This is a genomic window from Paenibacillus sp. FSL H7-0331 (genome assembly GCF_001956045.1).
Genome location: NZ_MRTH01000002.1, coordinates 115,344 through 173,014, shown reverse-complemented (window position 1 = coordinate 173,014; position 57,671 = coordinate 115,344). Strand labels below are relative to the sequence as shown.

General features: G+C 47.0%; 50 protein-coding genes (1 of these 50 only partly in view). 10 read left to right on the top strand and 40 right to left on the bottom strand.

Annotation, left to right across the window (positions count from 1 at the left end; genetic code table 11):
• Nucleotides 1–29: 29 nt before the first annotated feature.
• Nucleotides 30–239, bottom strand: coding sequence for a hypothetical protein (locus BK127_RS03495; RefSeq protein ID WP_076228613.1), 210 nt, complete (start codon nt 237–239; stop codon nt 30–32).
• A 224-nt stretch (nt 240–463) separates the two neighbouring features.
• On the opposite strand from BK127_RS03495, the gene BK127_RS03490 reads away from it, so the two are divergent.
• Both BK127_RS03490 and BK127_RS03485 read left to right on the top strand, forming a co-directional pair.
• The gene (locus tag BK127_RS03490) at nt 464–1,651 is read left to right on the top strand and encodes a cytochrome P450 (RefSeq protein WP_076228612.1); all 1,188 of its coding nucleotides are present in this window, start codon (nt 464–466) and stop codon (nt 1,649–1,651) included.
• 191 nt (nt 1,652–1,842) lie between these two features.
• On the top strand, nt 1,843–3,996 hold the full coding sequence (locus tag BK127_RS03485) for a HelD family protein (protein ID WP_076228611.1): 2,154 nt from the start codon (nt 1,843–1,845) through the stop codon (nt 3,994–3,996).
• 382 nt (nt 3,997–4,378) lie between these two features.
• On the opposite strand, the gene BK127_RS03480 is transcribed toward BK127_RS03485, so the two are convergent.
• The 4 genes from BK127_RS03480 to BK127_RS03465 all read right to left on the bottom strand — a co-directional run bounded on the left by BK127_RS03480 (nt 4,379) and on the right by BK127_RS03465 (nt 8,914).
• Nucleotides 4,379–5,371 carry a 2-hydroxyacid dehydrogenase gene (locus BK127_RS03480; RefSeq protein WP_076228610.1) on the bottom strand — a complete coding sequence of 331 codons (993 nt, stop codon included), beginning with the start codon at nt 5,369–5,371 and terminating at the stop codon, nt 4,379–4,381.
• A 46-nt stretch (nt 5,372–5,417) separates the two neighbouring features.
• The gene (larE, locus tag BK127_RS03475) at nt 5,418–6,257 is read right to left on the bottom strand and encodes an ATP-dependent sacrificial sulfur transferase LarE (protein WP_076228609.1); all 840 of its coding nucleotides are present in this window, start codon (nt 6,255–6,257) and stop codon (nt 5,418–5,420) included.
• Nucleotides 6,258–6,478: 221 nt separating this feature from the next.
• On the bottom strand, nt 6,479–8,191 hold the full coding sequence (locus BK127_RS03470) for a putative bifunctional diguanylate cyclase/phosphodiesterase (RefSeq protein WP_076228608.1): 1,713 nt from the start codon (nt 8,189–8,191) through the stop codon (nt 6,479–6,481).
• Between the two features lie 246 nt (nt 8,192–8,437).
• Nucleotides 8,438–8,914, bottom strand: a complete 477-nt coding sequence (locus tag BK127_RS03465; RefSeq protein WP_076228607.1) for a glutathione peroxidase — start codon at nt 8,912–8,914, stop codon at nt 8,438–8,440.
• A 195-nt stretch (nt 8,915–9,109) separates the two neighbouring features.
• Here BK127_RS03465 and BK127_RS03460 point away from each other — a divergent pair, with 195 nt between their 5' ends.
• Both BK127_RS03460 and BK127_RS03455 read left to right on the top strand, forming a co-directional pair.
• Complete coding sequence (locus BK127_RS03460; protein WP_076228606.1) at nt 9,110–10,411, top strand: AAA family ATPase; 1,302 nt, start codon at nt 9,110–9,112, stop codon at nt 10,409–10,411.
• Between the two features lie 37 nt (nt 10,412–10,448).
• Complete coding sequence (locus BK127_RS03455) at nt 10,449–12,158, top strand: vWA domain-containing protein (protein ID WP_076228605.1); 1,710 nt, start codon at nt 10,449–10,451, stop codon at nt 12,156–12,158.
• On the opposite strand, the gene BK127_RS03450 is transcribed toward BK127_RS03455, so the two are convergent.
• A complete protein-coding gene (locus BK127_RS03450) occupies nt 12,155–13,549 on the bottom strand; it encodes an MATE family efflux transporter (protein ID WP_076228604.1) in 1,395 nt (464 codons plus the stop codon). The two genes, BK127_RS03455 and BK127_RS03450, sit on opposite strands and share 4 nt — an antisense overlap.
• 267 nt (nt 13,550–13,816) lie before the next feature.
• Between BK127_RS03450 and BK127_RS03445 the strand changes: the two genes are divergently transcribed.
• Nucleotides 13,817–15,175 (top strand): hypothetical protein, encoded by a 1,359-nt coding sequence (locus BK127_RS03445; RefSeq protein WP_256711159.1) that lies wholly within the window; start codon nt 13,817–13,819, stop codon nt 15,173–15,175.
• An 83-nt stretch (nt 15,176–15,258) separates the two neighbouring features.
• Here BK127_RS03445 and BK127_RS03440 read toward each other — a convergent pair whose 3' ends face one another.
• From BK127_RS03440 to BK127_RS03365, 16 genes are all read right to left on the bottom strand, one after another.
• Nucleotides 15,259–16,335 (bottom strand): DUF3900 domain-containing protein, encoded by a 1,077-nt coding sequence (locus tag BK127_RS03440; RefSeq protein ID WP_076228881.1) that lies wholly within the window; start codon nt 16,333–16,335, stop codon nt 15,259–15,261.
• Nucleotides 16,336–16,471: 136 nt separating this feature from the next.
• Nucleotides 16,472–17,089, bottom strand: coding sequence for a superoxide dismutase family protein (locus tag BK127_RS03435; protein ID WP_076228603.1), 618 nt, complete (start codon nt 17,087–17,089; stop codon nt 16,472–16,474).
• A gap of 144 nt (nt 17,090–17,233) precedes the next feature.
• On the bottom strand, nt 17,234–18,238 hold the full coding sequence (locus BK127_RS03430; protein ID WP_076228602.1) for a hypothetical protein: 1,005 nt from the start codon (nt 18,236–18,238) through the stop codon (nt 17,234–17,236).
• Nucleotides 18,228–18,806, bottom strand: a complete 579-nt coding sequence (locus BK127_RS03425; RefSeq protein WP_076228601.1) for a sigma-70 family RNA polymerase sigma factor — start codon at nt 18,804–18,806, stop codon at nt 18,228–18,230. The genes BK127_RS03430 and BK127_RS03425 overlap by 11 nt, the downstream gene beginning before the upstream one ends.
• 173 nt (nt 18,807–18,979) lie before the next feature.
• On the bottom strand, nt 18,980–19,660 hold the full coding sequence (locus BK127_RS03420) for a class I SAM-dependent methyltransferase (RefSeq protein ID WP_076228600.1): 681 nt from the start codon (nt 19,658–19,660) through the stop codon (nt 18,980–18,982).
• 48 nt (nt 19,661–19,708) lie between these two features.
• The gene (locus BK127_RS03415) at nt 19,709–19,900 is read right to left on the bottom strand and encodes a YqaE/Pmp3 family membrane protein (RefSeq protein WP_076228599.1); all 192 of its coding nucleotides are present in this window, start codon (nt 19,898–19,900) and stop codon (nt 19,709–19,711) included.
• Between the two features lie 53 nt (nt 19,901–19,953).
• Complete coding sequence (locus BK127_RS03410) at nt 19,954–21,165, bottom strand: MFS transporter (RefSeq protein WP_076228598.1); 1,212 nt, start codon at nt 21,163–21,165, stop codon at nt 19,954–19,956.
• A 21-nt stretch (nt 21,166–21,186) separates the two neighbouring features.
• Nucleotides 21,187–22,365, bottom strand: a complete 1,179-nt coding sequence (locus BK127_RS03405; protein ID WP_076228597.1) for an FAD-dependent monooxygenase — start codon at nt 22,363–22,365, stop codon at nt 21,187–21,189.
• A gap of 44 nt (nt 22,366–22,409) precedes the next feature.
• Nucleotides 22,410–23,435: a LacI family DNA-binding transcriptional regulator gene (locus BK127_RS03400; protein WP_076228596.1), complete on the bottom strand. Its 1,026-nt coding sequence runs from the start codon at nt 23,433–23,435 to the stop codon at nt 22,410–22,412.
• Nucleotides 23,436–23,454: 19 nt separating this feature from the next.
• The gene (locus BK127_RS03395; RefSeq protein WP_076228595.1) at nt 23,455–24,234 is read right to left on the bottom strand and encodes an SDR family NAD(P)-dependent oxidoreductase; all 780 of its coding nucleotides are present in this window, start codon (nt 24,232–24,234) and stop codon (nt 23,455–23,457) included.
• Nucleotides 24,235–24,236: 2 nt separating this feature from the next.
• Nucleotides 24,237–25,085 carry a phytanoyl-CoA dioxygenase family protein gene (locus BK127_RS03390; protein ID WP_076228594.1) on the bottom strand — a complete coding sequence of 283 codons (849 nt, stop codon included), beginning with the start codon at nt 25,083–25,085 and terminating at the stop codon, nt 24,237–24,239.
• 112 nt (nt 25,086–25,197) lie between these two features.
• The gene (locus BK127_RS03385) at nt 25,198–26,763 is read right to left on the bottom strand and encodes a type 2 periplasmic-binding domain-containing protein (RefSeq protein WP_076228593.1); all 1,566 of its coding nucleotides are present in this window, start codon (nt 26,761–26,763) and stop codon (nt 25,198–25,200) included.
• A gap of 109 nt (nt 26,764–26,872) precedes the next feature.
• Complete coding sequence (locus BK127_RS03380) at nt 26,873–27,733, bottom strand: carbohydrate ABC transporter permease (protein ID WP_076228592.1); 861 nt, start codon at nt 27,731–27,733, stop codon at nt 26,873–26,875.
• Entirely contained in the window at nt 27,727–28,689 is a 963-nt protein-coding gene (locus BK127_RS03375) for an ABC transporter permease (RefSeq protein WP_076228591.1), read from the bottom strand. The genes BK127_RS03380 and BK127_RS03375 overlap by 7 nt, the downstream gene beginning before the upstream one ends.
• 147 nt (nt 28,690–28,836) lie before the next feature.
• Entirely contained in the window at nt 28,837–30,615 is a 1,779-nt protein-coding gene (locus BK127_RS03370; RefSeq protein ID WP_076228590.1) for a cache domain-containing sensor histidine kinase, read from the bottom strand.
• A gap of 34 nt (nt 30,616–30,649) precedes the next feature.
• On the bottom strand, nt 30,650–32,224 hold the full coding sequence (locus tag BK127_RS03365) for a response regulator transcription factor (RefSeq protein WP_076228589.1): 1,575 nt from the start codon (nt 32,222–32,224) through the stop codon (nt 30,650–30,652).
• Between the two features lie 247 nt (nt 32,225–32,471).
• Here BK127_RS03365 and BK127_RS03360 point away from each other — a divergent pair, with 247 nt between their 5' ends.
• Nucleotides 32,472–32,972 (top strand): GyrI-like domain-containing protein, encoded by a 501-nt coding sequence (locus tag BK127_RS03360; RefSeq protein WP_083689029.1) that lies wholly within the window; start codon nt 32,472–32,474, stop codon nt 32,970–32,972.
• Between the two features lie 12 nt (nt 32,973–32,984).
• On the opposite strand, the gene BK127_RS03355 is transcribed toward BK127_RS03360, so the two are convergent.
• The 3 genes from BK127_RS03355 to BK127_RS03345 form a co-directional block, all read right to left on the bottom strand.
• Nucleotides 32,985–33,953, bottom strand: coding sequence for a helix-turn-helix transcriptional regulator (locus tag BK127_RS03355; protein WP_076228588.1), 969 nt, complete (start codon nt 33,951–33,953; stop codon nt 32,985–32,987).
• A 262-nt stretch (nt 33,954–34,215) separates the two neighbouring features.
• Nucleotides 34,216–35,142 carry an aldo/keto reductase gene (locus BK127_RS03350; protein ID WP_076228587.1) on the bottom strand — a complete coding sequence of 309 codons (927 nt, stop codon included), beginning with the start codon at nt 35,140–35,142 and terminating at the stop codon, nt 34,216–34,218.
• 25 nt (nt 35,143–35,167) lie between these two features.
• Nucleotides 35,168–36,169, bottom strand: a complete 1,002-nt coding sequence (locus tag BK127_RS03345; protein WP_076228586.1) for a Gfo/Idh/MocA family protein — start codon at nt 36,167–36,169, stop codon at nt 35,168–35,170.
• Between the two features lie 131 nt (nt 36,170–36,300).
• Here BK127_RS03345 and BK127_RS03340 point away from each other — a divergent pair, with 131 nt between their 5' ends.
• Together BK127_RS03340 and BK127_RS03335 are read left to right on the top strand one after the other, a co-directional pair.
• Nucleotides 36,301–37,140, top strand: coding sequence for an AraC family transcriptional regulator (locus BK127_RS03340; RefSeq protein WP_076228585.1), 840 nt, complete (start codon nt 36,301–36,303; stop codon nt 37,138–37,140).
• A 162-nt stretch (nt 37,141–37,302) separates the two neighbouring features.
• Entirely contained in the window at nt 37,303–39,462 is a 2,160-nt protein-coding gene (locus tag BK127_RS03335; RefSeq protein WP_076228584.1) for a DNA topoisomerase III, read from the top strand.
• 82 nt (nt 39,463–39,544) lie between these two features.
• Here BK127_RS03335 and BK127_RS03330 read toward each other — a convergent pair whose 3' ends face one another.
• From BK127_RS03330 to purT, 13 genes are all read right to left on the bottom strand, one after another.
• The gene (locus BK127_RS03330) at nt 39,545–40,150 is read right to left on the bottom strand and encodes a P-loop nucleotide/nucleoside kinase family protein (RefSeq protein WP_076228583.1); all 606 of its coding nucleotides are present in this window, start codon (nt 40,148–40,150) and stop codon (nt 39,545–39,547) included.
• A 24-nt stretch (nt 40,151–40,174) separates the two neighbouring features.
• Nucleotides 40,175–40,486, bottom strand: coding sequence for a hypothetical protein (locus tag BK127_RS03325; protein WP_076228582.1), 312 nt, complete (start codon nt 40,484–40,486; stop codon nt 40,175–40,177).
• 22 nt (nt 40,487–40,508) lie between these two features.
• A complete protein-coding gene (locus tag BK127_RS03320; protein WP_076228581.1) occupies nt 40,509–41,408 on the bottom strand; it encodes a TIGR01777 family oxidoreductase in 900 nt (299 codons plus the stop codon).
• Between the two features lie 203 nt (nt 41,409–41,611).
• Nucleotides 41,612–42,403 (bottom strand): alpha/beta hydrolase, encoded by a 792-nt coding sequence (locus tag BK127_RS03315; protein WP_076228580.1) that lies wholly within the window; start codon nt 42,401–42,403, stop codon nt 41,612–41,614.
• Between the two features lie 23 nt (nt 42,404–42,426).
• Nucleotides 42,427–42,768, bottom strand: coding sequence for a bacillithiol system redox-active protein YtxJ (gene ytxJ / locus BK127_RS03310; RefSeq protein ID WP_076228579.1), 342 nt, complete (start codon nt 42,766–42,768; stop codon nt 42,427–42,429).
• Between the two features lie 2,176 nt (nt 42,769–44,944).
• Nucleotides 44,945–45,961 (bottom strand): ABC transporter ATP-binding protein, encoded by a 1,017-nt coding sequence (locus tag BK127_RS03300; protein WP_083689028.1) that lies wholly within the window; start codon nt 45,959–45,961, stop codon nt 44,945–44,947.
• Between the two features lie 2 nt (nt 45,962–45,963).
• Nucleotides 45,964–48,876: an ABC transporter permease gene (locus tag BK127_RS03295; protein ID WP_076228577.1), complete on the bottom strand. Its 2,913-nt coding sequence runs from the start codon at nt 48,874–48,876 to the stop codon at nt 45,964–45,966.
• 11 nt (nt 48,877–48,887) lie between these two features.
• The gene (locus BK127_RS03290) at nt 48,888–49,940 is read right to left on the bottom strand and encodes an efflux RND transporter periplasmic adaptor subunit (protein WP_076228576.1); all 1,053 of its coding nucleotides are present in this window, start codon (nt 49,938–49,940) and stop codon (nt 48,888–48,890) included.
• Entirely contained in the window at nt 49,915–50,625 is a 711-nt protein-coding gene (locus tag BK127_RS03285) for an ABC transporter ATP-binding protein (protein WP_144026353.1), read from the bottom strand. Before BK127_RS03285 ends, BK127_RS03290 begins: the two co-directional genes overlap by 26 nt.
• A gap of 99 nt (nt 50,626–50,724) precedes the next feature.
• On the bottom strand, nt 50,725–52,281 hold the full coding sequence (locus BK127_RS03280; protein ID WP_076228574.1) for a response regulator: 1,557 nt from the start codon (nt 52,279–52,281) through the stop codon (nt 50,725–50,727).
• A gap of 3 nt (nt 52,282–52,284) precedes the next feature.
• The gene (locus tag BK127_RS03275) at nt 52,285–53,991 is read right to left on the bottom strand and encodes a sensor histidine kinase (protein WP_076228573.1); all 1,707 of its coding nucleotides are present in this window, start codon (nt 53,989–53,991) and stop codon (nt 52,285–52,287) included.
• Between the two features lie 80 nt (nt 53,992–54,071).
• Nucleotides 54,072–54,344, bottom strand: a complete 273-nt coding sequence (locus tag BK127_RS03270) for a hypothetical protein (RefSeq protein ID WP_076228572.1) — start codon at nt 54,342–54,344, stop codon at nt 54,072–54,074.
• 143 nt (nt 54,345–54,487) lie between these two features.
• Entirely contained in the window at nt 54,488–55,669 is a 1,182-nt protein-coding gene (purT, locus tag BK127_RS03265) for a formate-dependent phosphoribosylglycinamide formyltransferase (protein WP_076228571.1), read from the bottom strand.
• Between the two features lie 177 nt (nt 55,670–55,846).
• Here purT and BK127_RS03260 point away from each other — a divergent pair, with 177 nt between their 5' ends.
• A complete protein-coding gene (locus BK127_RS03260; protein ID WP_076228570.1) occupies nt 55,847–56,158 on the top strand; it encodes a winged helix-turn-helix transcriptional regulator in 312 nt (103 codons plus the stop codon).
• Nucleotides 56,159–56,300: 142 nt separating this feature from the next.
• Here BK127_RS03260 and BK127_RS03255 read toward each other — a convergent pair whose 3' ends face one another.
• On the bottom strand, nt 56,301–56,489 hold the full coding sequence (locus BK127_RS03255; protein ID WP_076228569.1) for an aspartyl-phosphate phosphatase Spo0E family protein: 189 nt from the start codon (nt 56,487–56,489) through the stop codon (nt 56,301–56,303).
• Nucleotides 56,490–56,707: 218 nt separating this feature from the next.
• Between BK127_RS03255 and BK127_RS03250 the strand changes: the two genes are divergently transcribed.
• Nucleotides 56,708–57,409 carry a response regulator transcription factor gene (locus BK127_RS03250; protein WP_076228568.1) on the top strand — a complete coding sequence of 234 codons (702 nt, stop codon included), beginning with the start codon at nt 56,708–56,710 and terminating at the stop codon, nt 57,407–57,409.
• Between the two features lie 100 nt (nt 57,410–57,509).
• Here BK127_RS03250 and BK127_RS03245 read toward each other — a convergent pair whose 3' ends face one another.
• A protein-coding gene (locus tag BK127_RS03245; protein ID WP_076228567.1) for a hypothetical protein crosses the window boundary here: on the bottom strand, nt 57,510–57,671 show its end. Its footprint extends 342 nt past the window's final position; 162 of the gene's 504 nt are visible here — the last part of the coding sequence; the start codon falls outside the window, past its right edge; its stop codon occupies nt 57,510–57,512.

Here is a 57,671-nt window from a genome sequence, read left to right as displayed (position 1 = left end):
AAAGAGCCGGCCTGTTGTAGCTTGCAAGGTTAATTATGATAGGCTCCGCTTGGCTCATTCAGTACCCATTCCAGCATCATAACCATGGACTCCAACTGTTCAGTCTTTGAACGAAGCCTATCGATTTTCCCCTCGCTCTCGGGATTGCTTTGCAGTAAATTTGCCAGCTCAGCTTCTGCTGACTTCAGTTGGACAACCAGCTCATTGCGTTTTCTTTTAATTTGATCCTCGGTTCTCATATGATCCCAGCCTCCAATTCGTCTAAGTAGATGGATAATATCATATCGAAAAAGCTATCGTTCGTAAAACTCTCATATAATTTCATCGTGATTTGTCCATTTCCGGGTAAACAAAGGTATAGCTCAGGTATAGGTGGGAAATAATAACACCTTTCCAAAAGCTATGTGATTACCCAGAACCCAGACTTGCCATTCGTGACAAAAAATGAGGAGGTATGATACTTGTGAGTATCTTATTAACCCCGGAGCTGCTCAGAAATCCTTATCCTATGTATGATCAAATGCGCGCAGGACAGCCCGTTGCTTATATGGAAGCTATGAAGTTCTGGTCTGTGTTCGGCTATGACGATGTACGGACCGTGCTTTCCGATCAAGCGCGCTTTTCTTCCGGCCACGGCAATGAAGCGAGTGCTGAAACTGCTGCTCAAAAGTCTGCACAGGCTAATAGTGGATTTTCTCTAATTACGACCGACCCTCCAAGGCATACCATGCTTCGCTCTTTGGTTAGCCGTGCTTTTACGCCCAAAGCGGTTGCTGCCTTAGAGCCGCGTATCGAGCAGATTGCCAACGAACTGCTTGCTCCATATATTCAATCAGGTAAGATCGACCTTATTCGTGACTTCTCTTACCCGCTGCCGGTTATCGTTATAGCCGAGCTGTTGGGAATTCCAAGCGAGGATCGCGACCGGTTCAAGCATTGGTCCGATGAGGTCGTAGCCTCAGCCAATGCCGTAGTTGGGGAAGTCAATCCAGAGTCCCAACAAGCACTCATGGAGATGCATGCCTATTTCCGTGAGATCATAGCCAAACGCCGCATCCATCCTCAGGATGATCTGATCAGCGCTCTCCTGCTGGCTGAGGAGGAGCAGCAGCAGCTGTCAGAGCATGACATCTTAGCTTTTTGTTCGCTGCTGCTTGTCGCAGGCAATGAAACGACTACCAATTTGATCGGCAATGCCGTTCTTACCTTGTTGGAGCATCCTGAGCAATGGGATCAGCTACGCCAAGACCCGCAGCTTCTTCCTTCTACCATTGAAGAGGTGCTTCGTTATCGTTCCCCTGTTCAAGCCATGTTTCGTACGGCCAAGGAGGAATTAGAGATTGGTAGACAAACGATTGCAGCTGGCAGCCGGATCGTTGCCTGGATTGGATCGGCAAACCGTGACGAACACAAATTTATGAATGCCCATACGTTCGACATCACGCGAAACCCTAATCCGCATATTGCTTTTGGCCATGGTATCCACTTCTGTCTCGGCGCACCGCTTGCACGTCTGGAGGCCAAGGTCGCACTTAGAGTCATCCTGGATCGGCTTCCGAACCTGCAGCGGATCAATCAGGATTTGCTTCAGCCGGCACGCGGATTTATCGTTCATGGAGTGGAAAGCTTGCCTTTGCGATTCCATCATTAATTACAATTTTCATGCAAAAGGCTTCGCGTTCGTTGGCAATCCGGCGACGCGAGGCTTTTTGGAATGATTCAGTTCACTGGATATTCGCAGGAATTATACATTTCATACAATGATTGCAATGTAGATGTAAATTGTGATATGATATCCGTCCTGTCTAACACAATATGAACGGAATGAGCGGAGGTTATCACTTGGAAATCAGCATGCAAAACGCGTATGACGAGGAAATGAAACGGTTGGCGGACACGTTCACCGAAATTGACCGACAGCTGCAGGAACTGGCAAGCATTCCGCCCTATACCGGGCATGATCACACCGAACAGGTGCTGGATTCGATCCGTGATTCACGGCGTCGTAATCTGGCTGTTGCCCAGAGCGAACCTTATTTTGGCAGGCTTGATTTTCAGGAAAGCGGTCACAAGGAGCCTCTCCCTCTTTATATTGGCAAGGTTGGCGTTGAGAAGGATTTGACGCTGGAGCTGATGGTCGTCGATTGGCGTGCACCGGTTGCTTCCCTTTTCTATTCGTACACAGGAGGATTGGATGCTACTCAATACGATTCCCCTGATGGTCTTGTGGAAGGCCTTGTGTTTTTAAAACGAAATCTTGTCATTCGCAAACAAATTCTCCAGCGGGTAGTCGATACATTCGATCGAAACGGCGACAACATGGCAGTTACCGATGAATTCCTGCTCTACCGTTTGGGAGAAAACAAGGATAATAAGCTGCGCGACATCGTTTCCACCATTCAGTCCGAGCAGGATTCGATTATCCGTGCTGTCAAGAACAGCGCTTTGCTCATACAGGGTGTCGCCGGAAGCGGTAAAACAACGGTAGCTTTGCATCGACTTGCCTATCTGCTGTATCAATACCGCGATCAGGTTCGTGCTGAACGCATGATTATTTTCGCGCCTAACCGAATGTTCCTCGATTATATTTCAGGCGTGCTTCCTGAGCTTGGTGTCGGCGATATTCAGCAAACTACTTTTAGTGACTGGGCGCTGGAGCTATTGGAGCATGAGGTGAAGCTGATCGATACCTCCGAGCAATTGCGTTACTGGTTTCAAACCGGTCCGGGCCGGCCTGTAATGAACGACGCTGCTCCGGGCCGCTGGAAGGGCTCGATTAAGTTCATGCAATGGCTGGAGCAAGCACTGGAGCAATTCGAAGCTTCTGCCGCTCCTCATGCAGATTACAGTCCTTGGGACGGTGTCAAGCTGAGCAAGCAAACGATGCGTCAGTGGTATGAGGTAGAATACAAGCATGACCCTTTAATGAAACGGCGTGAGCGTGTGATGGCGCGCGTTAAACGTTGGCAGGAAATGGAGCTTGAGAAGGTATGGGAGGTTCATCTGAAAAAGGACTATAAGAAAAAGGCTTCCAGTCGGCTGCGCGACTATGCCAAGCATTGGACGGCCTATACCCCCTTTACGTTCTATAAAGAGCTGTTCCAAACCGCGGGTAAGCCCGATTATTTGTCCGTCGAACTTTACAATGAAATACCTAAGGAATTGCTTGCCTCCACCGAAGCGCACCTTAAGAAAAAGCGTGTTCAGCCCGAGGATTTGGCAGCACTACTCTTCATTCGCAGCAAATTTCAAGGTATCCACGGGGATCTGACCTTTGATCACACGGTCATTGATGAAGCCCAGGATTTTTCACCTTTTCAGGTGGCTTTGTTAAATCTGCATACCCGCAACCAATCGTTTACGATTTTGGGAGACCTTTCCCAGGGGATTCATGCCTATCAAGGGATTCGCAAGTGGGATGAGTTTACGGCGCTTTTTGAAGAAGGTAAAACGGCTTATTTTCAATTGGATCGCAGCTATCGATCTACGATGGAAATCATATATTTTGCCAATGAGGTATTAAAGCTCGGACTGGATCAGCCTGCAGCCTTGGCCATTCCTGTGTTCCGCAGCGGAGACCCTGTCCAAATTGTTCGGGTGGATGAAGCCAAGCTGATTGCCTCCATCATCACTGCTGTACAGAAGCTGCAAACCGGAGAAATTTCAACCGTTGCGATTCTCGTTCGCACCGAGGCACGCAGCGAAGTGCTCTACAAGAAGCTTAATGCAGCTGGCCTGTCGGTCAACCTGATCGCGGCGGGTCAACAGCACTATGAGGGTGGTATTTCCATCGTTCCGACCTTCATGGCTAAAGGACTCGAATTCGATGCGGTATTGATCATTGATGTGGATGATGTTCATTACCCGGCTACCGAGCAGGATGCCAAGCTGCTGTATGTGGGCTGTACCCGCGCTTTGCATTCGCTGCAAATTTGGTATGATGGGACGGCTTCACCCTTAGTTGATCCGATACAAGGTGAATTTGTAATAAGATAAGCCCATTTCATATGTAATTCTAAGGATGAGAACGATTGTCTAAACCCCTACGTTGGTGCGTTGGCGAGGACATGGGTATGGGGTTGCAGCCGTTGTTGAAGTCGCGTTCCATTTATTAGACTCGGAGGTGGGAACACGACTTCAAAGACGGCCCGTAAACTTACCACCCCACACCCATGTCCTCTATTCATCCTTGTTTGCTGGCTGCCAGTTCTTTTGTAAACCTAAGAGCCGATCTGCCTTACGATATTTCATAAAAGAGAACCCCTTTAGTAGTAGTATCAACACCTAAATACATATAAGTAAATAAAGCCCGTCTCAAGCAGCTTGGCTGCCGGGACGGGCTTTTTGTATGGATCAGATGTGTTATCTCCTATGACGATTATATTTTACCTATGCCTTGCAGTTCCTGAACAACATACGCTTCGCCGCCGGTTAATGCACCAACGAGATTTTTCGCTGCCAGCATGGCCATATCGTATCGCGTTTTGTCAGTTGCAGAGCCAATGTGCGGCAAGGTAACGACGTTCGGCATTTTGAGCAGCGGATTGTCGATCGGTGTTGGCTCCACATCGAACACATCAAGGCCTGCGCCACGAATTGTTCCGTTGTTCAAGGCTTCAATCAACGCCTGCTCATCTACCGTTGCACCACGCGATGCATTAATGAAGAACGCCGTTGGCTTCATTAGACTAAATTGCTCTTTACCAATCATATGCTCGGTCTCTGGTGTCAGAGGCGTAATAATGACTACATAATCCGACTCAACCAGCAGCTCATTCAAGGAGCAGTAGCGAGCGCCATACTTGTCCTCAACATCTTGCTTACGGCTGCGGCTATAATACAACAGATTCATATCAAAGCCGTGTACAGCCCGCTTGGCAATCGCTTCACCAATTCGTCCCATACCGATAATCCCAACAGTTGCATGATGAATATCCATTCCGAACAGCTCAGTACCTTTTACAGCACCCTTTTGCCATTTACCTGCCTTCACAAAAGCATCAAGCTCCGCAATTCTCCTACCTGCACTCAGCATGAGCGCAAGCACAAGATCGGCAACAGTTCCATCCAGAACGTATGGAGTGTGCGTGCCAAGTACTCCTCTTGCCTTCATAGCCTCAAGATCAAAATGATTGTAACCAACCGAAGACGAGCTGACTACGCGCAGCTTAGGAGCACGATCCAGCAGATCGGTATCAACAGCCCCTCCAGAGAGGAATACACCTTCTACATCCGTAATCTTTTCCAGCAGTTCAGCACGAGGCATCGTGCCTTCCTTGTCCCAGTAAGTACAGTCACAATGCTCGTTCAAATAATTTTGAACCGTTTCCGGCACTTTTTGCGTGATAAGAACTTTTGGTTTTGCTGACATTGTCTTACCTCCAGGTATCGGTTTTATGGAATCCATTTTCCTTAAGCTATACGGTTTCTGCATGAACGGACTGCTGATCGGGACTTAGCACTTCGTTCAGGCTTCCTGAGCGGTAGCCCTTTAAATCCATCGTCACGTATGCGTAGCCGATTTCTTTCAGCTTGGCATGTACGGTTTCAGCTACGGCCAGCATCTCGGGCAGATCTGCGGCAGGCACTTCGATACGAGCGAGATTTTCATGCTGTCTGACCCGCACTTGACGGAATCCGAGTTGAATCAGGAAATCCTCAGCTTGGTCAATCATCGACAGCTTTAAAGCTGTAATCGCTTCCCCGTAAGGTATTCTTGAAGACAGACAAGCAAATGAAGGCTTATCCCATGTACGCAGCCCAAATTGACGGGATAGATGGCGGATTTCTGATTTTTTGATACCCGCTTCCAGCAGCGGCGCACGTACACCTTGGTCATGAGCAGCTTGAAGTCCCGGGCGATGTTCGCCCAAATCATCGGCAATTGCACCGAATATAACGTGATGATAGCCTTTTTTCTCTGCAATCGGAATGAGATGCTCGAATAATGAATTTTTGCAAAAATAACAACGGTTCGTCGGATTCTCGGCATATCCAGGAATGTCCAACTCACTTGTATGAATAACCTCATGCGGCGCATTAAGCTCCTTGGCGAGCAGAATGGCCTCTTCCTTCTCCCGAACCGGATACGTTTCGGAATCTGCGGTTATCGCCAAAACACGCTCAGGACCCAAAAACTCCAAAGCTGCTTTTAATAGAAAAGCACTATCCACGCCACCGGAAAAAGCGACGACGACCCGATCCATCTCGTGTAAAATACGGCCCAGCTCTTCATATTTCTGTTCGATCGTTTGCATGGAAATCCCTCCTTAGAGTTTTGCTTTCGCAAAACTTTCTTCGTAAGCATTTGCTTAGAGTTTTGCTTTCGCAAAACTTGCATCGTAAGTATTACAACGTATTTCAGCTTCCGGAACTCCGGTCAGCCTGGCAATTAGGGTATTGCTGTATAAGTAAAACGGGACTTTTGGAATCCCGCTTTATTATAGTCCTTTTTACACTCAAGAAAAAGAGCAAATTTTCAAGGCTGCACATAAAAAGGCGACAGAAGTTCCCCCCCTTCGTTTAACAAACGTTCGAATTCCATTGCAGGAAGCGGTTTACTAAAATGATATCCTTGTGCGTGGCGGCAGTCCTGGAGCAGCAAAAATTGCAAATCCTGTGCCGTTTCCACTCCTTCGGCGACCACCTCCAGCCTTAAATGGTTGGCCATCGCTATAATCGTACTTACAATTGCCGCACTGTCGGCATCATGATTAATATCGCGAATAAATGATTGATCGATTTTTAGCTTATGTAAGGGAAGTCTGCGTAAATATTGAAGTGAGCTGTAGCCGGTCCCAAAATCGTCCATCGAAATTCGGATACCCAAGTCCTTCAGTTCATTTAATTTGCGAATCACACGCTCAACATTGTCCATCGCCATACTCTCTGTAATTTCCAGCTCCAGAAATTTGGATTCGAGTTCGGTTTCTTTTAAAATCCGCGTAATATCACCGATCAGATTATGCTTCTGAAATTGACGAAGCGATAAGTTCACGGAAATCGATAAATGCAGAAATCCTGCCCTTTGCCACTGCTTATTTTGCCGACATGCAGTACGAAGCACCCATTCACCAATCGGTACGATCAAGCCTGTTTCCTCGGCAAGCGGTATGAATTGTGCAGGTGAAACCATGCCATGCTTCGGATGATGCCAGCGGATCAACGCTTCTGCACCCATCAGCTCATTACGCTGTATGTCATACTGTGGTTGATAATATAACTCAAACTCTTCGCGCTCCAACGCCTTGCGCAAATCATGCTCAAGCTCTAAGCGAAGCCGCGCATTTGCTCCAAAATCCCCTTGCTGAAGACGGTAAACACCTTCGCCATATTCCTTCTCCATTGCCTGTACATTGGCCGCATGCAGCAGAAGTCCATTCATGTCCGTGCCGTCTTGCGGGTAAAAAGCCAATCCGATACTCCCCACAATCACAATTTCCCGATCCCTCACCAAAAAAGGAACCATCAGTTGTTCATGAATCGAGCGGGCTTTCTCCACAATTTCTGCGGAGTCTCCGAATCGGGAAAATAGAACGGCAAATTCATGGTTACCTAATCGGCTTACCGTACAATCGAATCCCGCAAGAAGCTGCAGCCTTTCACCAACCTGCTTAAGCAGCAAATCTGCCAGATTGGGGCCGAGCAAATCGTTGACCATTTGAAACCTTTCCAAGTCCAGCAGCAGAATGGCAAACTGGTCATCCTCAGAACTGCCCAAAGAAGCAGAAATCATTTGTGTCAACTGGATTTGAAACATGGTGCGATTGGGTAGTCCTGTCAATGTGTCATGATAAGCCATATGCTCAATGAGCTGTAATGCTCTCTTTTGGTCTGTCACGTCCTTGAGCACCACATATATAAACAACTGTCCATCACTGTCAACCGGGATTAAGCGCAACTGCAGCTCCGTAACCTGCCCGCCCCGTTCAGGAAATTCAACCTCCAGATTACTTGCCAATCCTCGCAATGCACCTTGAAAATGGGCAGCAAACGTATGTCCGTTCTCCTTATCGAGAAGAGATTCAAAAGTACAACCTAACCAATCCTTGGAGTTTAGTCCCGGCAATCTGCTGCACTCCGCATTTAATTGTATAATTTTACCATTCGAACCCAGAAGCACGATAGCATCGCCGCTAAGCATGAATAGGGGCTGCTGCGTAAGTGGCAGCGATGATTCTAAATAATCCATGATTGCCTTCTCCCCAGTCTGCTGTATGAGCAGATTCCGCTAAAATACCCTCTCATTGTTAGACAACAACGAGCTTCCCTGTGGAAGTAAGTCATGCGAGCCCTCTCAAAACTTAAAGTTTAGCTTTTCAGCGTCAATTATATCATAAATGAAGGAAATTGATGACGAAATTAATCGAATCATGTAGAAAAAAAGGATTATGCGGCATACCACACAATCCTTCGTTTTCCAAATATGTAGAAGTTATCACAGCAGCTTCTCAATGGCTTCCGTTAACTCAGCATCCTCAGGTGCAACGCGGCTCGAGAATCGCCCGGCAATTGTGCCCTCTTTGCTAATTAAAAACTTTTCAAAATTCCATTTGACATCGCCCTGCTGCTCAGCCTGCTCCGTTAGCAGCGCGTATAAAGGATGTTTATCCTCACCCAAAATAGCAACTTTGCCCAGCACTTCAAAGGTGACACCGTAGTTCAAGCTGCAAAACTCCTGGATTTCTTCCGAGCTTCCTGGCTCTTGTCCGCCAAAATCGTTGCAGGGCACGCCCAGAACAACCAGCCCTTGATCCTTCCACTGCTGGTTCAGCTTTTCAAGACCTGCATACTGCGGTGTAAAGCCGCATTTGGAAGCCACGTTCACGATCAGCAGCACCTTACCTTTGTATTCGCTTAATGATTTACTCCCACCGCTCGCTGTCGGCACGGATATTTCGTAAATGTTAGACATGGTTGATACCCTCCTCAAAGTTTTGTCTTATCATACCATGAACCCGCTCACAAATAGAAATCCTGTGATGATTCGTATATCTAAAATTATTTTGTTACAATTAGAGCTGGACTTGGGCAAGCTATGACACATTTGCAGGGGAGGTACCCGTTCGCTAACGATTAAGGTCGTTGTTACAAGCGGACGGACATTCAAATGAATGAAATTCAAAGAATTCAACATCAGCTGGAGCAGGCTATCGGTCTGCTGGAAAGCCGCTTCCTGGAGCGTGAAGAGCTGATTCGTTTACTTGTACTCGGCTTGATGGGCAATGAGAATGTACTGCTGATCGGCCCTCCCGGCACAGCCAAATCGCAGCTCGCAAGAGCGATCTCACAGCTGTTCGGCAGCGGAGAATGGTTTGAATACCTGTTAACCCGCTTCACAACACCTGATGAGCTGTTTGGTCCAGTTTCGCTGCAGAAGCTGAAGCTTGATCAATATATTCGGCAAACTGAAGGGTATTTGCCTGCTGCTGACTTTGCTTTTCTCGATGAAATATTCAAAGCTAACAGCGCTATCCTGAACGCCTTGCTATCCATATTAAATGAACGGATATTTTTCAATGGACGTGACAAAGAAGAGTCCCCGCTCCTTTTTCTGATGGCGGCCTCCAACGAGCTACCGGAAGAAAATGAGCAATTGGCCGCATTATATGACCGTTTTCTGATTCGCTACGAGGTTGGCTTCCTGAAGCATATGTCGAGCTACGAGCAGATGTTTCAGCTTCCAACCGACTCACTTCCCTCCCTCTTGACAGTCAAGGATGTGGAAACGGTTAGAAAGGCGTCTGAACAGGTCACCATACCGGAATCTCTTATCTATATGCTGTACCAGTTGAAAACCGCTATGGAAGCTAAAGAATTCACCTTATCAGACCGCCGCTGGCGCAAGATCGGGCAATTGTGGAAAACCTCAGCGGCTTTAAACGGGCGTGATGCAGTCAATGTGTGGGACACCGTATATACGCCTAACATGCTGTGGGATTTTCCAGAGGATGTGACGGTAGTACAGGAATTGTTTCAGACCGCTTTTCAGGAGGCTCTTAAACAGCAGTCTGAGCGGGATCTGCCCCTTCACGACTATGATCAGACCGCCAAACGATGGCTCGATATGGAGGATGAGCTACATGCCTTCCAGTTCAAGAAGGAAGTCGGCGGATCACTCGGAAAAGAAGCGCAGGAGCAGTTAAAGGATCGACTTGAGCAATGCAAGCAAGAGCTTGAAGAGACAGCCCGACAGCTGCGCGGTAAATTGGTGCAGTGGCAGCAGCGGGAAAAGGATTGGCCCGGCTATATCCGCAACCAAAACTTTTTGCTGATCCATACGGATCGTTACGCTGTTAAATACACGCATTTGCGGATTCAGGGAGAACGGATCTTGCAGACACTGCAAGGCTTATACCGCACCTTGTTTGATCGTGAAATTCCCGGAGTCCAATACGACTACACACTTTAGCATGCAGCACCATTATACGTATAGGTGGTGAGTGAGGTTGATCATCCAATGTGCCCGTATAGACCGTTATGTATTTGATGGATATGTCCACTCATCGCGCACGGCGCAGGAATGGATTCGCGAGACGAAGGGATCGGCGGCCTGGTTTTCGGTGGAGCTGTTTGCCGATTTTTTCATGTGCTTTTATTTACCCAAGCCGGAAATCAACCGTTCCCAGGAAGCTGCACCTTTTCACCATTGGCTGGTTGGACAGCTGCGCAGGCAGTTTTTTTATCGCTCCATTCGTCCCCGCACAATAGGTGAGGTTAATGCTTCGTTCAAAACCGCACTTAAAGCGCTAATGTGGCTGACAACAACTTATGCCGAAGAGGTGAAGCAGCGCAAGCAGGATGAAACGTTGATGGGGATAGGCTTGCAGAACAGGCAGACGGGTCTCGGGCAGGACAGCACTCAGATCAGCGAGCATCTCAGCGATAAACAGCTGGAGCGACTGAAGCTGGTCGGATATACGCTCCAGCTGGGGAAACGCAATGTTGAGGAAAAGCAGGCTTCGCTCGATTCAAGGCCACTGGTGGAATCGGAGATTCAACAGTTGAAGGAACGTATTGTAACGCTGCAAACGGAGATGCGGACGGATTTCGTGAAACGGGATAAGCTGAAGCTGAAGCTGCGCAAGTCCGAAGCTGAGCTTGAGCAGCGAGAACGTCAGTTGGAACGATTGACCAAACGCGAGAAGGACACCTATCAACAGCTCGAGGAGCAGCTGGGACAATGGCTGAACCGTTCGCTTAAGGAAGCCTTGGGGCGTGAAGAGCAGGAAAGTCTGGACGTTCACGATTTGCTGCAAGCGAGCCAACGCGTAGCCAATCGTTATTGGGGAAGTGATCTTGGAAGGCTGCACAGACAGGAATTTGCCAACTATCTCCAATGGCTGGACAAGCTGAAGCGTCACCCGGAGCTGATCGCCTTTCTTCAGGAAGTCGGTCGCAACCTGCAGCATCTCAAGGTACAGCGCCGCAACCAACGCTCGCCCCATATTCCTGAAGCTTATGACGATTTGCGGCAATCAGCCGATATCGCCCATATGCTGCCAAGTGAAGCCAGTTTGCTGGCTGATCCGGATTTTGAATCGTATTTTCTGGTGAAGTGGCTCGACCGCAAGCTGCTGACTTACAATGTGAGCGGACGCACCAAAGAACCCCACAAAGGGCCGGTCGTTTGTATGCTGGATACATCCCATTCGATGCGCGGCAGCAAGCTGCGGGTAGCACAAATTTTTGTCGCGACCTTTGCTGCCTTTAGTATGTTGGAGCGGCGCGACTTTGCCCTGCTGCTGTTTGGTGCCCAAGGTGAACTGGTCGAGCAAACGTTATATTGGCGTAAGCCGGACTGGCCAGCATTTTACGCGTTGACACAGCTGGCATTTGGCGGAGGCACCCATTTCGATGCTCCCATCAAACGGGGAATTGAGATGGTGGAAGCCAACTCCCGTTTCAAGGACGCCGATTTCGTCATGGTCACCGACGGTATAGGCACGATTAGCGCACCCGTCCGCCAGCAGCTTGCTGAGTTAGGCGCTCATAAACAGGTGCGGCTGCACTCGCTCATTGTCGGTAATGCCCGACAGCATCTTGTCAATCGCTACGATATTTTGGGTGTTTCTCATCAGGTCCGTTTTGCTGCAACCTGGGAAACACAGTCCACATCGGGCAATGAGCTGCTTCTTGATGTATTTCGCAAGCGTTAGGCTGGTTTAGCTGCCGGCCCCATTCTTGCTTTTTTCCAATTTCCGAATCGATAGTAGAGAATGTTCAAAACCGCTGCTACCGTAAAGCTGATCGAAAAGCTCCACCAGATGGAGTCAAAGCCGTACAAACCACCCAAGAGGTAAGCAAGCGGATTCCGCACCAGCAATAAGGCGATAAAAGAAATGACCAGCGGTACTATAACGGACCCAGAGGATCTGACAACACCGGCGACCACATTGAAGATCCCAAATATAATGAACGACCAGAGCGTTAAATTATTAATGTGCACACCGATATCTATCGCATTCCCCTCGGGGAGGAACAGGCTGACGGCTTGACGGTTAAATAAATGGATGAACGATACCAGCACGCCCGTCAATCCCACATTGAAGGCCACACCCGTCCATGTTATCCGATTAACACGCTCCCAATTCCCTGCGCCAATATTTTGCGCTGCCATTGAGGTAACCGCACCGCCTATCGCAAGAGCTGGCATCTGTACATAGCTTGAAATTTGGGTAGCGATACCAAAAGCAGCTGAAGCCTCAGAGCCGTATGAGTTCACCAAATGAACCAAGAACAGATTACTTAACGAAACCACCACCATATTCAAACCCATTGGAAGTCCCTTTTGAATGAGAGCGCGTACAATATCCCATTTTAATCGCAGCATATGGAGATCGTCTTTGGTGATACGAAGAAAATATTTTTTTCTATACAAATATAACAGCAGCAGCACAAAGCTGACCAATTGTGAGAAGAAGGTCGCATAAGCAGAGCCGGATATGCCAAGCCGTGGAAAGGGACCCATCCCTTCGATCAATAACGGATTCAGCAGAACGTCAAGTCCGACCGACAGCAGCAAAAAGTAAAATGGGGTTTTGGCATCGCCGGACCCACGCAGAACGGCCATCACAAGATTATAGCCAAACATAAAAGGTACCCCTGCAAAAATAATCCGCGTATACGCAATTGCAAACTCCCTCGCATCTGCCGGCGTATTCAACAAATCTAGAATTTCCGGTGAAAAAATCAAGCCGATCGCTCCAACAATAATCGATAGTACCATAAAAAATACCGCGCTCGTGCCCACTACCTTTTTAGCCTCGTCTACACGCTTGGCTCCAAGATTTTGTCCGATCAAAATAACAGCCGCCATGGCAATTCCAAAAATCGCACTAATTAACAAAAACATAATAATGTTGGCATTTGACGTTGCCGCAAGCGCTTGCTCACCGAGAAACTTGCCAATCCAGATCGCATTGACAGAACCATTCAAAGATTGAAGCACATTGCCAAGCAAAATCGGTAAAGAAAATAAGAAAAGCGTTTTGGCGATAGGTCCTTCTGTTAAAGAGGGACGTGCCGCCGCTGGTTTAGAAGTGCTCATTGATATTCTCCTTTATTATTAAGTCACAATCCATATAGCGCAAACTTGAAGGTTTTTCCTCTTTTATAAGAAAAGCTTCTGATCGAAGCCTATTCGACGAAGATACATCCGTGTCCAATAGGTTGCTTTTCTTGCGAGATAAGAATCCTTCAGCTTTGCTGAAAACTTATAAATTCTTATGTTATAAAAAGGATACCTCATTAAATCGTTCAATGCTATAATACCTAAAGAATTAATACTGATACCTACTCAGACAGGAGAACAACCGTGATTACCACCATGATCCATTCAACAAGACCCATTTTTTACAGCTTATTAGTCTTAACCTTTGTACTGCAGACCTTGATCGGCTCGACCTGGCTCCTAATAGTTGAAGGTAGCCTTGCGATCGTATGCCTAGCCATTTCCATGCATGACGCTCGCAGGATGTTTCAAATCGCCGGCTCTCTTTTTATTGCAGCAGGCATTGCATGTATGATCTGGGGACAGCTTCCGATCTCTCAGCTCCCCTTATTGATGACATCCAACGTCATGCTGATTTCGCTTTTGTACATGCTTCCGTTCATTAATCGGGTTATCCGGATAGGCGGTTACGATCGGCACTTGAGCAGATGGCTCCACGTGAAGTCCGGTAACCTGGGCAGCTTATATGTACGTTCCTTAGCTGTAAGTTATTTGCTAAGCCTTTTTCTGTTTTTTGCCGCTCTTCCTTTGGTTCACAAAGTATTGAAAAAGCATCTGCAGCATCAAGAGCAGGGTTTGGCCAATCGGTTCATCGCCAGTGCCATCTTACGCGGCTTCGGAATAGTCGCATTGTGGAGTCCGGTCGAGCCCTTGGTGGCAACCGCTGTGCTCATTACCGGCGTCTCATATATGTCGCTGCTTCCCTGGATGCTTGGCTTATCTGTCCTGATGTTTATAGCTGGCGGCCTGTGGGGCTTAAGCTACCGACGAATCAAGGACGAAGCCATGATACAAGCTACTGCCAAAGCCCCATCATGGCCCAAAACCATTACATTTTTGTTCGCTCTCTTGCTGTTGATTACTCTCGCTTTCTTACTGCAATCGGCTTTACATCTTTCCTTTTTCACGGCAATGACGTTTGTACTGCTTCCTTTTTCTATTGTATGGGCTATCGCTTTGCGACGATTGGGGCGCTTTGTCGCCGCCATCCGTTTGCATGGGAGAGAGGGCATCGTCGGACTGCGCCATTTATTGGTATTGTTCCTGTCCTTCGGTTTTTTCAATAGTGCGGTGTCCAAAAGCCCGCTGTTTCATCTGGTCGAGGGCTCCGTTCAATCGATCTCACACTGGCCATCCTTACTGCTTATTGTTATTTTTCTGGTTTGCTTTCTATTACCGGTTGCAGGTATTCATCCTTTGGTCGTAATGGGAGTATTTGGCTTCCTACTGCAGCCAGTTCTTGTGATCATGAATCCGCTAAGTATCGCAATGGTACTCATTACCTCATGCTTATGCTCATCCTTTATGGGAACTTTTAATTCAACAGTAACGATCATGAGCGGCTTGCTCCGCGTCAATCCTTATCGGATTACTGCATGGAATCTCGGCTTTGGTTTACTGTTTGGTGGCACAGGTGTGCTTGTCAGTTACTTGCTATTATAGTTATACAGCTCATCACAATCACGTATAAAAGGAACAGGCTGCTCTTAACGCTTGTTCCTTTTATACGTGATTTGCTATTAAAACTAACCAGCTTCTTCCTCTGCCTTGCTCTTGATCCGATCCACAATTTGCTCCAACGGCTCCGGCTGCAGCAGCTCAACAGGCAAAATACCTTTGTCGAACATCAGGCCCTCGCCCTCCAACACGACTACGTAGCGATCCCCCAGCTTCGCAATATGCAGACGGTCGCCAAAATCGGCCAATAACGCTCGAACCGTCATATTGCCAAGCTTCAGCTTCATCTCCAGCTCCGGCTGCTGTTCAACCAATACCGAGGACGCCTCCATTACTTGTTCGTGTGACCATTTCTCCTGTAGCTCACGCTTCTCGCTGTAAGCCCATACTTCCATCTCCTGTGTCTCTTTCTCACGTGCTTCCTCATTGTCCTCATATACCTGCTCGATATATTGGTGAACAAAGCCAAGCACCTGTTCATTCAATATTTCCGGCTGCGATTTCTCATATTCCACATATTTCAGGAAATCCTCGAAATATCGGGCATGTGAGGATTGATGGATCTTCAGCTCCCACGGCTCCAGCATTCCTTCCTCCGGCATGTGCGGGTACATGATCGACTTCATATTTTTGGCATTGATCGCCATCTCAACCTTGTTAAGCAAGCTTCTTTCATCCGTGATACGAGCGATTTTTTGTTCAAAATCACACTTCAATACAAATATAAACGGTTCGTCGAACAATTGACTCAGCTTGGCACGAGCAATGAACATCGCTCCGCCGCGGATTGCACTCGTATCCATATAGGCCTGCACCAAAGCTTCGGCATGCTCGATATAGGTATCCATCGTATCCGCCATACGCAGCCGCGCAAATAAATTATAGTTAGGATTGCTGTCCAAATCATAGCCCGGCTCCACAGCGAATCGACCGATTTTTGTAGGCACCTGCTCGGCTTTCGGGTTACGTTCAGCGTGACGCTTGGCAATTTTGGAGAATTCTCCACCTAGAAAGGAGCTGAGCTCACTATCTGCATAATCGTCACCGTCGAGCGTCTGATAATGCTTATATCGTTTACCGCCCTGCTCTTCTTCCCCCTCGATCTGAATCACAAAAAAAGATATACATTCGATGTCAAACTTCATTCCTGCAGCTCCCTTAAGAGGATAAATGTCCAAAAAAAACCCACCACTAGGGGCTTCTTAAAGCCCCGAAGGCGGGTTTAAACATCTTAACACAGGTTTAAGGGATGCAGCAATCCTTCACAATTCCCAAAACAAATTACAGGATAACACCGCAAGCAATACGAGCTCCGGAGTTTCCTGAAGGATCGGTCATATAATCATCTTCCGCTTCATGGATGACCAAAGACGTACCACCCTGCTTCAACAAGGAATTGGCTTTATCCTTATCGAGCGTTACCATCTTGTTGACGAGCTCCGCACGACCTTTTCCATCAGCGCCAACCTCCAGATTCAAAAGATCGCCAGCGTGTGGTCCCTGAGGATTATTGAAGCCATGCTTCTTGCCTTCTGGATTTAAATGCTCTCCAGCTGTCTTGAAATCCGGACCTGTGCACACGCCGTACTGATGGATGTGAATGCCATGCTTGCCAGGCGCTATTCCTGTAACCTCGACCTGCATCTTGACACCCTCTGGAATGGAGGATAACACGGCAGTTCCCGTCTTGATCCCCTTGCTGTTGATGATGTCAATCCGCTTGATCATCGGTCCTGAATCCTTGGCCATTTCGGTTGCTGTTGAGACAGCTGCACTTTCTGCCTGATGACCATGCTGCGGTGTGCGTTCAGCCAAAGTCGGCTGGTTGCTCCATTCACAGCCTGACAATAGCATGATACAGCTTAATAACGCAAATCCCCTGTTTCTATTTCTACTCATGTGATTCCCTCCAAAGGTTCAATCAAAGTTCCTTAGTCATTGTTGGCCTATTGAGAGGAAATTAAACTTATTTCGTCACAAAATTTCTTCCGAACCTGTTATATTCGACAAAAACCTCCATGAGATGACCAAACATCTAGTCAATCATTTCATATGTTCCGCTGTAAATACCAAATCCTGCTTGCTCACACCCACCGATTCACTAATGACAGAATAAAGCACGATTTGACCGTTTTCCTGTCCGATCCAAGTGAGTGCCTGGGACTGGTTAGATGGACTCAGAAACGCATGGTTGTTAACCGAATAGTAGGCCTCTTTGCCTTTCAGGTTTATTTTTCCCACTTGCTCAATGCCCGTTATATGCGCTTGTACTGTTTTCTCCTTTTCACCATCAGGAATAAGCTGATAATAAATCTGGATTTGATCCCCTTTAGTATTTTGATAAATCAAGTTGGGAATTTCTTGCGCGCCAAAGCTTTGTGCATGAGTTCTGTCCGCAGTAAGCTTTTTCCAGGCAATTCCTGCAGCGACATCCTTGGATTGTTTCTTCAACGTCTCCAGATTGTCGCGTAATGTATCTGTGTCGATAGCTCCGATAGGGAGTACTGTTCTCCCTTCTGTAAATGCAAAGCCCTCTGGAAGCTTATCCGGTAATTTGTACAAACCCGGACCGCCGACAAGCTGCTTTTGCCAGACTTCTATATTCGTATAGCTTTGCGGCTGGTTGACCTTGACAAGCGGCGGCAGCTTAATCTTATTCAACTCAGGTACATAGACCACAGCAGATTCACCAGACGCCAATTGTTGTCGAACCTGATTGATGCGCTCCCGTACGGCTTGTGTCTGCTGAGCATCAAGGGTCTTCTGTGTATTCGAAGAAACCTGAAAGCTGAAGGTTCCGTCATTTAATTGATAAAGCAGGGTTGACGCATAAGCAATTCCCGAGAATAGAAGTAAACACAGTGCAATCATTATAGCTTGAGAATAGCGTCTTGGTTTGGCAAATACCGAAGCGCCATTGCCCTTGGAGAGCTTGTCGGCAAATCTTTGATCAAACAGCTGCTCGGTTCGAACACCGACTGCGGCGGGGCATTGAATGGACTTGCCTTGGCGCTTCAGTTCGTCAGTCAAACGTTGTTCAATGGACATGAATGGTCTCCTCCTTGACGGACAGTGCTAGATCCGTGTTTTTACGAAGCTTTTCTAAACCAAGACGTAACCTCGACTTGACGGTACTGAGCGGAATATCCAGAACCCGAGCGATTTCCTCCAGACTGTAATCATCGTAATACCGTAGGATAATTACACTTCGGAGCTTGTAAGACAGTTGTAAAACTTGTGCCAACAGCTCTTCGCTCGTCTCATTATGAAGTACCTGCTCTTCTGTCCGGATTGCTGTTTCTTCCCGTCTCAACTCTTTATTGCGGTTGAACAAGCGGTAACGGCGCCACAGCTTCCTGTTCCAGTTGTTCACTTGCCGAACAGCGAGACCGTTCAGCCAGCGGTGGAAGGACTGTCGGGCATCATAATTCGGGATGGACTTCAGCAGCTCCATGTAAACCTCGCTTGTGACATCACCGGCATCCTGCTTATTGTTGAGCAAAAAGTACACGGTACGATAAACCGAATGCTGAGTAAGCTCATACACAGTGCGAAAGGCTTCTTTGTCGCCACTGCTCATCCGGAGGAGCAATGGGTACATTTCTTGGTCTGTCATAGGGCGGCCAGCCTCCTATCTTAATAAATCACCCTATATTGGTTCGTCGCCTGATTAAAGTTCACTAATAGCTTTTTTATTTGATTGTTTTTTGCCGATCTGCTTCACCTCATACAAAAAAGGCTGCCGTGGCAGCCTCATGGTTCTTATGCGTTGTACAATAAAAGATTCCATCATGAAAAGGAGGTGGGCTCCGGAGATCTATCCTGCTCGTGCTGCATCTCCTCAATCGGGTCGAAAAATAAAATGTGCGGTTTTTTCATTACCCAGGTCGTCATACAGCGCTGATTCGCAACATTAACGGTTTTGAGTGGTTCTAGCAGAATACCTTGCAGCTTCTCGGTCATCTTTAACAACCGCTCCTCGTCCACAAGAAAACGTATGCTCCGGTCAGGCAATCGGTAACGATGCTGTCCAAGCGGTATCACCCTGTCTTCAATGCCAATGGACGAAGCCAATCTGACAAACAGCAGGCCACCTGGACGAAGCACCCTCCACAGCTCATACAGCATACGCTGGAAATGCGCATCATGATCAGCAAAGTGCAGCACGGCATTACTGATCACGACATCAAAGCTTTCATTGAGAAAGCTTATTTTATCGATGGATTGGACCTGGGCATATTCAGCCGACCAGTCCGCAGCCAGCTCAGCCCCAAGCCTGCGTACATCTGCTATCGCTTCCTCCGAGTGGTCAATGGCATACACCTCGAACCCGTTGCGCAGGAAATAAACCAGATTACGTCCAGAGCCACAGCCTGCATCCAGAATCCGCATGCCTTTCACAATTCGACCCTTTAACAGCTGATCGAACAAATAAATATCGATATCACCGTACAGCTCGCGAGGGTTCATTCGTATATCAGCCCGATTCCGAGAGTTTTCGTAGAAAGCTTAGTTCGGTTATTTATTTTTCATCGATCTTGCTAATTGTTCCATTCTTTTATTGCTTTTAGCATCACTGACTACCATGATGGCATGAATGACTCCAGGAAGCCAGAAACATAAAGTCAATATTAGATTTATCAATGCCTGAAATGGCTTACCGCAGAGCAGCACCGCGAGCGGTGGCAGCAGAATGGCTAATAAATACATGGCTCATCCTCTCCTTATTCGGATATACCTCTATTTCAACGCATTCCTGAAGCTTATGCAAGCACTTTTTTATCCTTGGGTAATAAAATAGCCAATATGCCTAACAGAGGTAAATAAGCAACCAGCTTCATGATAAAGGAAATACTTGTAGCATCCGCAACCCAGCCTAATGCCGCCGATCCAAGTCCACCGATACCAAATGCCAGACCGAAGAACAAACCTGAGATCAACCCTACTTTACCAGGCAGCAGCTCCTGCGCATAGACGACAATAATCGAAAATGCCGAAGAGAGTACAAAACCGGCGCATACACACAATACACCTGACCAGAACAGATTCGCATATGGCAGCATAATCGAAAACGGAGCTGTTCCAAATATCGAGAACCAAATAATATTGCGACGACCGTAACGGTCTGCAAGCGGTCCGCCAATGAAGGTCCCCGCTGCTGAAGCGACTAGAAAAGCAAATAAAAACCATTGCGCATTACTCACGGTAACCCCATAATCCTCAATTAAGAAGAAAGTATAGTAGCTCGTAATACCCGACATATACACATGCTTCGTAAATACAAGAAATACAAGAATGACAATTGCCCAAGAAATTTGTGCAGGTGTCAAGCCTGCCTTGCTGCTTCCAGCCGTAACTGTTTTGGCTTTGGGTCTCGGACGAATATCCTGTCGACTGTACCATCGAGCCACATTAAATTGAATAATGATCGCAATAATGGCTGCAAAGGTTAGCCAGATCACACCGAATTGACCGATGGAAACAAATACGACAGCCGTCATAATGGGACCCAATGCACTCCCGATATTACCGCCTACCTGGAAAATCGACTGTGCCAGTCCTCTTCTCGCTCCTGCAGCCAAATAAGCTACCCGTGAGGATTCGGGGTGAAATATAGCGGAACCAATCCCCATGGCTATTACCGCAAATAAGATAATTGCATAGTAAGGTGCCAGCGCCAATCCAACTACTCCTACTAAGGTAAAACATACGCCTATAGGTAAAATATAAGGACGCGGCCGAATATCGGCATAATAACCGACAAGCGGTTGAATGAGCGAAGCGGTCACATTCATTGCCAATGCAATCATCCCGATTTGCGTGTAACTGAGCTGCAAGGAATCCTTTAGAATCGGGAATAACGCGGATACACTGGATTGCATCGTATCGTTCAATAAATGAACAATACTGATCGCGAATAAAATCGGAAATACGGTTGTCTGGATTGGTGCTGATTGATTTTGTGCTTTTGCCACAGTCGGTACTCTCCTTTTTCTCTAAACCTCATATCCGACCAGCCAGTCAAATCGTTTGACATGCATGCTGGGTGGAATCATACGCAGCAGCCGGTTTCTTACAAAGATCGCTGCTGGAATTTCCGTTTGAACGACTTTTGCCATGAGTCGCGATTGACGCACCACCTTGGTTGCGCGTGCAAGGCGACGTTGTTCATATTGCTGATGAGCTGCAGGAATGTCAGTGTCCACGGATTGCAAGCATTGTGACAGCACTAACGCATCCTCCATAGCCTGAGCACCACCTTGACCTAAATTAGGCAGCATCGGATGTGCCGCATCACCGAGTAAAGCAACTCTTCCCTCTGTCCATCGTCCTATAGGGCTGCAATCATAAATATCGTGAGAAAGAATAGAATCCTCCTCAGCTGCAGCAATAACGGACTCGATTGGTTGATACCAGCCGCGAAATGTCGAAAGTGCCAGCTGCTTTCGTTCTGCTGCCGGATGTGGAATACCTTCACTGGAATTGATCGCTGCAAACCAGTAGATGCGTCCGTTACCAAGATGCGTAAAGCCAAACCGCTTGCCGTACCCCCAGGCTTCAAAACCACCGCCAATGTCTAACGGGTAGCGCTGATCCTCGAACACGGAAATGCCACGTAGCGCCGTGAATCCGGAATAACGAAGCGGTGTGTGTCCAGGCAGTTGTCCTCTCACCTTGGAACGAATGCCGTCCGCACCTATCAAGAGCTCGCCGTCCGCTGTACATCCATCTTCAAAAGTCGCTGTTACCCGATCTTGATCCTGTGTCCAGCCGACGAGCTTTTTGTTAAATTGCACATCTGCCATTGCACCCAAAACATCTAATAAAATGGATTGCAGAGTAACCCGATGAATGATGTAGCTGGACGTCCCATATTTTATGGCTTGTTGAGTGGTAGGCAAATCGACCAGCAGCCTTCCGTCCCAAGTTCGGATCTCCGCTTTTCCTATAGGAGCCCCCTCTGCCTGAACCTGATCGGCTGCACCCAGCCTGCGGAGTGCCTTCATTGCATTAGCTGCCAATACAATTCCGGCGCCAACCTGAGGTATCCCGGGTGATCGCTCATACAGAGTTACCTGCCAGCCCTCGTTCCTTAAAGCAATAGCTGAACATAATCCGCCGATGCCAGCCCCTATAACCATCGCTCTTCTTGGCTTGGAATTGCCAGCTTTCATGGCTGATCCTCCTGTATAGGTATCACTCTCTGTCATATTTCCATTCATTCTACCACAGTATTCTGCAAACGTCTGCCCGTTGAATCGCGAATTACGAGTGCACCCACCAGCATTCGTTCGGTTTCAGATGGTGGTTCTCTTCCCTCCATCCTGGCCAGCAGTTGATAAGTTGCCAGCTCAGCCGCCTCCGGTCTGGGAAAATGGATCACCGTTAACGGAGGATGCGTCTGTGAGGACATCAAAATATCCTCACAGCCTGCTATCGATAATGTGCCTGGCACCTCGATACCGAGCTCGCGACAAGCAGCCAGGCTGCCGGCTGCCATCAAATCGTTAGCGCATATTAGCGCTTGAAAAGGGAGTCTGCCCTCGGTCTGTTCCAATCGCTGCTTCATCTGTGCGTGTGCCGACTCGAAACGCCCTGGATCCTCCAGCTTGTCTCCGGAGTGAAACAGCATCCCCTCGCAGGTGAGCGCCTCCAAAAAGGATCGAAATCTGCACTCATAATGATGGTTACCGCTGCCTCCGCTCATAAAAGCGATCCGTTCGTGTCCATATTGCTTCAGATGCCGAACCAGCTGCCTCATAGCATCGGTCCAATCAATATCGACAACACCGTCCAGTTGAAGCCTTTTTGCAGGTTCCATTATTGAGACAATAGGGATTCCCATAGCACTAAAATGCTCAATCGTGCTCTCTTTCAGCGATTGCCCGAGCAATAGAATTCCATCCACCCGCCCCATGTACAGCTCCTGCAGCTGCTCTTCCTGCGATTCCTCATATGTCTGGAAAAAAACAAAATATCCGTTTTCCTTTGCTACAGATTCAATACGCAGTAAAATGCCAGCCTCAAAGGGATTGCCGAGAAATTGAACAAGTACAACGATTTGCTTTGATTTCTTGGTTTTCAGACTGCGTGCTAACAGATTAGGCTTGTAATTCAGCTCAAGCACGGCCTCCAATACTTTTTGCCTGGTCGTTTCCTTAACAATATTTCGATTGTTCAATACGTAAGAAACGACCGCTGCGGATACTCCCGCGCGGTCGGCTACATCTTGTCTTGATACCATATTGTGAACCACCTGACTGCTAAATTCCGAACGTGTTGCCTCCGTTAACAGACAAGCATTGTCCGGTAATAAATTTGGCTTCCTGAGAAGCCAAAAACGATACAGCGGCAGCAATATCAAGCGGCTCCCCCATGTGTTGGAGGGGTATCTGCTTCTGATACCCGTCCGTATCGGAATCCTTATGTCGTTCTACAGGAATCCAGCCCGGAGCAACCAGGTTCACCCGAATTCCATATGGAGCCAGCTCGTTAGCCCATGAACGTGTCATGCCGATCATGGCAGCCTTGGCCGTCACATAACTTGAGAAATTCGCGTTGCCAAGCTGTGCAACCTCACTGCCAATGTTGACAATGCTGCCTGAGCCCTGTGACTTCATTCCTGCTAAGACCGCCTTGGTCAGTAAAAGAGGTGCTTTCACGAAAAACTCCAATTGATCCGTATAGATTTGCCAGCTGCTTTCCTCGATTGATAACATCGGCTGCGGCCCTGTAGCATTATTGACTAATACATCGACAGAACGACCAAACCACCGAACCGAATCCTCAATAAGATGCTCAACCTCTGATTCCTGCGTAATATCGGCACGAATGGCTTTTGCCGTGCCACCCGCTTCTGTAATGAGACGTACCGTTTCGTCCGCATCTGCGACACTATTAGCGAAATTGACCGTAACTGATGCGCCATGACCTGCCAGCTCGACTGCGATCCATCTGCCCAATCCTCGGGAAGCTCCTGTGACTACCGCCAACTTGCCTTCAAGCTTACCAGGCACCTTATGATTCAAAGATGTCTCCTCCATCCCTAATGGGCATATCCGCCTCTACCAGCATCACCCATATACAATTGCTTCAATGGTACCATAGATTCCGACGGAACGTAATTTTTAAATGGATTCTCATCGATGACACCAAGCAGCTGCTTGCGAATAGGGCTGGCATTCTTTAATTGTTCTTCGGTTGCTGTCCGATAATCGATAGGACGCATCCAGATTGGGCTGTATCCCAGAAACAGCTGTCTTCGTGTAAACTCTGAATTATTGGGTGCTCCTGCATGCCACAAATTTTGGGCAAACACGAACACATCTCCAGGCTTGCCGCATACCTGCATTTCTCCGGGCAAATCATCGGTCACATTGTGCGTATCCGGCTGGTACGGTCGGTTGTGTGAACCGGGAATAATCTTCGTATTGCCGCGATTCGGCTCTGACATGTCGCTCAAAATGTAGCAGGTTTTGATATAATACGTCGGTGTAATCCCATTGATCCGTGGAAACTGTGGATGGGGACCATCCTGATGCCAATTAATAAAGCTGTGCGTTTCTGTGGCTGCGTTATTAGGGTTCGGCTTGCGGATCGTCAGATGGGAGATATGCAGTTGAATATTATAACCCAGTAGATTCACGATCAAGGGCAATATCGACGGTTCATCGATAAGTGAAGCAATTTCTTCATGACGCTCCACGCTATTGTATATGTTATAAGCCAGCGTATCCGGCTCATTGGAAACGACTTCGTCAATAGCAGCGTTCAGGCGATTGACCTTTTCCTGTGAAATCACGTTAGGGAGCAGCAGATACCCCTGCTCATCAAATTGCTTCATCAGCTCGGGTAGGTTCCATTGTGCGGTTTTGGCAGATTGCGTTGTGTCCATGTTTAAACACTCCTTAGGGTTTGTTATATAATTTACTCGTGTAAATATTAAGGATAAAGATAAGGGAGGTTAACCTCCCAGACCCATCGACAGTCAAAAGCTGTTTATACAGCTACTTCAAATAACCCAATTCCTTTAGCTGCTTTTGTGCAGCATCCATGTATGCTTTATAATTCATTGAAGTTTCCAAAGTCTTAAGGAAGCTGTCGTACTCAGTGAGAGGACGTTTGCCATATATAAATTTCGATAGCTCCTCCTCAATATAACGACCCGCATCAGCAGCGTTATAACCAGCAGGGATATCAACAAAACCATTCAGAGCCTGGATACGCGGCTGCTTGTTGGCAAACTCAATGAAAGGTGTTTGTTTGGCAAACTTGACCTGCAGGTAATCCATCTCAGGACGGCCGGTAAACTGATACAGCCAGAAATATCCGCCTTCCTTACCCATCAAATCAGTGGCTACGACTTTGGTTCCCTCCAGATTATAATGTTTGCCTTTCACACCATACTGAACGAGCGGAGAGCCTTCTTTGCCGGAAACATAATTCAGCAGGTCAAACACCCTTTGCAGCTTTTCCGGATTTTTCTCCAGTGATTTGGGAATTGCGTATAATCCGGCTGTAACCCCAATATCCCATGAGCTTGCATATTGCCCGCCAGGTCCTTTAACTGCATCCATTTGCACCCAATTGGCATTGGCATTGACAGCTTTGATCTGTTCTACAAATTGATCCTTCGTCATATTCGGCCAATCGATATAAATGATGCCCGCCTGTCCCTTGATGGCTTTCTGCTGATGCTGCAAACCACTGTTCGCCAACAATTCGGGATCAACCGCACCTGCATCCGTCAGCTTTTTGATAAAACCAAGCGCATCCTTCATACTCGGATCATACAGCGCATTAATCAGCTTGTTATCCTTCACATAAAGACTTGGAGTATTGGCTGAATATCCGATCCCATAAGCACCAAATACGGTGTTGAAAGCGGACAATTTGCCGCCGGTAATACCGAAGGTGTCCTTTTTACCATTGCCATCAGGGTCCTTATCCGCAAAAGCTTTCGCTACTTCCAGCAATTCATCAGTCGTTTTCGGTACCTGCATGCCCAGCTTATCGAGCCAATCCTTGCGGATGAAGTACGTATCATAGGGAATAGTCGGCGTTTTGGCAACAGCAAATACCTTACCGTTCATCGTTCCCTTCTTCAAGCTTTCTTCACCGATGAAATCTTTAACGGGTTTGAGCTTATCCATGTACGGGGTCAGATCGAGCAGCAGACCTTGCTCCGAAAATTGCTTCAGCTGCTGACGATCCACAGAGAACAAATCGGGAAAGTTGGCTGAAGCCATACGCACATTCAGCTGATTTTTGTAATCATCCTGAGAGGCGTATACGGTCAAATTCAAATCCGTGTTTATAGCCTTATCAATCTCTTGCTTAATAATATCCTGATCCGGTGAAGGTAGACCATTTCCTGTTTCTATGATGTCAATTTTGATCTTCTTGGCACTTGCTGCTGGAGCAGTTACTGGTGCTGCTGCGGGTGTCGGTGCTGATTCATTTTTGGGAGCAGCCGCTTCAGGTTTGGCCGCACCGCCTCCGCAGCCTGATAATAGGGTTCCACCCAGCATCAGGAATGCCAGCGAAACGACCATTGTTTTCTTTTGGCTCATAGACTAACCCCTTCTTTCTTTCATGGTTGATGACCTGTATGGATCTGTAATGCATCTATATTGAAGCGGTAGCGGCCCCAGCTGCAGTCCGGAGCGGACGAACCGTCGTTCAACCTTTCACAGAGCCGAGCAGCATCCCGTTCGTAAAATGCTTTTGAATAAAGGGATAAATAATAATAATCGGCAAGCTCGCCATCACAACTGAAGCCATCTGAATCGTTTCGGTCGGCATCATGTTCTCGGCATTTTCCATCGGCTGCTGAGTAAGCATCAGGATTTCCCGGATGACGACTTGCAGCGGGAACAACGTACGGTCGGTTACATACATGACGGCCTGGAAAAACTCATTCCAATGCCCAACCATATAAAACAATCCTATCGTCAACAGTGAAGGTACTGACAGCGGAATTACAATCTGCATGAGAATTCTGAATTCCTTGGCACCATCCATTCGGGCCGATTCGAACAGCTCCTCCGGCAGATTTTCAAAAAAGCTTTTCATAATAAGCACATTAAAGCTCCATACCGCATTAGGAAGAATCATCGACCAAATCGAATCGATCAAACCCAACGATTTCACAATCAGATAGGTAGGAATTATCCCGCCACTGAACAGCATCGTGAATACGACCATCATTAAAAATATATTTCGCCCCGGGAGCGCCTTACGGCTGAGCGGATATGCCATTAAAGCTGTCAAAATCAGATTGACGATCGTTCCAACCACAGTAATCAATACCGTTACCCAAAAGGCATTGGGAATATTAGATTCAGTGAACAGCTTATGATAAGCACTGAATGTGATCGACTTGGGGATCAGAATGAAGCCGCCATTTTTTAATACCTCGGTGAAAGGTGTGATCGATACGGTTACGACATACATCAGCGGGAAAATCGCCGCCAACCCAGCCAAGCCCAGTATCACAAAAACGATTCCATTAATGAAACGATCCTCCATGCTTTTTACCATATGCCATCACCCCATTTCTTCGATAAATGATTGGCTCCCATGACCAGAACAAGTCCAATCGCTGATTTAAACAGGCCCACGGCTGCCCCAAGACTGAAATTCAACTGCTGCAGACCGGTGCGGAATACCCAGGTATCGAGAATATCAGCGACTTGATATACTTGAATGTTATACAAAATATAAATTTGATCGAAGCCCGCATCCATAATATGACCCAGCTTCAGAATGAGCAGCAGCACAATAACATTACGAATACCTGGAAGTGTAATATGCCATATCATCCGCAAGCGTCCCGAGCCGTCTACACGGGCAGCCTCATATAGCGTAGGATCGATAGCCGTCATAGCCGCCAAATAAATAATTGCTCCCCATCCCAGATCCTTCCATATTTCCGAACCGACGAGAATAGCACGGAAGTAATCAAGTGAGGTCATAAATCCGATGGAGTGTGCTCCACTTTCTTCAAGCCAACGGTTAAACAACCCGGAGTTTTGCGATAGCAATGCAATCAGAATCCCGTATATGATCACCCAGGATAGAAAATGAGGCATATAGGTCAGCGTTTGAATGATCGTTTTGAACCATTTGACACGGCATTCATTCAGCATCAGCGCCAGCATAATCGGTGGAACCATACCGAATACAAGCTTGTAAAGCGAGATCAATGAGGTATTGACCATCAGCTGCGTGAAATACGGTGAATTGAAAAAGATTTGAAAATGCTTGTACCAAGGATCTGCCCATGGGCTGCTTACGATCCCCTCCAATAAATTGAAATCCTTGAATGCGATAATAACGCCATACATCGGTAAATATCGGAATAAAATATAGTACAGCACACCTGGCAGCAGCATCATATAAAAGGCGCGAAAAGCCCAAATGTTCTTGCCCAGCAGCCTGCCCTTGGCCTGCTTTGATTTGGCATCAGCCACATTCCCCACGGTCAACTGATCCATAATGACATCCCCCTGAAAGCTTCATTTGCTGCTAGAGCGTGGTTCCAGGCTCTATAAGCACTCTTTCTATAGTTGTATTATAGCAAGCGCTTTCTTCAGGAAATATACAGTGATCGTGCGAAAGTGTTCGAATTCTTGCAAACGCTTTTATTCCTGTGACACATTCGGAAGCTCTATGCGAATCAAGGTCCCTACCTGGGGCCTGCTGGCTATCCGCAATCCGAATTCAGTGCCAAAGTGCAGCCGGATTCGCTCCTGGACGTTCATGATCCCGATCCCTGTAAACCGATGCTTGCTGGGTGCTTTCCGGCGCTCACTGAAGATGCTGCTGAGCTGCTCGGAGTCCATACCCAGCCCATTATCGCGAATAATGACACAAAGCTTTTTGCGGCGTATGCAGGTTCGTATGTGAATGTGGCCCTGGACCTTCTGAGGGGCCAAACCGTGGAATATCGCATTTTCGACCAATGGCTGAAGCGTCAGCTTGAGAATTCTGCAGGTGAGCGTCTCTGGCGCGGCGTCAATCGTCAACACAAACTTCTCTCCATAGCGTACAGTTTGGATATAGGCGTACATCCGCAGGCCCTCAAGCTCCTCCTCCAGTGTCACGAATTCCCCACTCTTATCAAAGCTGAACGACAACAAACCGACAAGCGCGCGAATCGTTTCACGCACAGCCTCGATCTTTTGCTGCTTGGCCAAACTGCTTATACAAGCTAACGTATTATACAAAAAATGCGGGGCAATCTGGCTTTGCAGCATTTTCAGCTCATACTGATTTTTGCGCATTTCCATTTCCTTCGTTTCCACGAGCAGGTTATGAATCCGCTCCATCATGGCATTATAGCTCTTGGCCAGCTTGCCGATTTCGTCCTCTCGGGTCATAGAGATCGAAGGCAGCACCTCCATATCGCGCACCCTGTCCATCTTGGCTACCAAAGTACGAACCGGATAGGTAATATAACGACTCATCATATAGGAGCTAATTAACAGGATCAGTACCCAAATTACCGCAGCCGTTTTGTAATTGTCATAAAGAATAATGATATTTTGGTAAAAATAGCTGTCCTCAATAAAAGCAATAAAATACCAGCCCAGCTTATTCATCCCCGATTTCACTGCAATCAACTTGTTTGTGGAGCCATGAATTTCAGTGATGCCGATCGGCAGATCTTGAATCTCGTTAATAAAGTGTTGATTCAGTTCAGGTGGAAATACACTTGTGTTATAAGGCAGCAGCTTATAATAATCCAGCGGCCAGGTTGTATCGAAAGTATTAATGACGTTACCTTTGTTCGTTACAATGGAGAAGGTTTGGTTGCGTGTATTCATGAACTGTGCGAGCATATTGGTCAAACGAACAAGATCAATTTCGACAACCGCAATCCCTTTGATTGCATCGTCGTTCTTGGAGCTGATCGGCAGCACAAACGCTACCGTCTTTCCTGATAAAGGCGATTGATAGGGCTCGGTAATCATAACACCGTAGTTTGACTTGGACATCTCGTACAGCTTAGCCAGATTCGGATTGCCGATGATGTCAAGAAAAACCTGAGTATTGGACATCGCTTTGCCATCAGCGCGTACCATATACAAGGTTTTGTAGAGCGTGCTATTCTTCTCCGCGTATTTACGCAGCACCTTAACCGCTTCTTCCTCCATTCCCTCGTCCAGAAGATCGTCACGCGTCGATAGCAGCAATAAAATATTTTGCACATTGTCCAAATAAGCGTCTAAATACAAATTGGTACGGTCGTTAATGACCGCGGCATCGGAGAGCACCTGCTTGCGAAACAATTGCTCGGCATCCTTCAGATTGTTCCATGCCAGCAACCCGAACAGTACCAGGGTTCCCGCAAAAAGAAACAGAAAATGCTTGAAAACCATACTGCGGCTTCTCATCCAATGGTTGACCCGGCTTAACATACTGCTCCCCCTTTTTTCTATGATTGTCAATGGATTAATAGCTTTTCTTAAAATCTGTCGGGGCTACGCCAGTTCGATTACGAAATAATACCGAAAAATATCGGTAGCTCGGTATCCCAACCTGCTCCGCAACCTCATATACCTTCATATTCGTCGTTTGCAGCAAATGGATCGCTTTATCCATTCGTAAGCTTGTCACGTATTCATTAAAGGATTCCCCGACCTCCTCACGGAACAATCGACTCAGATAATACGAGCTAAGTCCAACAGACTCCGCAATTGAGGTGAGGGTAATCGGCTCCATCAGCTGCTCGGCAATCAGTTGCTTGGCATGCTGTACCTCCTTACGGCATTTGCTCTTCAACCCTACAACCGCTTCCAGCTCGCGGGTGAATGCTGTAGTCAGCTCTGTTAGTGTCCTCGCTTCACTCAGCCTTTGCCTGCTTTTATCCTCTGCCATATAGTCGCCATCCTTGAACAACTCTTTATGTTTGGACAACAGCCATACTTTTAACTCATCAGGATTGGGCCGTTTGGAGCAAGCCCAGACTGTAAACTCTTCTCGGATATACCGGGCCAGATGTTCCTGGGACTTTGCTAATGCCAAGCGGAATTGCTCCGTATATACCTGTTTGATCTGATCCTCCATGGAACCTGCGACTGGCTTAGGCAGCAGCGTATGATCATAAATGGTTCCCGAATGATCATAAAAAGGCGCTTCAGGAGCAATCGCCGATTGCCGCAATGCTTGGAACATCACAGATTCATTAGGGACTTCCTCGCTTAAGGTCGCATACAGACGGACTGCCTCGCTCAGAAACGACAATCGCTGCTCCAGGGCAGTTTGCAAGCCATTCATCATCCATCCAGCCTGCTCACGTCTTGACTGTGCATTTTCAATTGGCCGAGTATTGAATATCACATAGTCAGATTTATCGAGCTGAACCCAACGACTCAATACCTTCGAGCTCTGCTCCCACTCACTAAATATCGCTTGCAGCTCATGATGCACATACATTTCATCCTCTGCTTTGGTATGAATATGCAGCCTCGTAAAGTGTATCGGGAAATGCAGCTGCCACTCCTTCAAAACGTGCTTTAGCTCATCCATAACCTCCACAGGTACTGAAGCTATGGATAGCTGCTCGTTTGCATATCGATTCCAGATTTTGACCAGCTGCCAGCGCTGCTTATCAAGCTCACTGCGCTTGTGACTGTGCTCCCGTTGAATGGTAGTCCGCGCCTTGTCCAAGGCTTGCTCCAGATCGGAATCGAGCAGAGAAACCTTGATCAAATATTCAAGCGCACCCAGCCGCAAGGCATCACGCGCATACTCAAAATCACTATGACAAGTAAGTAAAATGACCTGCGTCAGCGGAAATTCTTTTTTTAAAGATCGGAACAACTCGATTCCATCCATCATGGGCATTGTGATATCGGTAATCACCACATCAGGCACCAGCTTGCGGCATAGCTCCAAAGCCTCTTCCCCATTTTCAGCTTCACCAACGAGCTCTGCATGGCAGGATGACCAAGGAAATAGTCGCAGCTCTTCACGAAGCGGCAGCTCATCATCTACCACCAGAACGGTTAAAGGACTTTCTTGCATATGAATCCCTCCTTAATAACATTTGAAAATTTCGAACACAATCATGCAAACGCTTCCATATCGTATGCTTCATCATAGCATACGATTTTGAGTGCTCCTATACATAAAAACAGTTAAAAAGTATAAAAATCGCAAAAGACTATGACAAGAACTGTCGTGCTTGAATGTTATTGTAAAGTCGTAAAGCAAACAATGAACAACTTTCAAGAGTCAGTTCATTATCTAATTTAAGAGAGGATGTTGCATTATGCAGCCCACATTTAAGCCATCATTGAATCCCGTTATTGAGAGTAAGCCCGCTTATCATGCCATCGGCCTACGTCAAACCCATGTATATAGTGAAGGGGGTATTCCATCGATCGTTGATCAGTGGAGCTTGTTTATGAGTCGGATCGGCGAAATTCAAGGTCAACATGCAGTAACGATAGGCGTTTGCTATGATGTACAACCAGGCAACCCTTTCGAATATGTGACAGCCGCAGTGCTTACGGAAGCACAACTGGATAGCCCCGTACCTGAATCGATGTGTAAAATATTCCTTAAACCGCAAACGTACGCGATCTTCACTCATACCGGTCCTATCTCCGATTTGGGTGCGACCTATAAAGTAATCTCTGAATGGCTTGCCAATAATGAAACCTATGTGCGTGCACAGGCTCCCGAATTAGAATATTATGACAGCCGCTACACGGGCAATGAAAGAGCGGATAACGAATTTGATATTTACATCCCTGTCGTGAGTCAATAACAGGAGCTGAGTTTATTTGGGTGGCGCATACAATTGCGCCATCTTGGCTACCAAGTTTTGCATGAGCTCTACCAATTGTGCAGGCTGGTTCACTTTAACCTCTGGCCCGAACCCAAGAAAATAGGAGGCAAAATAATCAACCTCGTTAGGCCTGATACACATTCGCACGGTGCCTGTTCCATCCTCATGAACCTCCATATCCGTATGGTTCCACGCCTCCCACTGACACCTGCGTACACCATCGCTTGTTAAGACGGCTTCAATCTGAATATGCTCATCAGCTATAACAGGCTGTTCCTCAGGTGGTTTAAACCAATCCATAATGGAAAATCCACTCAAATCTACCGTTCTGTGTCCGTCAGCTGCCGCCTCAGCCGATAGCACACGATCAATCCGAAACAGCAAATAACGCTCTTTCCAGAAGCAATAGCCCGGACAATACCAATACCCATTATAGGAATATACCCCGATGGGTTGAATGGTACGCTGATTGGCCCCATCCTTGGAATCATACAAGATCTGCATCGGCTGCTGCTGTAACGCTGCATCAAGCAGAGATTGCAGATACGGAGTCGGAGCCTGGCGTTTGGGTGTCCAAAATACGACTCTCTGCTTCATTTTATCAATTTTGCTTTTGGTATCGTCGGGTAAATAATAATAAAATTTATTTAGAGCCGTGATGGACTCCTCAGCAAACGGTAAGGCTCCATAATGCTGCAGCGATTGATAGGCAAAAAAGATCGCCACCGCCTCCTGCTCGGAGAATGTAATGGGCGGAAGCTGACGTTCCCTCAGCACTCGATACCCGCCATGAGGTCCATACTCTGTATAGAGTGGAACACCAAGCTCACTTAATACTTGCAGATCACGCATAATCGTCCTGATTGACACCTCGAACTCATCCGCCAGCTCACGCGCCGTAAATTTCTTGCGTTGATTAATGGCTATCATAAGCTCAATCACACGTTTGGACTTGGCCACTCACTCACCACCACCGATGACATTTTTCTCTGATTATATCATATATCTATGACACTTATTGTCATACTTACTAATGACTATGGAACCTCTAGCAGCAGCTTGAAATCCATTAACATGCAAAAATGCCATCGCAGCTCCAGCAGCAGGTTTTTCTGCTACAGGAGTTACGATGGCATAAGTTATGAACGTGCGTGCTCCGAAAGTATGGTCTCAGCACCAGGAAATCAAAGTTGTCGTACACAATTCATTTTCTGCTCGCTGCTTATATGTTTTCCAGCCAGTGTACTTCGTCCTCTGTTAACTGAATCTGCGCACCTTCCACGCAGGACTCCAGCTCAACCTGGTTCTGTGCTCCGATCAACGCCGCCGTAGGGAACTTTTGATTCAACACATAAGCCAGTGAAATCTGAATCGTGCTAAAGCCTTTTTGCTCAGCCAATTCAGCAGCACGTCGCAGACGCTCCCAGTTCGCAGCGCTGTAATATACGCGAACCATTTCGGCATTGTCCAATTTGTCAGGTGCAAAATTTCCAGTAAAAAATCCGCCAGCCTGTGAAGACCATGACAATAACGGCAATTGAGTCTTTTCGTGCCACGCACAATCCAGTACATCCGCTGAAACGCATCCTGCCCAACGCGGCTCATTTGGCTTGGCAAGACTCAGATTGGGACTGCTAAAGGAAAAACCGACCAATCCATTGGCTGTTGCATAATCGTTAGCTTCCTGCAGGCGTTGGTGGGTCCAGTTGGAAGCACCAATAGCGAGAATTCGTCCTGCCTGGATATGCTCATTCAACGCATCGATAATGACTTTAACCGGAATATTCGTATCATCACGGTGCAAGGCATACAAATCGGTGTAGCTTGTTTGCAGTCTGTCCAGGCTTATTTTCAAATCCGCAGCAATAGCCTGTGGAGTCACACGGGGACCATCGGCATTATGGTGCGCACCCTTCGTCAATATCACTACCTGATCGCGATTATTACGTTCTGTCATCCAGCGACCAATGGTTTCTTCGCTTTGTCCACCGCGGTAAATAAAAGCGGTATCGATCGTATTTCCACCGATTTCCAAATAATTATCAAGCACGCTGCACACTTTATCATAAACCTCATGAGTAAAGAAATCAGAGCCTTGGATCAAGTTCGTAACCGGCTTTTCCAATCCAGCAATTGCTATAGTTTTCATTGTTTTATATTCCTCTCATTTGGATTTAGAGCACTACACGCGCGCGCTCTCTTGCCGATTTCAGGCAGGCGTCGATCACACGCATATTTAACACAGCATCGGACGACTCATATCGAAGTGGTGTTCCATCCAGAATGCTGCGCCCCAGATCATCCGCCTGCAGTGCATATTGATTGACATAAGGTACTTCAACTTCCCTACGCTGACCGCCCACTGTAACTATAAAATGATCGTCTGCATTTCCACGGGTCACATAGGCGCTTGGTACTTCAATACGGCCTTCTGTACCAAGGATTTCAAATACATTACGTCCAGCAGCCCACATGCCGCAATCGAAGGTCAATGCGACACTGTTAGGAAATTCCAAAATACCCGATGCCATCATATCGACATTGTCGTGGTCTGGTGAAAAGAAAGCGTGCACAGTAGCAGCCTCTGGCTCTTGCCCCAATACCATACGAGCTGTACTGATCGGATATACGCCTACATCATACAGCGAACCGCCGCCCATTTCCTGATTGAATCTTACATTGCCCATGTTTTTGGAGCTATTGAATGTAAAAGCACCATGGAGACCACGAATTTCACCGATTTCGCCGGATTGTATAATTTCTTTGATCATCGCATAACGCGGATGGTGACGATGCATAAATGCCTCTACCAGCTTCACACCTGCCTGTTCACAAGCGGCTACCATCTCCGCTGCTTCTGTCGCATCCAGTGCAATCGGCTTTTCACATAACACATGTTTACCCGCCTGAGCAGCTTTGATCGTCCATTCCTTATGCAGGTGATTTGGAAGCGGTATGTAAATGGCATCCAAAGTTTCATCATTTAACAGTGCTTCATAGCTGCCATACGCTGTTGGAATTTGAAATTGTTCCGCTGTTTTCCTTGCATTGTCTTCGTTACGGCTTGCGATTGCAGCGACTTCTCCGGTTTGCGATTGCTGAATTCCCGGAATAACAGCTCTCTTGGCAATACCTGCGCATCCGAGTACTCCCCAGCGCAATTTTTTTTGCGACATGTACAATCCATCTCCTCAACCATTTATGTTAGTAAGACTATATTGCTATTATATTGAATGCTTATTAAAATGAAAATAGAAGATTTTTGCACATATCTAAAACTATATTGCTCTCCAGAAAGGCTCTACTTATGAAAAAACAGCGAATTCTTCCGACATTGTCAGAGCATGTTTATTTTTGCTTACCCGAATCCGTTGGCTGGTACCAACAGGACCCTTTCCATACTGTGGACCGCCAGGAAGGTGCACTGAACAATTTCAGTATCCATCTCATTATTAGTGGCAAAGGCTACGTCGAAACTGCCTACGAGAAACATATGCTGACCGCTGGCGATGCTTTTCTTTATTTTCCGCTTCAGCGGCAGCGCTATTATTCCTCTCAGGAGGATCCGTGGGAAATTCGTTGGGTTCACTTTTATGGCTCCAGGCTTAACGACTATTTGCTGGAAAGGGGTCTGCACCAATCCCATTTATGGACAGTTCGTCAGGTGAAGCCGCTTGAACGTGCTCTTGATGAACTGCTTCTTGAGGCGGAGCTCAGTACACTATTTGAAATGACTCGACTCTCAACGCTCACTTATGCGGTAATTGCCGAATTCGTCAATCAAGCAGTGCCTTTGTCGACACAAAGAACTGCGGCGACCTCCGAGTTGATTTTACAACTGCTCCCTCGCATCCAGCAGGAGGCGTGCAAGCCGTTTGAGCTTGACTATTGGTCTGAGCAGGCTGGTGTCAGCACCTATTACTTTTGCAAGCTTTTTCGTAAGGTTACCCAGATGACCCCAATGACTTACGTGACGCTGTGCCGCCTGCAAAAAGCCAAGCAGTGGCTGCTGGAGAAAAAGGAAATGACCATACGCCAAATTTCATTTGATGCTGGTTATCCCAGCACAAGCTATTTCAACAAACGATTTCTTGAGCAGGAAGGTATGACGCCTACAGAATACCGGGAGCTGTATTGGAAGAACTAGCCAATTCCTTCCTCAAACGGAGATAAACTCACACCTATAGGAGCACCTCTCCGTTGACCCACCGCTTGCGTGCAAGCCAAGATAGCTGCATAATGATACAAATTATTGTATGATCAAATAAATACACGACTATGACTACACAGATTTACGGAGGAGCTTGATATGAAATCACTTGTACTTGCAGAAAAACCGAGCGTCGCCAAAGAAATCGCGCGTGTTCTCGGCTGTACCCAGAAACAAAAGCATTATATGGAGGGACCTAAGTATGTCGTGACCTGGGCATTGGGTCATCTCGTAACCTTGGCTGAACCGGAGGATTATGATTCCAAATACAAAGCTTGGGAGCTCGATCAGCTGCCGCTGCTGCCTGAACGGATGAAGCTTAAGGTCATTAAGGAAACGACACCTCAGTTTCGCGCTATTGCTCAATTAGCCAAGCGTAACGATCTTAACCAGCTTATTATAGCTACCGACGCTGGACGCGAAGGCGAACTTGTAGCCCGTTGGATTATGGAAGAGATTCACTGGCGCAAGCCTTTTCAACGTTTGTGGATTTCCTCGCAAACTGATAAAGCGATTCTCGATGGTTTTGCCAAGCTGAAGCCGGGTCGTGACTACGACAACCTGTATCAATCGGCAGTATGCCGTGCAGAAGCGGATTGGCTGATAGGACTCAATATTACACGAGCACTTACCTGCAAATACAATGCACAGCTGGCTGCCGGACGTGTACAGACCCCTACCCTATCGATGCTGATGGAAAGAGAAAATGAGATACGTGCCTTTCAATCCAAGGATTACTGGCTGCTCAGGACACAACTGGGTGGTTTTCAGGCAATGTGGAGAGGCAAGCACAATCCGGATGGCCGTTTGTTCGACAAAACGGCAGCAGATACGTTATTAAATCGGGTTAAAGGTGCTCAGGCGAAGGTTAGTCAATTGAAAATGACCGAAAAGTCGGAGCCTCATCCGCTAGCCTACGATCTGACCGAGCTGCAGCGGGACGCCAATCGTAAATACGGATTTTCAGCCAAGCAAACTTCAAATCTGCTGCAGCGTCTATATGAGCAATACAAGCTGGTCACCTACCCGCGAACGGACTCCAGATATTTGACATCGGATATGGTTCCGACTCTGAAGGGGCGCTTGGATGCCATTTGTATACAAACCTATGCAGGACTTGTCAGACCGCTGCTTAACAAGCCTCTGAACATAACCAAACGGATCGCAGATGATAGTAAAGTCTCCGATCACCATGCCATCATTCCAACGGAGCAAACGCCGCTGCTTCATATTTTAAGCCATGATGAACGTCGATTGTATGATCTGATCGCACGGCGCTTTATCGCCTTGTTTTATCCTGCATATCGTTATGATGAAACGGCTGTCACCATTGATATAGGCGGAGAGACTTTTTATGCCAAGGGACGCGTCACGAAGGAGCCCGGATGGAAAAGTGTCTACGGGCAGGAGCTAATCTCGTCCGAGCAGGAAGATGAGGATACCCGGGATGAAGATTCAGGAGGCTCACAGTCGTTACCCAAATTGCAATCGGGTCAAGTCATCCCGGATCATCGCTGCACTTTGGAAAAGCATGCTACCAAGCCCCCTTCCCGATATACCGAAGCTTCACTGCTGTCCATTATGGAAAAGCATAAATTAGGAACGCCTGCGACCCGGGCCGATATTATTGAAAAGCTGCTTTCCACCGATACGATTGAGCGGAAAATGAATGTACTTCAGCCAACTGGCAAGGGCGCGCAATTAATCGAGCTGGTCGTACCCTCACTGCGTTCACCAGAGCTGACTGCCAAGTGGGAGCTGGAACTTGAACATATCGCCAAAGGAACGGGCAGCATGAAAACCTTTCTGAAAGCTATCCGTGAGCAAACGACAGCTATGATTCAAGCCGTCAAACAAAGTACAATCGAATACAAGCCGCATAATCTTACTCATTCCAAATGTCCGGATTGTGGTAAAAATTTGCAGGAGATCAAGAGCAAACGTGGCAAGCTGCTCGTCTGTATCGACAGAGAGTGCGGCTATAAGCGGGCTGGCGAACCTATGCTGTCCAATAAACGTTGTATGCAATGCCATAAGAAAATGGAAATTCACACGGGAAAAGCCGGTAAATATGCACAATGCCGTCATTGCAACGTCATCGAGATGCTGAGTGATGAGCCGCGTGCAGGCGGTAAAGCCGCCAAAAGAAACAGCGCCCAGTTGATCAACCAATTCAGCGATAACGTTGCTGTAGGCTCCAGTCTGGAAGAGGCACTAAAAGCCGCGATGCAAAAGAAGCAGAACCCGGAATCTCCCTGATCCAATTAAACAATCCCCACTCAGCCTTGTATCATTCTTGGCTTGGTGGGGATTGTTTGGTTGTGCTCTTGATTTCTTATTTTCACTTCACATCAAGCTCTGAGTCATCGTATATAAACCTTGCAACTGAATTAATGCTCTCATCGGTTAATGGAGCTGAGTTATCATAATAAAGAATGGAAGAATCCGGGATACTCCATTTTATGTCACGGACAATAAGCGTTCGGCTGAATTCATCCCAATTTGTCAGCTTCCAATCATCCAGCGATGAGCCCCTTTCCTGAATACGCTCATAATAGCTCGTTTGGTCAGCAAGATGTACAAAAACCACTTTCACTGCGACATCATCAACAGAAGCACCTATGCCTTCTAGCTCCTTGACCAACCACTCCTTGCTCTCAGTCTCCTTCGTAAAGGGCCCGATCACAAAAGCATCCGATCCAAGCTCCACATTTTCCAGTGCGGCATCCATAGTTATCCGATAGCCCAAATCGCGGCACAATATCTTGTAGGTTATTGAATCACGATCCTCCGGGTCTTGACCAGCAAGCTTCATTAGCGCTACGGCTGCTGGCCGTAATAAGGTGTCCATATCAAATAAAGCCGCACGGGACCGTTTGGCCAAGGCTTTCGCGATGGTTGTTTTACCCGCCCCGGCAGGACCTAAGAAAAATACAAGTTTTCGCATCCGAAGTGACCGTCCTCCCCCTGTTTAACTTACCATCGACAACAGCTTCGGCTTGACGTTCTGTTCATAATAATGGATAAGCTGTGCCTTCTCATCAGCTGTGAATTGGTATTCACAGTCTCGTCCTTCATCCTGTGGCACAATTTGCGCAATTTCCCCTGCATATGTACAAAATATCAATGCTGTCAGTTCCGTAAAATCGTCCGGCAGCACCATACCCTCTTCCAACTCCAAATGCAGCTCCACATCGATCCACTGCTTATCGCGAATTTCGACCGTTGCCCGCATCTGATGAAACCGCAATTCTGCATAATCCAAAGAGCCGAATTGAATCATTTTGTTACCTCCATTGTCTTTTTTACGATTGCTTTTTCAAAAGATTGGCACAAGCCATGTCGATCGTAGGATATAGATACGAAAAATCATAGTCAATCGCCAGCAGAGGTATAGCTCGCTGACCCTTAAGCAGCAGGACCGACATCTCCCCAAACATAAGCTTCATCATAAAAGCAGGAACTGGAAACCAATGCCGGGTGCGCAGCGCTTTGGCTATCGCTTTACCCATTTCGTCATTCGTCACAGCCTGCGGCGATGTTGCGTTAATTTGTTCAATAATATCTTCATTTTCGATACAGAAATCAATAAGCCGGCATAAATCGTCGATATGAATCCATGAAATAATCTGCTTGCCGCTGCCAACTCGACCCCCGATGCCAAGCTTGTATGGTGTTAACAGCTTGGGGAAAGCGCCACCATCAAGGCCCAGTACAATACCCAATCGCAGCTTAACAATTCTTGTATTGCGAATCTCATCCATCGCAGCTTCCCACTTCTCAACAACACCTGAAAGAAAGTCCTCTACATTCGGGTCACTGTGCTCCACAAAGCTTCCACGTTCCGAGGTTCCATAAATCGATACGCCTGAAGCGTTGATAACGACCGAAGGCTTTTGCTCCATCCGCTCTACGATATTGGCAATTTGCGCAACAGCGTCTAGTCTGGAGTTCAGAATTCTTTCCTTCGCTTCATCAGTCCAACGCTGATTAATCGATTCGCCCGCTAAATTCACGATCACATCTGTACCTGTCATGACTTTAATATCATTTTTCAATTCCGACCATGTAGCATGTCGAATTAATGGATTGGTAGAGGTGAGTTTTTTGCGAGAAATCAAGATCAGTGAATATTTACGTTCAAGGAAATATTGGGTCAAATGCTGACCGATAAATCCCGAACTGCCTGCTATGGCAATTTTCATCCGTGGTTTCCCCACCTTCGATTGATATGTGTTACTCATTATATAACAAACAGCTCCAAAGAACCAAAATTCCTGCTGAATGTCAATAAATTAAAAAAGACCGGAATCCCAGTAACTGAAACGTAACACGGATACAAGCACTTTTCATTAAAGTGTTGATAATCCCGGTTACTTCTGCTACTTGCGGACTCTGGTCTTGTGGCTTAATGGGCTAAATAGGATTGAATAAAGCGTAAAGCATCCGGCAGATGCTCCTTCCAATATGTCCAATTGTGCTCGCCTTCAAACTGCTCGTACGTATGCGTGTAGCCAATAGTCTTGAGATGCAGATGAAAATCCTGATTCATCGTATACAAATAATCACTTGTCCCACAATTCATATACAAGGCGGGACATCGACCGTCCTGCATTCGTAAATTGGCAACTAGCTGCGGGTCATACGACTCCGCATAAGGTCCATGGAGCGGTCCAATCATCCGACCTACATCAGAACGAGCATACTGGTCTATCAAATGCTGGCTCGATACCAGACCTCCTGAGAGACTTGCTGCTGCTCCAAAACGTTCAGGATGCCGCAAGGCAAGCGACACAGCCCCAAATCCGCCCATCGACAAGCCGCAGAGTACTCGCTGATTGCTACTATCGATCGTACGATAGTGCCTGTCAATCTCAGGAACCAGATCATAGATAAAATATTGCTCGAAATTACCCGTACCATCATACCAATCCATATAAAAAGTGCCCTGACCATAACCGCCGTCACTCGGCATAACAACAATACTTGGAATGAGTTCGCCGTTGTTCATCAGTTGATCTAGCGTTTGCTCAGCATTCCCTTTGAGCATCCAACTGGACTCACTTCCGTGCATACCGTGCAGTAAATAAATAACTGGATACCGCTGTTCCGACTGCTCATATCCCGCCGGCACATAAACGAAGCATGACTTCCGAGCGTACAACGCCCCGGAGAAAAAAGAATGCGGTTGTATACTCAAAAGATCGATCCTCCCGAACAAGTTTAATTAAGAACTGCTGTGATGTGCGCCTCGGTTACAGCCCAGTGTGAAGTGTTCCATACCGATTCTTTATCTTTAACATACAAAATTTGCGGAGAAGCATGCTTGACACCTGTATCCTCAGCAATCTGGTTAGAAACCGGACGGGATTCAATTACCTTGACAAGTACATAATCAACCTGTTCGTTCGGTTGTTTGTTCAAATAGTTTTCAAACTCTTGCAGGGCATTAGCACTTACCGGGCAGGTCGTACTGTGCTTAAGCACAACTACCGGCTTTTCGGATGAACCTTCAAATAATTGGTTCCACTCTTCCTGACTATCAATTTCTCTCCACTGACTCATATTCATTCCTCCATATTTCTACATATCATTTTGTATTTAACAACCAATTTACGCTTTTTTGTCGTAAAAGTGAAGGCATCCACAGCTTCATAGCTTGGGGATGCCTAAGGAGTAGCGTGGTCGCCGCCTCTGTTCTATAATCATTTTACCATATTCATGTTTGATAATAAACTATTCCGTTGTACCGAACCAATCCATCGTTTGAGATCCCAGCAGCTTGCGTTTCCCCTGGAACTCATGATAGATGTTCATCTGATATTGCTTCAACGATTCAATTTTGAAAATCAGGCTATCATCTTGCTTGGTAATCCGATAATCAAACTCTCCGAGCTTAAGTCGCTTGTCTTCCTCCTCAGGCGCTGTTTCCAGGTAAAAGACCTCATCGATGTTGACTTTTCCTTTACTGTCTACGAACTGGATAATCAGCTTGCTGCCCTCCGTATTTGTCTCGTAAAAGCTATCCTTGGTCAGCTTATATTTAAAATTAATCCGCAGCGTATTGCGATCCAGCCACGTATTCATATTACTTAATGAAATCGTATACGGGTAGAACACAAGATCCTTTAAAGTCGGGCTTACTGTGGTATTTTCCAGGGGAAGCTCCATTTGTACGGCATTGATGTAAGCCTCCGCTTTATCGTCCGTGCCACTGAGTCGCTGTTCGGTGACCGATTCACCAATGACCAGCCTGAGGCTTTGTACGTCCAAATCCTTGGGAAGTTTGGTTGAAAAAGATAACAGAGCTTTCCCTTGGGGATTCAGCTTTTGCTTGACTTCGCGAACCCTGGTTGGGTACAGCGCATCATCCGCTGTCTTGAAGAACGCTGTTAGCCTGGGAATAATATTCGAGCGTTTCTCAAGATTGGATACCTCCACTTGCACCTCAAAAAGATTGCTTGCACCGTCGGTATAAGTGTTGATTTCTCTGGGTGAAAAGCTGGTTGATCGGCCAGAACCGGTAATTGATTGGGATTGACCAAACGCCAGCAAAGGAAGTACAATCTTTGATTCCGGCAGTTGGAATTGAGCGATTTCCTCGGCTGCGGTTTCGCTCTTCTTTTCCTGAACGACCAGCTTCACGGACGCGAATGGATAGGTGTATGGAATTTTGGCAACTAGCTTCACATGAACAGATTCAGAGGGAGGCACACCGACAGATCGATCAAGTTTAATAACCTTGGCATCTACCTTACTCCCGCCATCAAGCTCATAGTAAGCCTTCAATTCGGGAAATGGCAATGCGACCGATTGGTTATGGGACAAGGATACTTCAGCGCTCAAAATATCCTGATCCTCCCATGGTAAACGATCAACTTTATCTGTTTTGAATGCATACGTACCATCTGCATTCGTATACGTGACAACTCCACCTAACTCCGGCAAAGCTTTAGGGTCAGTTGATATGCGTAAAGAAGCGATAGGAAAATTGATTTTGGTATCCGTCGTTAGTACAAACGGCTGTGTCATGACCAGATCCCAGAAATCGGTTCCTGCTGACAGTGGCAGCTGATTAGCCCTTAGCTGAAGCTCTAGCGGAACATCCGGCTGCAGTGACTGCTTGTCAGCGTTCAGGACGATATCTAGCGGGTACATCGCACCGTTTGAGGTTCTAAGCGCGTATTGATAGCCGGCGATTCGAATGGAGGTCTTTCCCTTATTGGTCATGCGCAGTGTCAGCTTGGGGGACGTATAGCTATCGCTAACAAGTGCCGACCATGCAGTTACGTTCAGTTCAACAGGCATCGCTGATAGCTGTACCGTCTTGCCTCCTGAGTCAGGCGCCCACAATGCTTCGGCTGTGTCCGGGAAGCGAATTTCACCAACTGTTGTTTCCAAATCGGCACTCGTATAATCCCATTTTGTTATGAGGAATCCGAGTTCACCTAGCTGAACCAAGTCATTAACCGCTGCGTAAAAAGAGAACTCCACCTGCTGCCCTGCTGGAATTTCCTTTTTCAGCTTATCCTGAGCGACCAAATCCGCTTTAAATTCAGCACCAGATGTACTGATAACCTTCACCCAGTAATCAAGAAAGGAAAGCTTACTGCTTCCTGCATTCATGACCGTCATCGTAAAAAATAGCATCCTGCCCCCATCTGTAGGCACCACAGCAGCGTTCTTCAATTGTATGGAGCTGCTTGATCCTATGGAAACAGCGGGGAGCTGTAAGGACTTATCAAGCTCTTCCCTTTGGTAGCTCTCCCCTTCCGCCATTGCTGGCTGTGTCTGAATTAGCCACATCGCCGCGAGCGCCAGCATGATCAGCAGCAGTCCGGTCTTCATGTTTAATCGGCACATGTATACTCTCCTCCTTGGCTTCCGGAGGCAGCAGGACGATTCGCCCGTCCTCCAGTTGGACTCTTACCTTATTTGTCGAATGAATACCTATGGATTTAAGCATATCTCCGGGAATTTGCAGACGGCCTGATTTATCGAGAACCGCATATTCAGTATGGGTCTCGTCCTCATTCTGCCCTATCCCTGACTCAAGCTCTGCCAGCTCATCTGCATAGGTTTTACGCCGGATCATTTCAGATGAGGTTTTACCGTCCCGTATGGCGACTACCCGATCCACTTTTTTGGCGAGCAGCGGGTCATGAGTTACGATGATAACAGTCAAACCGATCCTCCGGTTTAAATCACGAAATAAATCCAGTATTTGATCCGCCATCTTGGAATCAACAGAGCCCGTGGGCTCGTCTGCAAGCAGCAGCTTTGGATTATTCGCCAGAGCAATAGCAATCGCCACTCGCTGCTGCTCACCACCGGACAGCTGATTGAGCCGATTTTTGATCCGATGGCTTAACCCGACTGCATCCAGCAGCTCCAAGGCACGTTCACGCTTGCGTTTACCCTGCAGAAGAATGGGAAGCTCTACATTTTCCTGTGCGGTCAGGTAAGGTATTAAATTGCGTGCATTATTTTGCCAGACGAACCCTACTGTTTCCCGTTTGTAGCGCACAAGATCACGTTCCGTAAACTTTAACAAATCTTTACCAGCAACCTGCAGCTGTCCGGCTGAAGGTCGGTCCAAGCCTCCCAGCATATTCAATAATGTGGATTTGCCACTCCCACTGTTACCGATAATAGCCATCAGCTCTCCTGATTCTACGTGCAGGTCAAGACCTTGAAGCGCTACGACTTCGAGATCGGCTACCTTATAAATTTTCACGAGGTTATCACAATGGATCATCATTAATCCTCCCCGAGCTTGACTGCCTGATGAATCTTGATCCGTGAGAGCATCGTCCCCAGAATCAGCAAACCCATGGAAAGCATAACCGTCACGATGATATAGAGCTGAATTTGATCCCGGGGATCAAAAGTTACCTGAAATGGTGGTACCTGGCTCGACGTTTGCATGGATAACTGGAACATCGGTACGAATAAGCGGCTGGTCAGATGACCCGTTAATAGCCCAATGGCTACGGCCGCACCTGAGGTGAGAAGCTGCTCCCCAACCAGCATCAATATTAATTGACGGAATGAAACCCCCATGGCCCGCAAAATCCCAAATTGCAGAACACGTCCTGATAAGGACAACACCCAATACAACAAAAATCCGCAGAAACTGATCACTATTGAAATAATGAAGCCAAGTGTCATGACACCATTAATAGCAAGCAGAAATGGATCATTTTTGGAGCGGATCAAGTCCTGCTTGGCATCTACAAGCTTGGTAATCGGAATTTGCTTATCCTCCAGCGTTTGGTAAAGCTCCTGACTTTTCGTTTCAGGCTTCAGCTTTAACCAAACCTCATACGGCTCCAGGGCCATATTGTTCTGAATATAGGACAGATGACCAACAATCAGCATCGGATCCTTGACCTTTTTATTTTTGGCATTGCTTGACGCACTGCTGCTAGAAGCGGCAGCCCTATCCGTAAAGAGCGGATTGGGATTCCAGGATGGCCAATAATCAACAATTCCAAAAACCTGGAACATCGTGCTTTCCACACCGCTCCAGCTCGCATAGATGGGGTCGCCTACCTTAAGGCTGTACTGGTCAGCCATCGTGCGGGACACAAGCACCGCAGCAGGGTTCACGGCTAGCAAATTTAAATAATCATAAAAGTGGTGGTCAAGCAGGCCATTGCGCATCCAGGCCGTTCGACCAAAATCATCGGTATCTATGCCCATCAAGGTAGCTGTACCGCGTTCCTTGCCTACGGTGAACCCCGCTTCCTTTTTAGTAAATACTTTGGCCGCCTGCTCAACACCATTTAGCTGGGTGAGCGGCAAAAAGGGAGGCTCGGAAAATTGCACCTTCTTCTTGGCGGCAGCCAGACTCTCTTCAGTAACGGGTTCACTGCCATAATCACCACCCATGCTTGGCGGAGGCGCATCATCCTCCCACTTCATTTGCATCGTAATATCCGCACCGTTGCTGTACATGATTTTCTCACCGGCATTTTTATTAATCGTTCTGGCTGCGCTTGCACTGAACAAGCCCGTAGCCAGCGTAACGCTTAAGAACACCATGATCGCCTGATACTGAGTTGTTGAGCGCCCGACCTGCAGCAGCGTAGAGTATAGAGAAGGCGGCCACCAGCGTCTACCGAGCCGATACAGCAATCGAACCAGATACGGATATATCCGCAGCAGCAGAAAGCTCGCTCCCAGTACAAACAGCGCTGGTACCAGAAATAGCAGAGGATCCATCTGCAGATCTGTCGTATCCAGCCCAAGCGCCTGCATATCGGACATACGACGGCGGAATGTATACAGTCCATACATGGAGATAGCGAGCAATACAATATCCACTCCAAACTTATGCCAAAAGGATAATCCCGACTGTCTGGCCATCTGCTGCTTATGTCCTACAATCGTTGCTTTCATCGCAAACAAAACAGGTAGCAGTGTCATGAGGACTGAGCAAAGAACTGCATACAACCCGTATTGAAACGCTTCCTGATTCAGCTTGACATCCAGCGTCGCCCGCTGAACAAATTCAAGAAAACCATTTGAAGCTCCCAGCACCTTGGTCAACGACAGGCCCACGAACGGTCCAAATAGGAGTGCAATAGCACCTAACATAACCCCTTCCACAACATATCCGAGCACAATTTGCAAACGGCTTGCGCCGCGGCTGCGAAGTACGGCAATTTCGGTTTTCTGACGATCAATAATAAGATTGGAAACCATGAATAAATAATAAGCCAGCATAATCATGACAGGCACATTCAATGACCATAACATCATCCGCAGCTTTTCTTCCTTGGCGTAGTAACCAGTCAACGTTTTCAAGGCAGGAGCCTTAACCGAAATATTTGGAAAATGGTTGCCCAGGTAATTTTCTGTACGCTGGTGTGTCTGAATAAAGCGCTCAATTGAATCCAGCTTCATCCGGCTGTAATCAACAGTCATGTACCAGCTGCTGAAACGAAGCATAAGCTGCTGCTCCTGGGTTATCGTCTGTTCAAACCAATCGTAAGAAACTAATAGACTGGCCTTGTAGCTGGACATTGGATTGTACCAATACACATCATCGTACGTTTTACGGTCAACAACCCCAACAATTTTGAATTTAATCGGAGTTTTGGCTGTGTCATCCTCAATCACATATTCCTGTCCAACGACCATCTTCAATAGTGACAGACCTTGATCCACAACAACCGCTTCTACCACACCATCTACTGGGGCAGCCGATGGCAGCTTTCCGTCCACAATACGAACGTGCTCGTCCATTCCGCTTAGTGCCGTAATATCGGCACGCCGACTAACTTTATTGTCAATTTTATTGGCATCAACCGGGACCAAATTCCAGCTATCCGTTGACCTTTCCGTGACGAGATTGGGGATCGGCAGCTGAAAAGCGGGAGCAATGGATTGGGACATGTAAGCATCCGCATTTATAATTGCCTGCTTCGACTCCTCAGGTGATATTTCTCCGGTCAAATACACCGAGCTCCAAAAAATCCCCGAGTACTGCTGACTGTTGGTCTGAAGCAGCTCCAAATCCTTAACCAGGAGCCGCTGCAAAATTGCACTTGTATAAATCGGCATACTGCTCACAAGTCCGACCGAGATGATCAAGCCGAGCAGAAGGCTGAATTCGAGCCATTTGTTTTTGATCATTTTGCGCATGATCATCACAAGTATCGCCACACGGCATCACCTCAATTGTTTAAAATCACCTTTTGACCCTCTTTGATCCCTTTGCGAATCTCTACTTCCGTGGACGATACGATTCCCTTCTCAACATCAAGCTCTTTACGACTTTCCCCTTCAAGCACCTGTACATAATCACGTCCCATGTAAGAGCGGAGTCCAATCTTGGGAATGATCATCACATCCTCCCGATTTTCGGTAACGATCGTAATATCCGCGCTATTGCCAATCTCTATCGTATCGGGCAGCCCTTGGGCTGTGATGACAATCGTTTTCGCATTTTTATCAGCAATAGCTTTCACATCCGATTGGGGTGCGGTTGCGGGAATTTGCGACACGATGCCGGGGTAGACGCCTCCTTTTACCTTTACCTCTGCAGGCATCCCTATCTGGACTCCGACTAAATCATTCGTATTGGTCGTTTCGTATACCAGACGCACCGATTTAGGATCGGATACCGTTAAGATCGCTTTATAGGCCACAACAGGATCTCCTTGCCTGATAGGATCAAGGAACGTTACAATACCGCTGACATCGGAAATCAGCTTCGTCTTGCTCAGTTGCTTTCGATACAGATCCAGCTGTATTTCCTCCTTCTGCATATCCAGCAGCTTGATTCGGATGGCAATCGCATCACCGCGTTTCTCATCCTTGGCTTGTTCCAGAGCAAGCCTTGCCTTTTCCACAACAAGCTCCTGCTGAAGGATTTTGCCTTCAATTTCACCTTTATCAAGCTGAGCAACAACATCTCCCTTATTGACAACAGACCCAAGATTGACATTGATGTCAGCAAGCCGCCCTCCGGATTCGGGGTAGAACAAATATTGCATCTTGTCCGCGGCAAAGGTGCCTACTCCGTTGATTTGCTTCTTGATGGTGCCCTTCTTGACCTCATACAGCTCAAAATTTTCCTTGACCGGCTTCACGAGCGGTGGCTTTAACGCCTCCTCCTCCTGAGGCAGCAGACTGCAGCCGGGGATACATGTCATTACGATCGATGCTGTAATTATCCATGAAGCTATCGTAAAGCGCTTGTTAGCTTTCTTCCACAATATGTCCATCCTCCAGTGCATACACTTGATCCACCACTTCCATAATCGCCGGGTCATGTGTCGTCAAAATAATCGTCATTCCTTCAAACTGCACCAAATCCTTGAATACCTTCAACACCTGCAGCCCCATACGACTGTCGAGCTCAGCAGTTGGTTCATCCGCCAACAACAGCTTCGGTCGGTGGGCTATCGCTCTGGCAATCGCGGTGCGCTGCTGCTCACCACCTGACATCTCATAGGGGCGATGCTTCATTCTTGGTCTCAGACCGACAAAATCAAGCGCTTGTTCCGCGTACTCACGACGTTGAGCCGAAGGTATGCCTGCAATACGCAAGCCAAATTCGACATTCTCATAAGCCGACATATAAGGAACCAAAGCAAATGACTGAAATATAAGGCCAAGACGAGTGCGACGCAGCTCATTCCTTTTTTTGTCGGATAATCCTGTCACATCCTGACCTTCAAAATAAATCGCTCCATCTGTAGGCCGATCCAACAATCCGAGCATATTTAAAAGCGTAGTTTTCCCTGAGCCCGAACGTCCCCTTAGCGCGATCAGACGACCGGAGGCGATATGAAGCGAAGCACCACGCAGCGCATGCACGGCAGCACCAGCTTTACCGAAGGTTCGGGTCAGACTGACAGCTTGTAATATCGGATCACTCGTTGGGCAGTTATGTATGGGATGCTGCATGGATATTCCTCCAAGGTCTCAATTGTAAGCGAATTCTTTACTTATAATGTAAACCTTCCCAGCATATAAAAATAGACACCAATTTGTTGGAATTGGTGTCTATTTGTTCTGTTCCTCATATTCCTTTGGTGTACATCCGACAGCTTTTTTAAACGTTTTGGCGAATATCTTGGCATCGGTAAAGCCGACAGCTTCGGCAACCTCATATACTTTTTTGTTATTAGCCAGCAAGAGCTGTTTGGCCGCTTCTAGCCTTATGCGTACCAGTGATTCGATCAACGATTCCCCTGTCTCCTTGCTGTACAAATCGCTCAAATAGCTGCGGCTTAGCTTAACATTTTGCGCAATATCGGTTGTACTGATGGCCAAATGGTAATTGTGCTTCATGTACATCTGTGCCTTACGGACAAAAGGATTTCGCGAGGTCGGAACCACGGCCGTGCCTGATTGCAAAATAGCCAGCTCCCGACATGCCTCCGTAAACCACATTCCGAGCGCTTCCAACCGAAAATGCGCTTGCGCTTGGGCAGCCGCGACCTTGCGATCAAAATCATCCAGGTTGCTCGTCCCCTCCTGTCGGGCCAACGCAGCTGCAAAGCTTAGCAGCTCATATAGAAAGCTGAAAGCCTGTGTGATCGGAGGCTGGAGGTTACCCAGTCGCTTCCAGATTTGCTCAGACCAATAAACGACCGCATCTTCATTATGCCCGGCTATCGCACGCAACAGATTTTGCTTCTCGTCCTGAGGGAGCTCCCCTTTCCAGGCCGAATGCAGCTCATCACTTACCACTAGCTCTGAAGCCTGCTGAATGAAAAGCTCCGTTTGAACTCCGTAAAAATACCGCTTTCTGAGCTCATCATGCATATGTACAATACGATACAGCTGTTCGGGTTGGTTGATCCGAGCAACAGCCGACAGCCAAAAGCCATGCTCTGTCAAACCTGTATCTGAACCTGCTAAAGATTGCTGCAGCTGAGCCTGACGCTCCTGATGAGTGGCAGCCAGCTGATCCTTATAAATAAGCAGCACTTGATGCTCGTTCACAAGTACATAAGCCCACACATCCGGCCAATTCCATCCGATAAACGAGAATCGAACGTCTGGTGCCAAATAAATCATCCAGCTCGACAGCTCTCCGTCAACCGTAAAAAGTTCATCCTCCAGTTCTTCATCTCGCTGACTGCTAACCCATGCTTTCTTAAGCCTTAATCCCCACTGTGCCTGATTCGACTGCAGCAGCTGCTGTGTGAGCATTAGCTGTTTCTGCTTCTGTTCCCGCAGCTTTTGCAAATCGAGCTTCGCTTCGTTAAGAATAGTGATCAGCTGCTCTGGCTCCATTGTAGGCTTTAATATATAATCGTGTGCGCCAAGCTTCATCGCTTCTTTCACATACTTGAAGTCATCCAGACAGCTCAATACGATGACAGCTGCATCAGATTCCGTCTGCTTCATTCTTCTGACCAGCTCCAGACCGTCCATACGCGGCATCAAAATATCTGTCACTACCAGATCAATGCCGCCATCCTCCAGCCTTTCCCATGCTTCGTTACCATCACAGGCTTCACCACCCCACTCGAAGCCGTGTTCCTCCCAGCGGATCATCGTTTTCAGCACTTGTCTAATAATCGGCTCGTCATCGACTACTAATACCTTCATCGTTTATCCTTCCTCATTGTAATGTACCGGCAGCGTCAGACGAATGGTTGTCCCTTGGCTTGGTTTGCTCACCATATTCATATTGTATCCGCTTCCATAGTACAGCCTGATTTTCTCGCGGATGTGGCGCAGTCCGATTCCGCTCATTCTCTCCCGCATCCCCCCGTTTGTGGCGGATTCAACAGCCTTGTCTTCCATGGACATACCGATCCCGTTATCTTCAACCTGACAAATCAGCAGCTCACGCTCTGCTTCTATGCGGATGCCAATACGGATAACTCCCTCCTGCCGGCTCGGCTCAATCCCATGAATAATCGCATTTTCCAATAGCGGCTGCAGGATCATTCGCGGTACCAGACAACCTTCGGACAACGGATCAATATCATACTCCATACGTATTTTGTCCCCATACCGAAATGCCTGAATATCGATATAAGCATGGATCAGTTCTATTTCTTCACGAACCGTAATAAAATCCCCCTTTTTCCCCAAGCTCGCCTGCAGCAGTCGGACCAAGGAAGTGACAACCTCCGCGATTTGCGGGGTACGGTGCATTTTGGCAACCCATTTGATCGTGTTTAACGTATTGTACAAAAAGTGCGGGTTCAGCTGATATTGCAGCGCTTCCATTTCAGCTTCCTTTTTTAGCGATTCCTCACGTTTTACTTGTCTGATCAGCTCTTCCAATCGGTTCAGCATCTGATTATAGCTCTCGCCCAGCTCGTTCCATTCTCTGCTGCTTTTATGCACCCAGTACGCTTTAAAATCACCTAATTCAGCACGATTCATCAGCCCACGGAGGTGTTTCATCGGTCGAGCCGAATAATGCTGGTACACGAATACACTCAACATACAGACTAGCAGCAGCAACACAATGAACAATCCAAGTGTAGATTGAAACGCCTTTGCAAAAGAAGTCTCCAAAGACTGTCGGGCTTCAATCTGTGAAAACCATACCGCTCCTGGAAGCTCCAGCTTTTTCGTCGACATCACGGAGAACTTGCCCCATTGAAGTGGCTCCGTCGCTGTCTTCCATCCCTCTTCCTTCTGGAGCATTTCATTATCAGTCTCAGGCAGCCTGCTGTACATAAATACGCCATGACTGTCCATGATCTGGTTACGAAGCAGCGGCAGCCTGCCATAAATATCTTTCATTAACGGGTCTAATGCTACCGTAATTTGAAAAGAGCCCTTAACTACATTTTTCCGATTCGTGAGTGGGGCCGTATATATAACCTCATAGCCATCCGCAGCTTCTCTCTTTTCACGGGCTTGTAGGGACCGATCAAACTTTCGCAGCATGGGAAGAGTTGTGTCTGTAGGAGTAACGGATGTCAATGCCTCGGTGCATAAGTTATAGTTCAACGCATCCAACGACATACACATATTCGTTACAAAAGGAAATTGGGAGCGCTCAGAGCGAAGCAAGTAATCGGCATATTCCCGCAGCGAACGATCCTCGGCAGAATCTGTAATAACCGTTCCCTCACTCAATCGCTGAATGGCATAATCGTTACTGATCCGCTTCAGTGTGTGGTCGAGCTCTTCGAACGATTTTTGAATTCTTATCACGGTTTGATCGTGCACCTGCTGCAGCTGCTCGCCCGATGCCAGCTGTGTTTGGGAGGCCGCCTGCACCGAATAATATACAATACAGCTGGTTATTAGCACTGAACAACTAAGCACGATATAGATTAACATACGTACCATAAGTAACCCTCACCCGGTTATCCTTAGAATTTGGAAAAAACCCATGAGCTTACAGCCCACGGGTTCAATGGATGATTGATTTATGGCGTTCCAACTAGCTCCAACGCTTGCTCGGAAATATCTTCCTTGTACTTGGTCATGCAATCGCACAGAAAATCTTTACGGCAAATCGGGCAAGGCTCATTCAACAAACGGTTGATATGCGATGCGAACGGAGTCGCGTTGTCTGCCTTTTTTTCATAAATGAGTCTGCACGATGTGCGGTCCTTCAAGTTAACAACGACCTCGAACAATCCGTTTTTCGGGTTATTACTTACAATCTCTGCTTTGATTACCTTTGGTTGGTATGCCATTATTTCGGTACCTCTCTTTATATAGGTTGTCTTTGATCACCATTATCATGTGTACCTTGAATAATAGCTTGTTTTAGGCGTTCTCGTCAAGCCAGCGGGCATGGGATCAACAAAATAACGATGGATAGCTTCCTTTTTCACGCTTAATGCTCGTAACGAAGCTTCAATTCCCCAGCAGCCAGAGCTGCAACTCTCCGAGCTTCTTCGACATCGTCCGCCGTGCTTAACGCGACAGCCATTCTTCGCCCAATCTTCGTTTCCGGCTTGCCAAAAATACGCACCTGAGTATTCGGATGACTTAGCGCCCTGTCAATTCCATCAATACTGAATACCTGCTGTTCTTCAGTAGCCTTTAAAGTATGTGAAGCTCCTGGCGTCAGCATGCGGATTGTTGAAATCGGCAGACCCAGTATGGCACGAACATGCAGGGCAAATTCGGATAGATCCTGTGTAACCATAGTCACCATACCCGTATCATGCGGACGTGGAGAGACTTCACTAAAGTACACATGATCCTTAGCCAAAAACAGTTCCACACCATAAATCCCTGTACCACCCAAAGCGTCAGTAATCGTCTTAGCTATATGCTGCGCCTGTTCGATTTGTAAGGCTGTCATCTCGTGCGGCTGCCACGATTCGATGTAATCGCCTTCCTTCTGCACATGACCAATCGGCTCACAGAACGCAGTGCCTGATACCGAACGTACGGTAAGCAGTGTGATCTCGGATTCAAAATGAATAAATTGCTCCACGATCACCCGCGTTTTCTTTGCTCTGCCGCCCTCCATCGCATACGTCCACGATTTCTCAACATCCGACAATGATTTGCAAACGCTCTGACCTTTGCCTGAAGAGCTCATAATCGGCTTAATGACACACGGTGTACCAATAACAGCAACCGCCTCCTGAAGCTCCTCAAGGCTGTCGGCAAATGCGTAATTGGCTGTCGGGAGATGTAAAATTTCCGAAGCCAAACGACGTATGCCCTCGCGATCCATCGTCAATTGGGCAGCCGTAGCGGTTGGTACCACACGCATCCCTTCACGCTCCAAATCAAGCAGCACTTGAGTGGCGATCGCTTCAATTTCCGGTACGATTAAATCCGGCTGCTCCTTCTTGATGAGCTCGCGAAGCTGATCCTCATCAAGCATATTAATCACATAGGAACGGTGCGCAACCTGCATCGCTGGTGCATTCGCATATCGGTCTACCGCGATGGTTTCAATTCCTAGTCTTTGTGCTTCAATGATAACTTCCTTGCCCAGCTCGCCTGAACCTAGAAGCATCATTTTTTTGGCTAATCCTGATAGTGGTGATCCGTACATGAACGCAGTTCCCCCTTGATATATACAGTTCAAATTAAAAGGCTCTATCGTTGTTATACTTTACAATGGAACATTTTTCAATCATTCTTGCAAAAAGACATAAAAATTCCTTTTAATGATAGCTTACTTTTATTGAGTAACTTATGCTACAATGATAGTAAGAAGGAGATGATAGCAATGGCTGATCATCAGCTTTGCCCCAAGTTTGAAGCTGCATTTGGCATTTTAGGAAAACGCTGGACCGGCTTGATTATTCAATCCTTGCTTCAGGGCCCAAGGCGGTTTAAGGATATTTCCGAAATGATCCCCGGAATGAGCGACAGAATGTTAGCTGAACGATTTAAAGAATTGGAAACCGAGGGACTCATCCATCGGCATGTATACCCGGAAACTCCCGTACGTATTGAATATGAGCTGTCCGAAAAAGGAAGAGCACTCCGGCCTGTCATGGAGGCTGTACACGATTGGGGAGAACATTGGGTAAAGTGATCTCAGATGCGACCACACCAAAAAGCCGTTTACTTGGGAACTCCTGCTAGAGCAAGACCTGAACGGGTCTTTCTCACCGGGACCTCCAAACAAATGGCTTTTTTATTCGTTATGGTCTCATGTCTATATAGGTTAGTAGGTACTAAGATGCTTGCATATTCTGAAAACGCTTAGATTGACTGCTCATTGCGCAAATAATTAATTGATCCAATTCCGTACTCTTATTCACAACTTCAGAATGTGTAAGTTCGTAGCCTTTCAGGGTAACCAGCGTATGCAATTCTTGGTTGAGTAGGAGAATTTCTTGTTCAATATGAGCAGCAATGTTCATCTTAGCAGCCTCCCATTAGTGGAATCAATTCTTTTTCTCAATTTTTAACTAATTAGTTCTTCATAAGCTTGTCCTAAACTGACTTTTGAGATACATTAAAAATGCAAGTAATTCCTTTTTGTCACTATATAAAACATTTGTTAAAATAATGTTGTTATTTCTCGTTTTTTATTTGTTAATTTTCTTAACCATTTCCTAACATAGTGAGGAGGGAGCTCATGCCTACCGTCTTACTTATTGAGGACGACCAGAGCATCGCAGATATGATTTCGATTTATTTATCTGAAGAGGATTATAACGTACATTGGGGAGCAGATGGACAACAAGGCACCAAATTATTTAATACGATAGAACCGGATGTTATTATTTTGGATATCATGCTTCCTGATGCCAACGGCATGGATCTATGTAAAGAGTTTCGAACGGTTTCCAATGTGCCCATTATGGTGATTTCTGCCAAAAGTGAGGTCTCGGAGCGGGTAAAAGCTTTAATTATCGGAGCTGATGATTATTTATGCAAGCCTTTTAGCATGCGTGAATTAGCTGCAAGAACGAGTGCCCTGCTGCGTCGATCGGCCATCTCGAATCATAGTGTACAATCAACGCCCCCTGCAGAATCAGGGGAAATGGACCCGCAGTCTATCAAAATCGATATGGAAAAACGCTGTATTTACTTACTTAATCACCCTGTAGAAACAACATTTTCTGAATTTGAAATTATGAAACTTTTTTGGATGCATCCGGGTAAAGTATTTTCCCGTGAGGAGCTGTTGAACAAAATTCGTGGAATCGACACCTTCGTGACTGAACGTACCGTTGATGTACATATTACCAATCTCCGCAAGAAAGTCGAAATTGATCCCAAGGAACCTAAACATATCAAAACAGTTTGGGGGGTTGGTTATAAATTTGAGCATTAAAAAAGCTCCTGTAAGGCTGTGCAGCTCGCACAACCTTACAGGAGCTTTCAATATAAAATACTATACGATGAGCATCAATAACGCCGCTCGCCCTCAACCCTCATTCAGATTGGTGCCCGTCCCGGGTTCGATCCAAATCCTGCAGCAGCCTGCTCACACCTTCCGGTGTCAACTCCGTGGATTGCTTGAAGCGCAGCAATTGCTCCCTCAGCTCGTTCGCTATGGCCTCGCTGTTCTCCTCATCCTGTGTGTATTCAGGATT

Coding starts and splice junctions, on each gene's coding strand:
- BK127_RS03255 (WP_076228569.1), bottom strand. CDS start 56,489: ATGAACATTGCTGCTCATATTGAACAAGAAATTCTCCTACTCAACCAA.
- BK127_RS03415 (WP_076228599.1), bottom strand. CDS start 19,900: ATGTATTTATTAGCCATTCTGCTGCCACCGCTCGCGGTGCTGCTCTGC.
- BK127_RS03300 (WP_083689028.1), bottom strand. CDS start 45,961: ATGATCCATTGTGATAACCTCGTGAAAATTTATAAGGTAGCCGATCTC.
- BK127_RS03345 (WP_076228586.1), bottom strand. CDS start 36,169: ATGTCGCAAAAAAAATTGCGCTGGGGAGTACTCGGATGCGCAGGTATT.
- BK127_RS03380 (WP_076228592.1), bottom strand. CDS start 27,733: ATGGTAAAAAGCATGGAGGATCGTTTCATTAATGGAATCGTTTTTGTG.
- BK127_RS03465 (WP_076228607.1), bottom strand. CDS start 8,914: ATGTCTAACATTTACGAAATATCCGTGCCGACAGCGAGCGGTGGGAGT.
- BK127_RS03270 (WP_076228572.1), bottom strand. CDS start 54,344: ATGGCATACCAACCAAAGGTAATCAAAGCAGAGATTGTAAGTAATAAC.
- BK127_RS03350 (WP_076228587.1), bottom strand. CDS start 35,142: ATGAAAACTATAGCAATTGCTGGATTGGAAAAGCCGGTTACGAACTTG.
- BK127_RS03275 (WP_076228573.1), bottom strand. CDS start 53,991: ATGGTACGTATGTTAATCTATATCGTGCTTAGTTGTTCAGTGCTAATA.
- BK127_RS03320 (WP_076228581.1), bottom strand. CDS start 41,408: ATGAAAATTGCCATAGCAGGCAGTTCGGGATTTATCGGTCAGCATTTG.
- BK127_RS03430 (WP_076228602.1), bottom strand. CDS start 18,238: ATGTCCATTGAACAACGTTTGACTGACGAACTGAAGCGCCAAGGCAAG.
- BK127_RS03400 (WP_076228596.1), bottom strand. CDS start 23,435: ATGGTATCAAGACAAGATGTAGCCGACCGCGCGGGAGTATCCGCAGCG.
- BK127_RS03360 (WP_083689029.1), top strand. CDS start 32,472: ATGCAGCCCACATTTAAGCCATCATTGAATCCCGTTATTGAGAGTAAG.
- BK127_RS03335 (WP_076228584.1), top strand. CDS start 37,303: ATGAAATCACTTGTACTTGCAGAAAAACCGAGCGTCGCCAAAGAAATC.
- BK127_RS03495 (WP_076228613.1), bottom strand. CDS start 239: ATGAGAACCGAGGATCAAATTAAAAGAAAACGCAATGAGCTGGTTGTC.
- larE (WP_076228609.1), bottom strand. CDS start 6,257: ATGCAAACGATCGAACAGAAATATGAAGAGCTGGGCCGTATTTTACAC.
- ytxJ (WP_076228579.1), bottom strand. CDS start 42,768: ATGAGTCAGTGGAGAGAAATTGATAGTCAGGAAGAGTGGAACCAATTA.
- BK127_RS03340 (WP_076228585.1), top strand. CDS start 36,301: ATGAAAAAACAGCGAATTCTTCCGACATTGTCAGAGCATGTTTATTTT.
- BK127_RS03280 (WP_076228574.1), bottom strand. CDS start 52,281: ATGAAGGTATTAGTAGTCGATGACGAGCCGATTATTAGACAAGTGCTG.
- BK127_RS03285 (WP_144026353.1), bottom strand. CDS start 50,625: ATGCAGCATCCCATACATAACTGCCCAACGAGTGATCCGATATTACAA.
- BK127_RS03405 (WP_076228597.1), bottom strand. CDS start 22,365: ATGAAAGCTGGCAATTCCAAGCCAAGAAGAGCGATGGTTATAGGGGCT.
- BK127_RS03460 (WP_076228606.1), top strand. CDS start 9,110: ATGAATGAAATTCAAAGAATTCAACATCAGCTGGAGCAGGCTATCGGT.
- BK127_RS03365 (WP_076228589.1), bottom strand. CDS start 32,224: ATGCAAGAAAGTCCTTTAACCGTTCTGGTGGTAGATGATGAGCTGCCG.
- BK127_RS03325 (WP_076228582.1), bottom strand. CDS start 40,486: ATGATTCAATTCGGCTCTTTGGATTATGCAGAATTGCGGTTTCATCAG.
- purT (WP_076228571.1), bottom strand. CDS start 55,669: ATGTACGGATCACCACTATCAGGATTAGCCAAAAAAATGATGCTTCTA.
- BK127_RS03435 (WP_076228603.1), bottom strand. CDS start 17,089: ATGAGTAGAAATAGAAACAGGGGATTTGCGTTATTAAGCTGTATCATG.
- BK127_RS03370 (WP_076228590.1), bottom strand. CDS start 30,615: ATGTTAAGCCGGGTCAACCATTGGATGAGAAGCCGCAGTATGGTTTTC.
- BK127_RS03470 (WP_076228608.1), bottom strand. CDS start 8,191: ATGGATTATTTAGAATCATCGCTGCCACTTACGCAGCAGCCCCTATTC.
- BK127_RS03395 (WP_076228595.1), bottom strand. CDS start 24,234: ATGGAGGAGACATCTTTGAATCATAAGGTGCCTGGTAAGCTTGAAGGC.
- BK127_RS03260 (WP_076228570.1), top strand. CDS start 55,847: ATGGCTGATCATCAGCTTTGCCCCAAGTTTGAAGCTGCATTTGGCATT.
- BK127_RS03480 (WP_076228610.1), bottom strand. CDS start 5,371: ATGTCAGCAAAACCAAAAGTTCTTATCACGCAAAAAGTGCCGGAAACG.
- BK127_RS03290 (WP_076228576.1), bottom strand. CDS start 49,940: ATGGACATATTGTGGAAGAAAGCTAACAAGCGCTTTACGATAGCTTCA.
- BK127_RS03450 (WP_076228604.1), bottom strand. CDS start 13,549: ATGAGCACTTCTAAACCAGCGGCGGCACGTCCCTCTTTAACAGAAGGA.
- BK127_RS03440 (WP_076228881.1), bottom strand. CDS start 16,335: ATGAAGTTTGACATCGAATGTATATCTTTTTTTGTGATTCAGATCGAG.
- BK127_RS03250 (WP_076228568.1), top strand. CDS start 56,708: ATGCCTACCGTCTTACTTATTGAGGACGACCAGAGCATCGCAGATATG.
- BK127_RS03420 (WP_076228600.1), bottom strand. CDS start 19,660: ATGAACCCTCGCGAGCTGTACGGTGATATCGATATTTATTTGTTCGAT.
- BK127_RS03425 (WP_076228601.1), bottom strand. CDS start 18,806: ATGACAGACCAAGAAATGTACCCATTGCTCCTCCGGATGAGCAGTGGC.
- BK127_RS03390 (WP_076228594.1), bottom strand. CDS start 25,085: ATGGACACAACGCAATCTGCCAAAACCGCACAATGGAACCTACCCGAG.
- BK127_RS03375 (WP_076228591.1), bottom strand. CDS start 28,689: ATGGATCAGTTGACCGTGGGGAATGTGGCTGATGCCAAATCAAAGCAG.
- BK127_RS03385 (WP_076228593.1), bottom strand. CDS start 26,763: ATGAGCCAAAAGAAAACAATGGTCGTTTCGCTGGCATTCCTGATGCTG.
- BK127_RS03330 (WP_076228583.1), bottom strand. CDS start 40,150: ATGCGAAAACTTGTATTTTTCTTAGGTCCTGCCGGGGCGGGTAAAACA.